The organism is Rhodococcus sp. CH91 (assembly GCF_022554085.1).
Lineage (GTDB): Bacteria > Actinomycetota > Actinomycetes > Mycobacteriales > Mycobacteriaceae > Rhodococcus.
The window spans coordinates 56631-114301 of record NZ_JAKFYR010000005.1; the positions used below are offsets into that span (position 1 = coordinate 56631).

Here is a 57671-nt window from a genome sequence, read left to right on the forward strand (position 1 = left end):
CGGCGCTGGACGGTTCGTCCGGGCGGAGCCGGGGAGCGCGACCCCCGCGACTATCGTGAGGACGCACAACACACCGGTGTGCCTGGCTCGGGGAGGAATCACACATGGGGCTCACGGACATCGTCGCGACGGCCGCACGGAACGCATGGTCGCTGTTCGCTGCCGACGGGATCGCCCCTCCCCACCGCACTCCGTCCGTGATCGTCGGAGACGGGCGGCATCGCACCCTGCGCCGCTTCGGACCCGAGGACGCCGGCCCGCCGGTGCTGCTCGTGACGCCGCTGGCCGCGTCACCGACCTGTTTCGATCTGATGCCGGAGCAGAGCCTCGTGAGGCATCTGCTCGATCTCGGCCGCAGCGTCTTCCTCGTCGAGTACGGCGAGATGACCTCCGAGGACCGCGATCTCGGCCTCGAATTCTGGATCGACGACGTGTTGCCCGAAGCGATCGAACGCACGTCGGAGCTGTGCGGCAACCGCGAGGTGGACATCGTGGCCTGGAGTATCGGCGGCACGTTGTCGATGCTCACGGCCGCGGCCCATCCGGAACTGCCGATCCGTTCGCTCGCGGCCTTCGGAAGCCCGCTCGACTACTCCGCGATCCCCGTGATGGCACCGGCCCGGCTCGTCGGGCGGTTCGTCGCGGAACCCGCACTCGACCTGCTCGACACGGTCTTCGGTGGGGTGCCCGCCCCCATCGTCCGCGCTGCTTACCGGCTCACCGCGATCGAGCGGGAGATCAACCGTCCGTGGTTCGTGGCGTCCCACATCACCGACGCCGAGACCCTCGCGCGGATGGAGCGTGTGGACCGGTTCCAGGACGAGATCTACGGATATGCGGGTCGGGTGTTCCGTCAGCTCGCCACCAGCGTGACGATCGACAACGAGCTGGCCGGCGGGCGCCTGAGGCTCGGGGACAGGATCGTCGATCTCGCCGATGTGAGGGTTCCGGTGCTCGCACTGGGCGGCACCGAGGACGTGCTCGCTCCGGTCGCGGCGGTCGAACCCGTCACGAAGCTGCTCGGCGGAACGCAGGTGCGTTTCGTTCGCGTGCCCGGTACCCATCTCGGGATGCTCACGGGCAGCACGGCACGAGACACCTCGTGGGCCGAACTCGCCGACTTCCTCGACGATCCGCACGCCGGCCCGCCGGTCGTCACGGGCGCACCCGACGAGCAGGTCGAGTGCGAGCCCGTGACGATCGGCGGGTAGGCGTTACTTCACCGGCGCCGACTCGGCGGTCTCGGAGAGCACCGTCTCCACCGGTTCCGACTCGGGTTCGGGTGCCCGCCTGACGAACAGCGCACCCAGGAACGCGATCACCGCGATCACCGCACCCCACGTGAACGCGCCGTGGACACCTTCCTCGAGCGCCCCGACGGGATCGGCGGCGCTGTCGGCACCCGCGACCGTCGTGCGAGTCAGCACGGTGATGAACAGTGCCGTGCCGGCCGCGCCCGCGACCTGCTGCATCGTGCTCACGATGGCACTGCCGTGGGAGTACAGCCGCCGCGGCAGCGCACCGAGTGCCGAGGTCAGCAGCGGGGAGAACATCAGCGCGAGACCGATGTTGAGCAGCACGTGCCAGGCGATGACCGTGCCGGTCGAGGTGGTGGCGTCGAAGGTCGTCATGCCCCACATCGCGATGGCTGCGACCAGGGCGCCGGGTGCGACGAGCGGGCGCGGCCCGAAGCGGTCGAACAACCGGCCGACGATGTAGCCGAGCAGGCCCATCGCGAGCCCACCGGGCAGCAGCATCAGCCCCGTCGCGAGCGTCGACTGTCCCAGCACGCTCTGCAGGTAGATCGGCAGCAGGATCAGTGTTCCGAACAGCGACATCATGCTCACGGACACGAGCGCCACCGCGAGGGAGAAGGCCGGGGTGCGGAAGGCGCGCAGATCCAGCAGCGCGGCGTCGCCGAGGCGGAGCTGCCGCAGGACGAAGACGGTGAGCGAGGCGATGCCGACGACCAGCGGGACCCAGGGCGGCATCAGCGGATCGCCCTCGGCGGCCTCGCCGAGGCTGCTCAGACCGAAGACGAGACCGCTGAATCCGAGCGCGGACAGCACCACGGACAGGGTGTCCAGCGGGATCCGCACCGGATCGGTGACGTTGCGGATCCAGCTCAGTCCGAGCGCGGTCGCACCGACCGCGATGGGCAGCACCAGCCAGAACATCCACCGCCAGCTCAACTGGTCGAGCACGACACCGCCGATGGTCGGACCGACCGCGGGCGCGACCGCGATGACGATGGAGATGACGCCCATCGTGCGGCCGCGGCGTTCGGCCGGCACCAGATTGAGCACGGTGGTGAACAGCAGCGGAAGCATCACCGCGGTGCCCACGGCCTGCACGACCCGGCCGAGAACCAGGACGGGGAAGATCGGCGCGATCGCGGCGACGAGGGTGCCGGTCAGGAAGCTGCCCATCGCGATCGCGAAGACCGTGCGCAGTGACAGTCGCGTGAGGAGATAACCCGTGATGGGAATGACGACGGCCATGGTCAACATGAACGCGGTGGTGAGCCACTGGGCCGTGGCGGCACCGACGTCGAACTCGATCATGAGTTTCGGCAGCGCGACGCTCATGATCGTCTCGTTGAGGATGACCACGAAGGCGGCGCCGACGAGAACGGCGATCAATCGTCCTGCTCGCCCCTCGGGAGCGGCGGGTGGACCGGACGGACTGTGCGCGGCGGAAGAACTCGGTGGAGTGGAAGACACGAGGGGGTCAACGGCCCACCGGCGGGAATTGTTCCACCGATGGTCCGTCGCCGGCGTGCCGGCCGATCAGGCCGGCACGTGAGCGGCGTGCCCCAGTTCCCGGAGCGCGGCCTTGATCTTGTCCTGCGCCCGGTCCAGGGACTCGGGTGAAGGATCCTTCTCGGCGGTCGCGAAGTCGAAGTCCTCGAGGGAGTAGGCGGGGAAGACGTGCAGGTGCAGATGCGGAACCTCGAGGCCCGCGATCATCAGGCCCGCACGCGGGGCGTCGAATGCCGCGCACACCGCACGACCCATCACCCGGGCCACGTCGTTCACCTTCGCCCACAGGTCGTCGTCGACGTTCTGCCAGTGGTCGACCTCCTGGCGCGGAACGACGAGCACGTGCCCCTCGGTGAAGGGATTGATGGTCAGGAACGAGACGACGTCGTCGTCCTGCCAGACGAAGCGGCCCGGCAGTTCACCGGCGATGATCTTGCTGAAGACGGATGCCATACCGGGAGGATAGGTGACGGAGGGAGCCTCAGAGGTGCTCCCCGACATCCGCCGCGGCGACGGTCAGCACGAGCAGGGGCACCACTTTCTCGGGAGGGATCCGATAGTGGTTGCGGCTCTCCTGCTCGACCACCCGCGCGGCCGACAGTGCACGGAGATGGTGGTAGAGCCGCCCGGAGGAGGACAGTCCGGCGGCGTCCTGGAGTTCGGTCGCGGTGGCCGGTCCGCGGAGCAGGGTCCGCACGATCTCGAGTCGCGTGGGATTGCCGAGGGCGTCGAGAACCCCGGCGACGGTCGCGGGGTCGAGCGCGAGCGAGGCTTCCGCGTCGTACTCGATGTTCCAGCGGACGGTCCCGTGCAGGGACACCGCCCCGCCGTAGGTGACGCTTCCGTTGCCGCCGGGCACAGCGGCGGCGGGCCGGGGCGCGTCGCCTTCGAGAATCCTCACCCGGCGCTCGAGATCCGCGAGCCGGGCTTCGTACTCGTCGTTCACATCGCGCAGCGTATCCGCTCGAGAACGCCGGGATCGCTCGCTGCGGTGAGTAGCAGTTCCTGGTGGGCGAAGGAGCCGAGAGCTGCCGCATAGTCGTCCTCCGGCATGCCGGAGGTGAGAAGCACCGCTGTCGCGGTCGTACCGTCGTCCCGGCGGAGTGCGAACGCCTCGGTGAGGATCCCGGGCAGGCTGCCGCCCTTGAAACCGAGCCCCGCGAATCCCGGAGGTGCCGGCTGCCATTCGAGGTGGGCGCGGGCGAGATCGGCGCCGGGCCCGAACGAACCGTCCGCGATCGCGTCGTGCAGCGCGGTGAGATCGGCCGCCGAGCCCGTGTTGCCGAAGCGCTGGATCCGGTCGATGTCGGCGAACGGATCCCCGGTGAGAGGGATCTGCTGTATCTCCGCGCGACGAGCGGGATCGGACGCGTAGCGACGGGCGGCGTCCCAGCTCGCCTCGGAATCGCCGAGACTCCGATCGAACATCGCGAGCATGGTGCCGAGCATCGTCGGCGGTTCGAAGCCGTCCCAGCCGCCCTGGGCGGCTGCCTCGCGGAGCGCGTCGTCGCCGAGTCGATCGCGCAGATAGTCGGGGACGGCGTTGTCGCTCTCCCGGATCATCGCCGAGACCATCTCGTCGAGGGTGACCGTGGCGTCGGGGCCGCTCACCCCGAGTCGTTCGAGCGCCCGGGGGTGCGCATCTCCGTCGGTGCCGGGTAGATACCACCGTTCCCAGTCGGCGAGCGGGACGCGCTCGTCGGGGGACAGTTCCCCGGCGGCGACGGCACGGGCGTAGGCGGCGAGGTGCACGACCTTCACCGCGGACGCGAGCGGTTGCTGCTCGTCGGCGCGGTGTTCGTACACCGTGCCGTTGCCGTCGCCGACGACGAGGGCGACGGAGTCCCGGTTCTCGGCGATCCAGCCGATCCAGCCGGCGGCGGTGCTCGGGTCGGCGGCCGGTGGGCTCGCGCATTCGCCGGTGGGGGCGAAGGCCTGTGGTTCCGGTTCGCCGTTCTGCCCGCATCCGGCGAGTGCGATCACGACGCTCGTCGCGGCTACGGCTGTGGCGATCCTGTTCGGCATGGCGAATCCGTTCGTCTCGATCCGTTAGTTCGTAATTTCGAACTTACGGAATAACGATAAACCGATCGGGCGGGGCGTGTCGAGACGCGGGGAGGACCGCGCGGCCGTCGGCGGTCGTATCGTCGGTTTCGTGGGAGGCGAGGAGAACGTGCGGGAGGCACCGCTGCGTGTGCTCGTCGACGAACTCGTCACCCATGTCCTCGTGGGACTGCCCTCCGACCGGCGAACCGTCGTCGGCCTGTGCGGACCGCCCGGTGCGGGCAAGAGCCGTGCTGCCGCGCTGCTCCTCTACACGCTCCGGTGCGCGGGAGTGGCCACGGGGCAGGTGCCCATGGACGGCTACCACCTGTCGAACCGGCAACTCGACGCCTTCGGGGCCCGCGGCCGCAAAGGAGCGCCCGACACCTTCGACGTCGCAGGTTTCCGCGAGATGCTGAAGCGGGTGCGGCAGTGCCGCGGTGAGACGATCTACGCCCCGGACTTCTCGCGCGCCCTCGACGAACCGGTCGCGGCGGTCCACGCCGTACCCGCCGATGCGAGAGTGATCGTCACCGAAGGCAACTACCTGATGTTCGAGACCGGGGGATGGGAACACATCCGTCCGCTGCTCGACCTCGTCATCTACATCGACGCACCTCGCCGCACCCTCACGCGACGTCTCGTCCGGCGGCATCGCAACCACGGGCGCGACGACGACGGAGCACGCGAATGGGTGCGTACCGTCGATCTACCCAACGCGGAAGCCGTCCTGCGTACGCGCTCCCGCGCCGATCTCGTGTGGAGACCGGTCCCGTAGTCTGTCCTGCGTGCGCGTACTCGTTATCGGCTCCGGTGCCCGTGAACATGCTCTTGCTCTCGCCCTGTCCCGCGACCCCGGCGTGACCGCGGTCCTTGCCGCACCCGGCAATCCGGGTATCGCGGAGGTCGCCGAGCTGTTCCCCGTCGACGCCGCGTCCGCCGACCGGGTCGTCGCCCTCGCCACCGAGCAGAAGGCCGATCTCGTCGTCATCGGACCCGAGGTGCCGCTCGTTCTCGGTGTCGCCGACGCCGTGCGCGCCGCGGGCTTCCCCTGCTTCGGCCCGTCCGCCGCCGCTGCCCGCATCGAAGGATCGAAGGCGTTCGCGAAGGACGTCATGGCCGCCGCCGGCGTGCGCACCGCACACAGCGAGGTCGTCGACACCACCGCGAGCATCGACGAGGCACTCGACCGTTTCGGGCCCACCTGGGTCGTCAAGGACGACGGTCTCGCCGCGGGCAAGGGCGTCGTCGTCACCACCGATCGTGATGCCGCCCGCGACCACGCGGTCGAGATCCTCGAGAACGGCCATCCGGTGCTGCTCGAATCGTTCCTCGACGGCCCCGAGGTGTCCCTGTTCTGCCTCGTGGACGGGGAAACGGTCGTGCCGTTGCTTCCCGCCCAGGACCACAAGCGGGTCGGCGACGGCGACACGGGCCCCAACACCGGCGGCATGGGTGCCTACACCCCGCTCCCGTGGCTCCCCGAGGGCAGTGTCGAACGGATCGTCTCCGAGGTGGTCGAACCGGTCGCCGCCGAGATGGTACGGCGAGGCTGCGGCTTCTCCGGGCTGCTCTACGCCGGCCTGGCGATGGGTGCCGAGGGCCCGGCCGTGGTCGAGTTCAACTGCCGCTTCGGCGATCCCGAGACCCAGGCCGTGCTCGCCCTGCTCGAGTCGCCGCTCGGGCAAGCGCTGAACGCGGTCGCCACGGGCACCCTCGCCGACCTGCCGCCCCTGCGCTGGCGCGACGGCGCCGCGGTGACGGTCGTACTCGCGGCCGAGCACTATCCGGGCACCCCGCGCGTCGGCGACGTGATCACGGGCGCCGAGGGTGACACGGTGCTGCACGCCGGCACCAAGCGTCGTGAGGACGGCGCGCTCGTCTCGTCGGGCGGGCGCGTGCTCAACGTGATCGGGGTGGGCGACGACCTCGCGGCGGCGCGTGCTGCGGCCTACGAACGGCTCGCCACGGTCAAGCTGCCGGGTGGTCATTTCCGTCGGGATATCGGCCTCGCGGCCGTCGAAGGCAGGATCTCGGTCTAGCCTTCACCCGCGTTCTCCACCTTGCACCTACCCGGTGTATGTTGCACACTCGGTGCATCTTTGATGCCGCCAGGGGTGACAGCATGGTTTCTCGAGGACGCTTGCCGGCGTCGGACCCGACACCGTTACGGCACCACAACGTCGTCGTCCACGCGCTACCCGACGACATCGTCGTCGACCGCGACCTGCCGATCCGCGCGGGGGACGGCACCGTCCTGAGAGCCGATGTCTACCGTCCCGCCGGTGCCGGTACATCCGGGCGTTGCCCCACGCTGGTCGCGGTGACCCCCTACGGCAAGAACGCGGGCGTCGACCGGTATCCCGTCGATTTCGACGACCTCGCCGAGTCGGGCAACCACGTCGGCGAGCTCGAACTCAGCGAGTGCACCTCCTTCGAAGCGCCCGACCCCGCCTACTGGGTGCCGCACGGATACGTCGTCGTCGTCGCCGACATGCGCGGATACCACGCCAGCGACGGCCGTCCCCGGTTGCTGCTCGGCCGGGCCGCGCTCGACTGTGCGGCGGTCGTGGAATGGGCGGGCAGCCAGGAGTGGAGCAACGGCAAGGTCGGGCTCGCCGGCGCGGACTATCTCGCGACGCTGCAGTGGTACACGGCGGCCCTGAACCCGCCCGGTCTCGCCGCCATCGCACCCTGGGAGAGCGTGAGCGATCCCTGTCGCGACATCCTCACCCAGGGCGGCATTCCCGAGACCCGCTACAGCGAGTTCTGGTACCGGGCGATGAACACCGGCGCGCACGGCGGTGCCGCCTCCCCGAGCCGGTTCACCCCCTGGCTGCTACACCGATTCCCGGACTTCTTCCGTCATGTCGCCCCGCCGCCCCGGCTCGAGGACATCACCGTGCCCGCGCTCGTCGGGGTCTCCTGGTCGGATCAGGGGCCGCGAACCCGCGGATCCGTCGAGGGCTACCGCCGCATCGGGTCGGAGCACAAGTGGCTCTACACCCACGGGCGGAAGATATGGCAGACGTTCTACAGCAGTGAAGCCCTCGACTTCCAGCGGCGCTTCTTCGACCGCTTCCTCAAGGACGAGGAGAACGGCTTCGAGAACACCCCCCGAGTGCGCCTCGAGACCCGCCACGACCTGCGTTCCTACACCGAGCGCTACGAAACCGAGTGGCCCCTGCCCGACACCCGCTATCTCGCCCTCCACCTCGACCACACGAACTCCGAACTGAGTGTCGTGCCGTGCGAGAACCGCGAGTTCCGCCGCACCTTCCCCGTCGCCGGCGACGAACTGGTCTTCACCCACATCTTCGACGAGGACACCGAGATCACCGGGCACGCGGCATTACGCCTCTGGGTGCAGGCGAAGGACGCCAACGACATGGACCTGTTCGTCGGGCTGGCCAAGCGTGACGAAGACGGCCGCGACGTCTGGTTCGAGGGTCACGGGGGCTACGAGAAGGGATTCGTCGCCCACGGCTGGCTGCGGGTCTCGCGCCGCGCACTCGATCCGGAGGCGTCCACGGCCTACCGCCCGGTCCACGACCCGAAGAAGTACTGGCCGCTCCTGCCCGACCAGATCGTGCCGGTGGACATCGAGATCATGCCGCACAGCACCTTCTTCGAGGCGGGTTCCGCTCTGGTGCTCGTCATCGCCGGGCACGACCTCGACGAGAATCCGCGCGTCGGACACGACCGCACGATCAACAAGGGCTTCCACATCGTGCACACGGGCGGACCGTTCGATTCGCATCTGCTCCTGCCGGTCGTGCCGCAGCCCGCGCGGGAGTCCGTGGCGACCGTCGAAGACGAGGCCGTCGCATACGATCACCTCCTGGATCGTATGGAGATACCGGTGGCGTGGACCGCCCTCACCCGGCCTTCGCGGGCCCGGCTGTAGCGGACCGTGTGCGCGTACTACCGTCGTGGACGTGCGCGTCGAATCCCAACGGTCCGGTATCGAGACGTTCCATGTCATGGACGTGTGGAAGGCGGCCGCCGAGCGGCAGCGCACCCACGGTGACGTACTGAGCCTGGCGGCCGGGCAGCCGTCGACACCCGCGCCGGCCCCGGTATTGCGCGCCGCCGGCCTCGCCATCGAAGCCGAACTGCTCGGATACACGGAGACGTTCGGCATCCTGCCGTTGCGCGAGGCCATCGCCGGATATCACCGCGACCGGTACGGAATCGACGTCGGCCCGGACGACGTCGTCGTCACCACGGGGTCCTCCGGCGCGTTCACCCTCTTGTTCCTCGCCGCCTTCGACATCGGGGACACCGTCGTGGTCGCCCGGCCCGGCTACCCGGCCTATCGCAACACCCTCGCCGCGCTCGGCTGCCGGGTCGTCGAGCTCGACTGCGGGCCGCAGACCCGCTATCAGCCGACCGTGGCGATGCTCGAGGAACTCGACGCCCCTCCCGCCGGTGTAGTGGTCGCCAGCCCCGCCAATCCCACGGGCACGATGATCGAACCGTCCGAACTCGCGGCGCTCGCCCGCTGGTGCGACGAGCACGGCAGCCTGCTCATCTCGGACGAGATCTACCACGGGATCGAATTCTCCACCCCGGGCTCTCCCGCGACGTCCACGGCGTGGGCGACCTCCCGCGAATCCGTGGTGATCGGCTCGGTCTCGAAGTACTTCTCGATGACCGGCTGGCGGCTCGGCTGGATGCTCGCGCCCGAATCGATGCGGCCGGCGCTGCAGCGTCTGGCCTCCAACATGACGGTGTGCCCGCCGTCGATCTCCCAGTTCGCGGCGCTCGAGGCGTTCGGGACGGAAGCCCGCACCGAACTCGACAGCCACGTCTCCCGCTATGCCGTGAACCGCGACCTGTTGCTCGAAGGTCTGCCCGATCTGGGCATCACCGACCTCGCGCCGGCCGACGGCGCCTTCTACGTGTACGCCGACATCACCCACCTGCTCGACGGCGAGACCTCGACGGCGTGGTGCGCGCGACTGCTGCACGACACCGGGCTGGCGCTCGCACCGGGAGTCGATTTCGACACCGTGCGTGGTGACGGCACCGTGCGCCTGTCGTTCGCCGGCTCCACCGCCGACATCACCGCAGCGCTCGACCGGCTCGCGGGGTGGCTGCCCGTCCCCTGATCACCGCCCGGCGGCGATGATCTCGGCGATGTTCCGCTCGGCCAGGGCCGCGATCGTCAACGACGGGTTGGCGGTGCCGGTGCTGCCCGGGATCAACGCCCCGTCGACGACGTAGAGACCGGGGTGCCCGTGGACCCGCCCGTAACCGTCGGTCGCGTCGCCGAGCACCGCACCACCGAGCGGATGCGCGGTGAAGGACGCGTTGACGTCCTCGGCCATCGGCGAGGCGCCCGGGATCGTGCCGCCGGCCTGCGCCATCGCATCGTGCACGGCGCGCAGTGCGTCGACGCTCGCGCGCTCACCTCCTGCCGGCCAGTTCACGACCGCGCGATCGGTCCCTGCGTCGTAGACGACGTCGGCGCGGGTCGGGTCGAGGGTCATGCCGAGCGAGGCGAGCATCCCGACGTCCTTCGCGGTACCGGCGACGAACCAGTTCTCGAGGCTCAGCGGCATACCGGACTCGTCGACGATCCGTGACGCCGAGGGCGCCCCCTGGTCGCCACCGAAGCCCTCGGTGAGTGCGAAGGAGCGCACGAGCACCGCGTCGCCGTTGGTGCCCCAGCCCCGGCCCACGCGCTCGTCGAGATTCGGCAGCGCACCCGTGTGCCGGGCCTTGACGAGGAGTTCGGTGGTGCCGATCGATCCGGCGCCGAGGACGAGACGATCGCAGGTGATCGTCGTGGTGCGCAGCACCGCGCCCGTGGGGTCGACGGCCTGCACCTCGAGCCGGTACCGCCCGTCGCTCTCCTGCCCGATCGCGAGTACCCGGTGCGCATGGCACACCCGGGTGCGGCCGGTCGCCTCTGCCGCCGGGATGTAGTTCTGGGTGAGATCGAATTTCGCCCCGTTGGAGTTGCCGAGATTGCTCTCCCCGGCGACGGCCGACCGGCGGACCGAACCGGCGAGTTCGGCGCGCACGACATCCCAATCCCAGACGCCGTCGATGCGATGCGGGATATGGCCGGCGGCGCGGGCGTCCTCGTCCCAGCGCCGCGAGTGTGTGAACTCGGGGGCGTGATAGACGTCCTCGGGCATCGGTGACAGGCGCAGCATCGAGCGCACCTTCGGATACCAGGTGGAGGTCATCTCCTGGTAGGAGAGCCGGTCGCCGAAGACCTGCTCGAAGAAGCGCTGTTCGGGGGCGATCATCACACCCGTGAAGACGATCGAGCCGCCACCGACGGCGGCGCCGCGCCACACCGACATGTTCGGATAGTCGACGACGTCGAGTACGCCCGCGAAGTCGTCGCACACCACCGGAATGCCGGTCGGCCCGGTGAAATGGGTGCGGTGGTAGTAGCCGCGCCCGTCGGCGAGCAGGTCGGTCGTGAAGATCTCCCGGTGCGGGTCGCGGGGCCAGCGCATACCGCGCTCGAGCATCGTGACCTGATTTCCGGCCTCGGCGAGCCGCAGCGCGGCGACGCTCGCCCCGAAACCGGAACCGACGACGACGACCTCCGAATGTGCCGGAGGCGTCGGCGGAGGAACGAACAGCTCCGGCACGAGCCGGTGGTACTCGTCGAGCCCCAGGGGAAGCGCCGATGCCCGTGGGAAACCCGCGCCGGACAGGCCGGCGCTCACGGCGCCGGTACCCGCCAGGGCGGCCCCGAGAACCGATGCCCGAAGAAAGCGTCGACGTCTCATTCCGGTACGGCTCCGATCGTTCGATGATCTACACGGGAAGCGCCCACCGAGACTCGCTAGGTGCGGGCGGGCGCAATGGTACCGTTCGGTCTCGAATTCCGTTTTCCCCTGGTGAGGCCGCCGAGGCTGTCACCATGAGATGGTGTCGATCGCTGTGACACCGAAAGGTGAACGGCGCCGTCGGGCGCTGGTCGAGGCAGCAGCCGATCTCATCCTCGAGGGCGGTCTCGACGCTGTGCGCCATCGTGCCGTCGCGACCCGCGCCGGTCTCCCGCTCGCGTCGACCACCTACTACTTCGACTCGCTCGACGATCTCCTCACGTGCGCGATGCACTACAACGGTGAGCGCGAACTCGACGCCATGCGGGAACGCGTGCGCGAGATCCGGCAACTTCCGCGCAGTCGCGAGGGTACGGCGGATCTCATCGTCGACCTGCTGATCGGCCCTCGTGATGGCGACGGCGGAATCGAACGTGAACGTCTGATCTCCCGATACGAACGGTGCGTCGCCACGGCCCGCTATCCGGAGCTGCGGGACGGCCAGGTGCGGATGCGGGAACAGATCGACGACCTGCTCACCGACCTGCTCGAACGGTGCGGCCGGTCGGTTCGCACCCGGGAACTGCGGCGGCTCGTGGCCGTCGTGGACGGTGCGGTTCTGGGGGGACTCGGAGAGATCGATCCCGATCCGCGCTCGCTCGCGCGCGGCATCCTGCTCGATGTCGTGGAGACGGTGGCGCCCCCGGTGGAATGTTGAGCTCGGACGACCGCGGGGGCCAGGTCGGACGATCAGGGAACGGGCACGGTCCGTAAACTCGACTGCTGTGAGCAACATCCCGAACGTCCTCGCCACCCGCTACGCCAGTCCCGAATTGAGGGATCTGTGGTCGCCGGAGTACAAGATCGTGCTCGAGCGCCAGTTGTGGATCGCGGTGCTGCGGGCTCAGGCCGAACTCGGGATCGACGTACCGGCAGAGGCCGTCGCCGACTACGAACGCGTCCTCGAGCAGGTCGACCTCGAGTCGATCGCGGCCCGCGAACGCGTCACCCGGCACGACGTCAAGGCCCGCATCGAAGAGTTCAATGCTCTCGCCGGTCACGAGCACGTCCACAAGGGCATGACCAGCCGCGACCTCACGGAGAACGTCGAGCAACTGCAGATCCTGCGGTCGCTCGAGCACGTCCACTCCCACGGTGTCGCGGTGGCCGCGCGACTCGCCGAGCGCGCCACCGAGTACGCCTCGCTCGTCATGGCGGGACGCTCGCACAACGTCGCGGCACAGGCCACGACGCTCGGTAAGCGTTTCGCGTCCGCGGCCGACGAACTGCTCATCGCCCTGCAGCGTGTCCGCGAGCTGATCGCCCGGTACCCGCTGCGCGGGATCAAGGGGCCCATGGGCACCGCGCAGGACATGCTCGACCTGCTCGGAGGCGACGCCGCCAAGCTCGCCCAGCTCGAGGAGAAGGTCGCGCAGCATCTCGGTTTCTCGAAGGTGTTCACGAGCGTCGGCCAGGTCTACCCGCGCTCGCTCGACCACGATGTGCTCTCCGCTCTCGTGCAGGTCGGTGCCGGGCCGGCATCGTTCGCCCACACCATCCGGCTGATGGCCGGTCACGAACTCGTCACCGAGGGCTTCCAGCCCGGCCAGGTCGGTTCGTCCGCCATGCCGCACAAGATGAACACCCGCTCGTGCGAGCGCGTCGACGGTTTGCAGGTCGTGCTGCGTGGATACGCGTCGATGGCCGCAGAGCTGGCCGGCGCGCAGTGGAACGAGGGCGACGTGTTCTGCTCGGTCGTCCGGCGCGTGGCCCTGCCCGATGCCTTCTTCGCGATCGACGGGCAGATGGAGACCTTCCTGACGGTGCTCGCCGAGTTCGGTGCCTACCCGGCGGTGATCGAGAAGGAACTGGTGCGGTACCTGCCGTTCCTCGCGACCACCAAGGTACTCATGGCCGCCGTGCGCGCGGGGGTGGGCCGCGAAACCGCGCACGAGGTCATCAAGGAGCACGCGGTGGCCGTGGCGCTCGCGATGCGCGAGGAAGGACGCGAGCCGGATCTGCTCGACCGGCTTGCCGCCGACGATCGTCTTCCGCTCGACCGAGCCGCGCTCGACGCCGCACTCGCCGAGCGGGAGGTCTTCGCGGGGGCGGCCGTGGCCCAGGTCGAGGCGGTCGTCTCAGCGGTGCAGGATCTCGTCGCGCAGTATCCCGAGGCGGCGAAGTACACGCCGGCTCCGATCCTGTAGAGATCCTGAACCGGCTACCGGGGGAACTGTTCGATGGGGGTAGCGGTCTCAGGAGGGGGAGAGGAAATGTCGGTGAAATCGGGTAGTTCGGGTCGGGTCCGGGATGCGGCGCGCACGCGTACCGCGTTGCTGGACGCCGCGCTCGAAGTATTCCTGCGGGACGGATACGCGGCAGCGGCCACCGAGGAGATCGTCTCGGTGGCCGGGGTGACGCGTGGGGCGCTCTACCACCACTTCGCGGACAAACGCGATCTGTTCCGCGGCGTCGTCGAGCGCATCCAGAGGGACGCGGAGGAATCGCTGGCTCCCGCCGAACCCGTCGACGACCTGTGGGAGGGCTTCACCCAGGCGGTGCTCGCGTCACTCGACGCGGTGTACGACCCGGCGACGCGGCGGTTGCTGCTCATCGAGGCACCCGCGGTACTGGGGTGGGCGGATGTGCGCGAGACCCATCGGAATTCGTCCCTGAAGGCGATCGAGCGCATGATCGCGACTCTCGATCCCGGCAGCTACGAGATCGGTGCGACCCGCACGTCGGTGCTCGCGCATCTGCTCGTGGCGGCCGTCGAGGAAGCGATGCTGTATCTCGCCCACAGCGACGATCCGGTGCGCGACCGTCCGACGGTGCAGGGCGAACTGCTGCGGCTGCTCGAATCCGTCAAGGGGCCGGCGGAACCCGAGGAGACCGCGACCCGGTGACGGACTGCATCTTCTGCGCCATCGTGGCCGGGCAGGCGCCGGCCAGCGTCGTACTCGACGAACCGGACGTACTCGCGTTCATGGACATCCGGCCGTTCACCCCGGGGCATCTGCTGGTGATCCCGAAACGGCACGCTTCCGGTTTGGCGCAACTCGATCCGGAAGACGGGGCGAAGGTCTTCGCTGCGGGTCAGCGGATCGCCACGGCGATGCGTGCGAGCGATCTGCCGATCGACGGGGTGAACATGTTCCTCGCCGACGGTGTCGCCGCCGGGCAGGAAGTCTTCCACGTCCATCTGCATCTCGTGCCGCGCACCGCAGGTGACGGCTTCGGGATCCGTGCGCGCTGGCAGACGCCCCGGCGCGCCGTGCTCGACGGCACGGCCGAGGCGATCCGCACCGCGGTGGAGACACGCCGGGCATGACGCGGTGACGGGCGCCTACATCCAGCCGATCGCACCGGTCGGCGGTTCACTCGCGTGGTCGGCACTGGTGGCCGTGCTGCCGCTGCTTACCATGCTCGTGCTGCTCGCCGGTTTCCGGCTGCGCTCGCATTCCGCTGCGGGCATCGCCGTCGTGGTGGCTCTCGCCGTCGCCGTCGCCGTCTACGGCATGCCGTTCGGTTCGGCGCTCAGCGCAGGTGCCGAAGGCGCGGTGTTCGGCCTCTTCCCGATCATGTGGACGGTGGTCGGTGCCGTCTGGGTGTACCGGCTCACCGTGGAATCCGGGCACTTCGACGTGCTCACCCGGGCGTTCGGGCGGATCTCCCCGGACCCCCGCATCCTGACGATCGTCATCGCGTTCCTGTTCGGCGCGTTGCTCGAGGCGGTCGCGGGGTTCGGCACTCCGATCGTCGTCGCGACGGTGGTCCTCATCGGGGCGGGACTGCCGCCGGTCCGTGCCGCTGCGGCGTCGCTGCTCGCCAATTCCGTCGTCACTCCGCTCGGTGTGATGGGCACTCCGATCCTCACCATGTCCCGTGTGTCCGAGATCCCGATCGACGAGATCGGTCCGGTCGTCGCGCGGCAGGTCTGCCTGCTCGCGGTGTTCGTGCCGCTCGTGCTGGTCGCGGTGGTCGGCGGATGGCGCGGAGTCCGGGAGACGTGGATCGTGGCCTTCCCCGTCGGCCTCGCCTTCGCTGCCGCCCAGTTCGTGTGCGCGAGTTACCTCACGGTGGGTCTGAGCAATATCGCCGGTGCCGCGGCCGGTCTCGCCGTGCTGCTGGTGGTGACGAGACTTCGCCCCTCGCCCGGCCCGGACCGGGAAACCGGGCACGATCGGGAGGCCGCGGCTCCGCGGATCCACGACTCGCGCCGACGCGTCGCCGAGGCCTTCGCTCCGTACGTGCTGATCGTCGTCGTGTTCCTCGTCAGCCGGTCCGGTCCCGTCGCCTCCCTGTTGTCGAACGCGAGTCTGTCCTTCACCTGGCCGGGGGTGGACGTGAGAACCGCCGAGGGCGCCGTTCCTGCCGCGGAGACGTTCACGCTGGATCTGCTGACGGCACCGGGCACCCTCGTGTTCTTCGCGGCGCTGCTGTCGATGCCCGTTCTGAAGGTCGCCGCCGGGGACGCGATGCGGTGCCTGGTCGCGGCCGTGATGCAGTTGCGGTGGTCGTTCGCGACGGTGACCGCGGTCCTCGCCCTGGCGTACGTCATGAACCTGTCGGGGCAGACGGCCACGATCGGCGGATTCCTCGCCGGCGCGGGGGTGGCCTTCGCACTGCTGTCGCCGGTCCTCGGCTGGCTCGGTGTGGTGGTGACGGGCTCGAACACCGCATCCAACGCGATGTTCGGGAGCCTGCAGGTGGCCGCTGCCGAGCAGTCCGGCCTCGACCCCACCGTCCTGGTCGCCGGCAACATGGCCGGCGGCACCACCGGCACTCCGATCGCGCTGCAGAATCTCGCACTGGTGTCGTCGGTGAAGGGACTGTCGGGCAAGGACGGTCTGCTCCTGCGCAGGATCTGGCCGCTGAGTATCGCCGGTGTGGTGGTGCTGGCCCTGCTGGTGTGGTTGCAATCCACCTCGGTGCTGTCGTGGATGCTGCCCTGACGGCGCGGCGCATCTGCCCCTGTCCGTCCCGGTGAACTACCGTGAACGCGTGGCGCGCGCACAACCGATACTGACCCCGCTCACCGAAGCGGCGATCTTCCTCGTCGTCACGGTCGACGAGGGAGCCGAGGACGTCGTCCGTGATCTCCTCGAAGACCTTTCGGGCTTGCGCCGCTCGGTCGGCTTCCGCATCCCGTCGGGTGGTCTGTCCGTCGTCACGGGCATCGGTTCCGCTCTGTGGGATCGATTGTTCGCCGGTCCCCGTCCCGCAGAACTGCATCCCTTCGTCCCGCTCGACGGCGGCCGGCATCGGGCTCCCTCGACTCCCGGCGACCTGCTGTTCCATCTGCGTGCCTCGACGATGGACCTGTGCTTCGAACTCGCCGCGAAGATCAACGATCGTCTGCGCGGTTCGTCGACGGTCGTCGACGAGACGCACGGTTTCCGCTACTTCGAGCGCCGCGACCTGCTCGGCTTCGTCGACGGCACCGAGAACCCCGAGGACGAGGAAGCTGTCGAAGCGGCGCTGGTCGGGGACGACGACCCGGACTTCGCGGGTGGAAGCTACGTCATCGTCCAGAAGTACCTGCACGACCTGGCGTCGTGGAACGCACTGTCCGTCGAGGAACAGGAACGGGCGATCGGCCGGACGAAGCTCGACGACATCGAGCTCGACGACGAAGCGAAGCCCGCGAATTCGCATGTCGCGCTGAACGTGGTCGTCGACGAGAACGGGGCCGAGCGACAGATCGTGCGCGCGAACATGCCGTTCGGCAGCTTCGGGGCCGACGAATTCGGCACCTACTTCATCGGTTATTCGGCCACCCCGGAGGTGACCGAGCAGATGCTGCGCAACATGTTCCTGGGTGATCCCCCGGGCAACACCGATCGCATCCTGGACTTCTCGACCGCGGTGACGGGCTCGCTGTTCTTCTGCCCGTCGCTGGAGTTCCTCGAAGATCTTCCGCCCTCACCGGCGGGTACACCCTCCCACGAAGATTCGGCTGTCTCGCCCACCGGCCGGGAGGCCGGCGACGGGTCACTCGGAATAGGCGCTCTGCGAAGGAGTTCGACGCTGTGAACAATCTGTACCGCGACCTCGCCCCGATTTCCGAGGCGGCCTGGGCCGAAATCGAGGAAGAGGCGGCGCGCACCTTCAAGCGACACGTCGCAGGACGCACCGTCGTCGACTTCTCCGGTCCGCACGGCACAGATTTCGCGGCGGTGGGTCTCGGTCGCACCCGCGAGATCGAATCCCCGGCTCCCGGAGTCCGGGCACGCCAGCACCGCGTCGCGCCGGTCGTCGAACTGCGCGTGCCGTTCAGCCTGTCGCGTGAGGAGATCGACAACGTCGAGCGCGGCGCCCACGACATCGATCTCGATCCGGTCAAGGAGGCGGCCCGTCAGATCGCTTTCGCCGAGGACCGCGCGATCTTCGAGGGTTACGCGGCGGCCGGCATCGAGGGGATCCGCGCGTCGTCGTCGAACATGTCCCTGCAATTGCCCGAGGACCCCCGCGACGTCCCCGAGGTCATCAGCCAGGCGCTGTCGCAACTGCGCCTCGCCGGTGTCGGAGGCCCGTACTCGATCCTGCTCGGCGCCGACGAGTTCACGAAGGTCAGCGAGACATCCGATCACGGCTACCCGATCCGTGAGCAGCTGCGCCGCCTCATCGACGGCGACATCATCTGGGCACCCGCGATCGACGGCGCCTTCGTGCTGACCACTCGCGGTGGCGACTACGACCTGCAGGTCGGTCAGGATCTGTCGATCGGATATCTCTCGCACGACAGCGAGACCGTGAACCTGTACTTCCAGGAGTCGTTCACGTTCCTCGTGTACACGGGCGAGGCATCGGTCCCGCTGCTCGCGCATCGCTGACGCGGCCCGGGGCGCTGGTTCAGAGCGCCCCGGCCTTCAGCGCTGCCGCGTTCACCCGCACGAGCACGGCATGCAGGTTCTCGAGCTCGTCGAGTTCGACACCCAGCGCGTCGACCACCTGCCCGGGCACCGACTCGGCCTCGCTGCGCAATGCGTGGCCGGCGTCGGTGAGTTCGACGACCAACTGTCGTTCGTCGGCAGCGCTGCGTCGCCGGGTGAGCAGTCCCAATGCTTCGAGCCGCTTGAGCAGGGGCGACAGAGTGGGCGAGTCGAGCTGGAGCAACCGGCCGAGTTGCTTGCTCGTCAGCGGCGAATGCTCCCACAGGGCGAGCATCACCAGATACTGCGGATGGGTCAGTCCCAGCTTGTCGAGGATGGGCCGGTAGACCGCGAGCACCGCGCGATTCGCCACCGCGAGAGCGAAGCACACCTGACGATCGAGTGCGAGAGGATCGTCGCCGGAGGCCGGGAGGTGTGGGACCGGGGAGTCGACGCTCATGCCCCGACGATACAACCGGGACTTCGCCCCCGATTCTCGCGGGCCGCTAGGTCAGTCCGGTGGTTCGCAAGGTGATGTTCAGGCGGCCTCCGGTCAGCCCGCACTCCGCATTCCCGGTACCGGGGTGGATCAGCGGCACCCCGTGGAAGGCGAACCGCGACGGGCCACCGAAGACGAACAGATCACCGGATTCGAGGCGCACGTCGGTGTACGGTCGCCCCCGCGATTCGGTGTTCCCGAACCGGAACAGACACGCATCCCCGAGGCTGATCGACACGATCGGGGCGTTCACCCGCTCGTCCTTGTCCCGGTGCATCCCCATCCGCGCAGCGGGGTCGTAGAAATTGATCAGCGCGGTGTCGGGTTCGTACGCCCGCCCGGCCGCGGGGTCGTCGTAGGCATCTGTGACGGCACGGCGCCCGAGGTCCACGAGCGTGGGGGAGACAGGTGGAACGGGGGCGTCGTCGACGTCCACGGCGGTGCGGGTGTAGCGATAAGGCGACCAGTGCCATCCGAGGCACACCGTGCTCACCGACATCCGTCCACCTCCGGGCAGGGCGGTCCGGCGCATCGGGGCGGGGGGACGAGCCCACTCGCGGCACTGTTCGACGAGTTCGCGTTGCCGATTCGTGGAGAGCCAGCCGGGTATGTGTACTGCACCCGGCGCGATCGTGCGCCGGGGACGGGAGACGGAGAACAGGTGGTCCATCTCTGATGCTCGGCCTTCCGTAGGTGTGGGTGGATGCGGAAACGGGTCGATACCCCCACTGTGCCGTAGGGTGCGGCGGATCGGCGGATGCGGAGGTGGAAACGGTGAAGGTCCAAGGCAGAGTGGCCGTCGTGACGGGCGGAGGCGGTGGTATCGGCGGTGCTCTCGCTGCCGGACTCGTCGAACGGGGTGCACGAGTGGTGGTCGCCGACCTCGATGAGCAGGCGGCACAGGAGGTCGTCGGGGCGCTCGTGCAGAAGGTGCCGGGGAGCGCGGTCGCGGTGGCCGCCGATGTCTCCGACGAAGAACACATCCGTGGTCTCGTCGAGCGTGCCGAAGCGGAGTTCGGTCCCGTCGATCTGTACTTCGCGAACGCCGGCGTGACGGGCCTGCCCGGTCTCGATGTCGAGGATTCGGTGTGGGAGCAATCCCTGGACGTCAACCTCCGCGCGCACATTCGTGCGGCACGGCTGCTGGTGCCGCGCTGGGTCGAGCGGGGCGAGGGATATTTCGTCAGCACCGCCTCGGCGGCGGGACTGCTGACGCAACTCGGCTCGGCCACCTATTCGGTCACCAAGCACGCTGCGGTGGGGTTCGCCGAATGGCTGTCGGTGACCTACGGCGACCAGGGGGTGCGGGTGAGCTGTCTGTGCCCGATGGGCGTGAACACGGCGCTGCTGTATGCGGGAGACGAATCCGGCCACGCCCTCGGCGAACTCGCCACTCGTGCCGTCACGACCGCAGGCCCGGTCCTCGAACCGTCGGACGTCGCGGAGACGGTGTTCGCGGCGATGGAGGAGGAGCACTTCCTGATCCTTCCGCATCCGGAAGTCCTCGAGATGTACCGGAGCAAGGGCGCCGACTACGACCGCTGGTTGCGGGGGATGCGCCGCTACCAGGAAGCCCTCCGAGGGTGAGATTCTCCCGGTTCGCGAAACCTGCTCGCACACCGCGGGCAGTGGCCTAACGTCTGCGGACATGACTTCCGTCGATACCGTGCGCGGCCCCCTCGAGACGAGCCGTCTGGGCAGAGTCCTCCTGCACGAGCACGTCTTCGTGCTCGGCGAGGAGATCCGCAGCAACTTCCCCGACTATCCGAGCGCGTGGGACGAGGACGAACGTGTCGAGGATGCCGTCGAGAAATTGCAGGCGCTCTCCGAGCGAGGCATCGACACGATCGTCGATCCGACGGTGGTGGGTCTGGGGCGATACATCCCGCGGATCCAGCGCGTCGCGGAGCGGACCGACCTCGCCATCGTGGTCGCGACCGGCCTGTACACCTACAACGACCTGCCGTTCCAATTCCACAACGTCGGGCCGGGACTGCTCGTCGACGGTCCGGAGCCGCTCACCGAGCTGTTCGTGAAGGACATCCGGGAGGGGATCGCCGGTACGGGAGTGCGCGCCGGAATGCTCAAGTGCGCCATCGAAGTTCCAGGATTGACACCGGGGGTCGAGCGGGTGATGCGGGCGGTGGGGCAGGCGCACGTCGAGACCGGAGTGCCGATCACTGTGCACACGAACCCGCACACCGGCTCGGGAGAGGTGGCGCAACGAGTGCTCGCGGAGGAAGGCGTGGACCTCACCAAGGTGGTGATCGGGCACAGCGGCGACTCGACCGATCTGGACCATCTGCGCCGGATCGCCGACGCCGGATCGATTCTGGGAATGGACCGTTTCGGGCTCGACCTGCTGCTGCCGTTCGAGCAGCGCGTCGACACCGTGGCGGCCCTGGTGGAGCACGGTTACACCGAGCGGATGGTGCTCTCGCACGACGCGTCGTGCTTCATCGACTGGTTCCCCCACGATGTGAAGCAGGCGGCCGTGCCCAACTGGAACTACAACCACATCAGCGACGATGTGCTGCCGGCCCTGCGCGAACGGGGTGTGACCGACGAACAGATCACCACGATGCTCGTCGACAATCCCCGACGCTTCTTCGAACGGTGACGCGCGTCCGGCCCCCCGTGCCGGTCTCAGGCTGCATCGTGCAGGACGAGACCGAGGGTGCGCCGTAGGCCGGAGCGGACAGTGCTCACCCCGTGACGCACGGGTGCCCGGGACCATCCCCGCGCCGAACGGATCGGACGGTCACGAGTGGTGAAGATCAGAGCGTGACCCCGCTCGAGCATCGTGACGGTGCCACGCGACTGTGCGCGGGGGCGTTGTTCGACGAGGAGGAACTCGCCGCCGGTGTGATCGACGCCCGGCCGGTCGAGGCCGATCACGACCTGCAGCGGGAACACGAGGTCGCCGTAGAGATCCCGGTGCAGGGCGTTCCAGTCGCCGGCGGTGTAGCGCAGCATCAGAGGGGTGGGCTCGGTCTGTCCGGCGCGATGGCACATCCCGAGCCAGTCGCCGAAGTCGTCGGGCCAGGGAGCGGGATCGCCGAGACGTTCGGCCCAGGAGCGCGCAGTGCCGAGGAGGTGCCGGTAGAACGCCGAGCGGAGCTGGGTGGCGAGGTCGGGGACGGGCCGCCCGAAATACCGGTACGTGCCGTGTCCGTACCGGTAGCGGCCCATGTCGATCGTGGTGCGGAAGAGGGTCTCGTCGTCCCACAGGGCGGCGAGAGCCGAACATTCGTCGCTGCTCAACAGTGGACCGGTCTGCACGCAACCGTTCGCGTCGAGTGCGCTCACCAGCTCGGGCCAGGCGAGTTCGTCCACGCGCGACTGCAGGGATCGTGTGACGGTCACGGGTGTTCCTTCCACGATTCGGCCCACGCTTCGGCCCGGACACTACGACAGGTAGACGTCGCAGCCGTCGGGAATGTGAGTATCCCTGGAAGGCGGAGATCAGTGCGGCAGATCGTCGACGAGCTTGTGCAGCAGGCGAGCGAGCTCGGCTCGTTCGTGGGAGTCGAGTCGCGCGAAGACCTCGACGGCCTGGGCATCGCGCGCGGACTCGAGTTCGGCGCGGGTCTCGCGTCCGAGTTCGGTGAGCCGGACGCACACCGCGCGCCGATCGGCGGGGTCGGGGAGCCGCTCGGTCAGGCCCCGGGATTCGAGGCGGTCGACGACCTCGGTGGCCGAGCGGGGAGCGATGCGCAGTGCCCGGGCCACCACGCCGAGGCGGATGGGTTCGCCGGCCCGGCCGATCACGTCGAGTGCCCGATGTTCGTGGGGCGACAGATCCCACGGTGCCAGGATGCCGTGCCACCGTCGCCGCAGCGTGCGCGTGGTGGTGATGAGCAGATCGCGCAGTGCGACGGGAGAGTCGGGCATGTCGTCAGACTACCTCACTTGACGGTTACCTCTCAATGAGGCAACCTCAACAAGTACGACTCACGAATCACGAATCGAGGTGGCGCACATGATGCAGCCCCCACCCGGCCCAGGCGGCAGACCGGGCCGCCGCGGCAAGATCGACAAGAAGGATCTCGAACAGCTCCGCGAATCGCCGGTGAGTCTGCGCCGCATCGGCGCCCTGTTTGCTCCCTACCGATGGAAGATCGCGCTGGTCGTCGCGCTCATCGTCGCCTCGTCGGTGATCTCCCTGGCCACCCCTTTCCTCGTCCGCGCCGTCATCGACGACGCCATCCCGCACCAGAACGTGAGCCTGCTGTTGTGGGCTGTCGGCGGCATGCTCGCCGTCACCGTTGCCGGATCGCTGCTCTCCGTCGTGCAGACGTGGATCTCGACGACCGTCGGCCAGCGTGTCATGCACGGCCTGCGCACCCAGGTGTTCAGCCACCTGCAGCGGCAGTCACTGAGCTTCTTCACCCGTACCCGTGGTGGGGAGATCCAGTCGCGGCTGACCAACGACATCGGCGGTATGCAGTCCGTGGTCACCAACACGGCGACCTCGCTCGCCGCCAATATCACCACCGTCGTCGGCACAGCGGTCGCGATGGCCGTCCTGAGCTGGCGGCTCGCCCTGCTCTCGCTGATCGTGCTGCCACCCGCGATCTGGCTCACCCGGCGCGTCGCGCAGATGCGCCGGGCGGTCACAGCGCGCCAGCAGCGCAGGCTCGCCGACATGCAGTCCCAGATCGACGAGGGGCTGTCGGTGAGCGGGATCCTGCTCGTCAAGACTCTCGGAACCGGTCCGGTGCTCTCCGACAAGTTCGCGCGGACGTCGGAGGATCTCGCCGATCTCGAGGTCCACGCCCAGTTGTCCGGTCGCTGGCGCATGGCCACGATGAACATCGTCTTCTCGGCGATCCCTGCCGTCCTCTACCTCGTCGCCGGTCTACCGGCCACCTCCGGCGGCATGACCATCGGTACGCTCGTCGCCTTCACCGGATTGCAGGGCGCGTTGTTCCGGCCGCTGATGAGCCTGCTCGACGTCGGTGTGTCCGTCACCAGTTCGCTGGCACTGTTCAGCCGGATCTTCGAGTATCTCGATCTTCCCGTGGACATCGGCGATCCGGCGGAGCCCGCGCGAGTGGATCCCGAGAACGTCGCGGGGCGGGTGCGGTTCGAGAAGGTGACCTTCCGCTACGAGGGAGCACACCGGAACGCGCTCGACGGAATCGACCTCGACGTTCCGGCCGGAGCGCAGATCGCTCTCGTCGGGGAGACGGGCTCCGGCAAGAGCACCCTCGGCGCGCTGGTGGCGCGACTGTACGACCCGACCGGAGGATCCGTGAGCATCGACGGTGTCGACCTGCGCGACATGCGACTCGCGGACGTCGCGGCACTGGTCGGCGTGGTGGCGCAGGAAACCTATCTCCTCCACGCGACGGTCCGCGAGAACCTGCGCTACGCGAAACCCGACGCGAGCGACGAGGAGATCGAGGCCGCTGCGCGCGCAGCGCACATCCACGACCTCATCGTCTCGCTGCCCGAGGGATACGACACGGTCGTCGGAGCCCGGGGGCACCGTTTCTCCGGCGGCGAGAAACAACGGATGGCGATCGCGCGCACGCTGCTGCGCGATCCGCGCATCCTCGTGCTCGACGAGGCCACGAGCGCGCTCGACAACGACACCGAACGCGCCGTCCAGCAGGCACTCGACGCGGCCCGCACCGGCCGCACGACGATCACCATCGCGCACCGCCTGTCCACGGTGCGCGACGCCGACGAGATCGTGGTGCTCGATCGCGGCCGGATCATCGAACGCGGCCGGCACGACGAGCTCGTCGCACTCGGTGGCAGGTACGCGGCCCTCGCCACTCGCGCCGAACGGCACGGGGCCGGGCCGCTCGGGCAGGACGAGGTCAGTTCTCCAGCGTCGCAGCGAGAGCCCGCCGCAGTTCGTTCCGGCTGATCTTGCCCACCCCCGTGACGGGGAAGGCGTCGACGAACTGCACCTTGTCGGGGATCTTGTAGTCCGCCAGGCCCCGCTCCCGGAGAAAGGTCTTGAGTGCGAGTGCTTTCGGTGCCTCGCCCTCGGTGACGACGAAGGCGCACGTCCGTTCGCCGAGATACTTGTCGGGCATCGACACGACCGCGGCGTCGAGCACCGCCGGGTGTGCGATCAGGTGGTTCTCCACCTCCTCGGCGGCGATCTTCTCGCCCCCGCGGTTGATCTGATCCTTCGCGCGGCCCTCGACGACGATGTAACCGTGGTCGGTGAGACGCACGATGTCGCCGGTGCGGTAGAAACCGTCGGCGGTGAACGCGGTCGAATTGTGTTCGGGTGCGTTGTAGTAGCCGCGGATCGTGTAGGGACCGCGGGTGAGCAGGTGCCCGGGCGTGCCGACGGGAACGGGATCTCCTGCGTCGTCGACGATCCGGATCTCGTCGTCCGGACTGATCGGCCGGCCCTGGGTGGTGACGACGGTGTCCTCGTCGTCGTCGAGACGGGTGTAGTTGACCAGTCCTTCGGCCATGCCGAAGACCTGCTGCAGGGTGCAGCCGAGTTCCGGGCGGACCCGTTTGGCGGCCTCGGCGGGGAACTTCGCGCCGCCCACCTGCAGTACTGCGAGCGACGACAGATCCCGTTCGCTGCGCGCCCGCGCCGACAACCAGGCCTGTGCGAGTGGCGGCACGAGCGAGGCCATGGTGATGCCCTCACTCTCGATCAACGCGAACGCGGTGTCCGGGCTCGGATCGGGGGCGAGCACGACGGTGCCACCGGAGTGCAGCACGCCGAGGATCCCGGGAGAGCTCATCGGGAAGTTGTGGGCCGCGGGCAGGGCGACCAGCATGCGGGTGTCGGCGTCCACCCCGCAGATCGTGGCGGACTCGCGCACGGAATACAGATAGTCGGCGTGGGTGCGGGGGATGAGCTTGGGCGTTCCGGTCGTACCGCCCGACAACTGCAGGAAGGCAACGGTGTCGGCGCCGTTCTCCGCGATGGGGGCCGGATCGTTCTCCCGTAGCGAGGCGAGCGGAACGAATTCCTCGGCGTCCCCGGCCACGACGACGGCGGGCGGGCGTTCCGTCTCCGCGGTGATCTGCCGCGCGAGAACGCGGTAGTCGAACCCGCCGTGCTCCGCGGCGATCACGTAGGCAGCGGCATCGCTGAAACGGCAGAAGTAACCGATCTCCGAGGCTCGGTGCGCGGGCAGGGCGAAGACCGGTAGGGCGCCGAGACGGAACACCGCGAAGAGCACCTCGACGTACTCGACGATGTTCGGCAGTTGCAGGACGACCCGATCTCCCTTCCCGACCCCGAGTTGCGCCAGCCCGCCGGCGATCCGGGATGCGGCGTCGTCGACTTCGCCGTAGGTGAGGCGACGCAGCGTGCCCGTGGCGTCGTTCCCGACGACAGCGGTGCGTTCGGCGAAGTCGGCGGCGCGAGCAGGGAGGAACTGTCCGAAGGTCTCGTCCGTCCAGTAGCCGGCTGCGCGGTACCGCTCGGCGAACTCCTCGGGGTAGCGGGGGGTGGCAGCGAGCGGAGTGCGCGCGAGACCGATTGTCACGGAACGGATCCTTTCGGGAAGAGGCGGAGACGATCGGGCGGGTTCAGGCTCGGAGGGTGGCGCCGCCGTCGACGTACAGCGCCTGCATGGTGATGTGGCGGGCGCGATCGGAGAGGAGGAACTCGATGGCATCCGCGATGTCGGCGGGGTCGGCGATACGGCCGAGCGGGATACCGACCTTGAACTGGGAGAGATCCCCCTCGATGGCTCCCCGCACGCCGGCGTCGTCGTCCGGGTCGGTCCACAGCGACCGCTGCATCGCGGTGTCGGTGGAACCGGGAGCGACGACGTTGGCCCGGATCCCGTATCGCGCCAGTTCGAGTCCGAGCACCCGGACGATCATCGTGGCGGCCGCCTTGGACGAGCCGTAGACCCCCATGTCCATGCGGGGGACACCCGCCGAGTTGGAACCGACGACGACGATCGATCCCGACCGGCGTTCGCGCATGGCACGCCCGACCGCACGCAGGACCGACACCATTCCGGTGACGTTGACATCGAAGATGTACTGCCAGTCCTGCGGATCCGAGTCGAGTACCGATCCGGTGGTGAAGACACCCGCGACGTGTGCGAGATGCGCGATCGGGCCGTGCTCGGCCTCGATGCTGTGGACGACGTACTCGACGGCGTCGTTGTCGCGGATGTCGACGGGGTAGACCGGGACGGGCGTGTCCAGGAGCGCTGCGGTCTTGCGCAGGCCTTCGGGATCGCGGTCGGCGAGCACGAGGCGGTGACCCCCGCGCGCGAGGGTCTCGGCGGTCGCGCGGCCGATGCCCTGCGCGGCCCCGACGACGAGGGTGACGGGGGTCGGTGATGCAGGCGTGGTCAACGGAGGACTCCCAGGGCGTCGAGGACGGTGCCGAACTTGACGGTGGTCTCGGCGAGTTCGTCGGCAGGATCGGAATCGGCGACGATACCGCCGCCGGCATATGCGGTCAGCCCGAGCCCGTCGGGTTCGAGGACGGCGCAGCGGATGGTCACCATCCATTCGCCGTCCCCGTCTGCATCGCACCACCCGAGCGCGCCGGCATAGAACCCCCGGTCGCCTTCGAGGTCGCGGACGAGTTCACGGGCGAGCGCGGTGGGCGTGCCGCAGATCGCGGGAGTGGGGTGCACCGCGAGAGCGAGGTCGAGTGCGGTCACGCCCGGATCGCGCAGCCGTCCTTCGATGGGGGTGCCGAGATGCCACAGTTGCCGCGTGCCGGTCACCGACGGACGCTCGGGGATGTCGAGCTCGGCGCACAGCGGTTCGAGTGCCGTGCGGATCGCGTCGATCACGTGGGCATGCTCGGCGAGGTTCTTCGTCGACGCGGCGAGTCGGTCGGCCGTGGCGCGGTCGATCTCGGGATCCCGGTGGCGGGGAGCGGATCCGGCGAGCGGGTGTGCGGTGACCCGGTCGCCGCGACGCCGCACCAGCACCTCCGGGCTCGAACCCACGAGACGGTATCCCGACCAGGCGTCCCCGGCAGGTGAGAGATCGACGGCGAAACCGTTGCGCGACGGGTCGTTACGTGTGAGCGCCGCCAGCAGGTCGTGGGGTTCGACGGGGCGGTCGGCGCGCAGCACGAGCGCGCGGGCCAGCACCACCTTGAGCAGGTCGCTCTCGTCGGAGCGGAGCAGGTGCAGCGCGGTCTCGACGCGGTCGACGTGCTGGTCTTCGGAGGGCAGCGCACCGGCGATCGTGATCGCCGGGAGTTCGGCGGGCGGTAGGTCGTAGGGAACGGGGGAGTGGTGCAGGAGGTGTGGTGCGGTCAGCGCGGCGGGATGGTCGGGAGCGAACGGCAGCGCCCCGACGATCGCGGGGACCCGCCCGGCGCGAAGCGCGTCCGCGGCGTCGGAGGCGGACCGGAACTGCTCGGCGACGCCTTCGGCGACGACGGTGCCGTGCGGGCGTGAGAGGACGAAGGGGTGCGCGACGGGCCGTTCGGCCCGGTCGGTTGAGGTTGCGCCGACGACCGGCACTTGCATTCTCGTACCTTCCGGTTGTGGAGGTCTGCTGGGCGACTGCGCCAACGGGACACGCGATCACTGAGCAACATATACGGTAAGGCTTACCTTTGGTACTGTTCCGTTCGGCGCCGTCGTGCGCAGGTGAGCGGATTCCGTTCCGACCCAATCGTTTCGACCGAAGGAAAGAGGATCTCCAGTGCCCATTGCCGGCCCGGACGCCTCACGGCTCGCCCTGTCGCGCGCCCAGACGGGCGTATGGTTCGCCCAGCAGCTGGACCCCGACAACCCGCTGTTCAACACATCCGAGTGCATCGAATTGCGGGGCGAGGTCGACGAGGAAGCGCTGGCAGCAGCGGTATACGGAGCCGCCGGCGACGCCGAGGTGCTGGTCGCCGCGTTCGAGTCCCTGCCCGACGGTACGGTCGTCCAGATTCCCGGTGGGCGCGGGCTGGATCTGGCGCCGACCGTCGACCTGACGGACGCCGCGGACCCCTGGGCCGCCGCCCACGAGTGGATGACCCGGGACCTCGCCCGGCCCGTCGACCTGGCGGTCGATCCCTGCGTCCGGGCGGCCCTGCTGCGCCTGGCGGCCGATCACGTCGTCGTCTACCTCCGGGCGCATCACATCGTCCTCGACGCCTTCGGCTTCTCGCTGTTCAACAGGCGGATCGCCGAGCGGTACACCGCACTGGTCGCCGGCACGGAACCCCGTGTCGCCCCGTTCGATCCGCTCGAACCGGTGATACGGGAGGAATCGGACTATCGTGGCTCCGCCGATTTCGAGACCGATCGCCGCTTCTGGGGCGAGTACCTCGCGGACGTCGACGAGGCCGTCGCCTTGCGGCCCGGCCCCGGCGGCATCGCCCGTCGATCCCGTGCCGTGCGGTTCACTCTCGACGCCGATCGGCACCGGGCGCTGGTGGCGCTGGGCAAGGAGGCCGGGGCGAGCTGGGGTGATGCGGTCACCGCTCTCGTGGGGGCATATCTCCGCGGCGCGACCGGGCAGGAGGACGTCACTCTCGGCTTCCCCGTGATGAACCGCCTCGGGTCGGCGGCCCTGAAGGTACCCGTCACCGCGGTCAACGTCGTCCCCCTGCGGCTGAGGCCCACCGCATCGATCGGCCTCGTGGATCTCGTCGGACAGGTGCGGGACGGAGTGGCCCTGTGCCGCAAGCACTACCGTTATCGCACCGAGGACATCCAACGCGATCTGCACCTGCCGGCCGGGTCACGCGGCGTCATCGGACCCTCGGTCAACGTCAAGCCCTTCGGTGACTCGCTCCGGTTCGGGGACATCCGCGCCTCGGTGCACTCGGTGGCCCGAGGGCCGCTGCAGGATTTCATGGTCACGGTCCGTCCGCTCGACGGCAGCGCCGGACTCGAGGTGTTCGTCGACGCCGACGCCGACGTCTACACCGACGTGGATCTGAAGGCCCACGCCGACCGCCTCGACATGCTGTTCAACTCGGTGGCGGACCGGGATCCGCACACCCCGCTCGCACAACTGCCCATCATCGGCGACGAGGAGCGGCGGACGATCGTCGACCGCTGGAGTCACAGCCCGGACATCCCGTTCGATCCGGACCTGACACTCGTCGACCTGCTGCGCATGCGGATCGAGGCCGCGCCCGACGACCCGGCGGCCGCGGACGCCCGCGAGACGCTCAGCTACGCGCAGTTCGGTGCGCGGGTCCACCGTCTGGCGCGGTATCTCGTCTCGCACTTCGACCTGCGCGGACCGGAAGCGCGGGTCGCGCTCGCGTTGCCCCGCACCGTCGACGCGCTGGTCGCCATCCACGCCGTCCTCGAGACCGGCGCCGCCTACATTCCGCTCGACGTCGACCAGCCTCTCGAACGCCTCGCCCACATCCTCGGCTCCACCGCTCCGGCCTGTGTCCTCACCGCGCGCGTGACCGACGACCGGGTGGCCGAGGTCGCGGGCGGTCCGAGCCGTCTCGTGCTCGAAGACCTCGACCTCGACGCCGTGCCCGACACACCGCTCGCCCCCTCGGAGCGTGGTCCGCTGTCCGCCGATTCGATCGCCTACGTCATTCACACTTCGGGCTCCACGGGCAGGCCCAAGGGTGTGGTGGTTCCCCATCGCGGCCTGGTGAATCTGTTCCACAGTCACCGCGCACAGGTGTTCACCCGCGCGGCCCGTGAGGCCGGCCGCGACACCGTCCGGCTGGGACTCGCCTGGTCGCTGGCCTTCGACGCGTCGTGGCAACCGCTGCTGTGGATGCTCGCCGGACACACCGTGGACATCGTCGACGAGACGACGCAGCGCGATCCGGTCGCGCTCGCACGCCGTGCACTCGACGAGGGATGGGACTTCGTCGAGTTCTCGCCGAGCCAACTCGAGCAGTTCGTCGACGACGGACTCTTCCCGGACGGCACCGTGCCCACCCTCGGGTTCGGCGGTGACGCGGTCTCCGAGAGATTGTGGAGACGACTGCGCGAACGCCGGGGTGCGGCCTTCAACTTCTACGGCCCCACCGAGTGCAGTGTCGATGTGCTGGTCGCGGAGGTGGCCGATGCCGAGACCCCCGTCGTGGGCCGGCCCGTGGCCAATCTGCGTGTCTACGTCCTCGACGCGGGACTCGCGCCGGTTCCGGCCGGAACCGAGGGGGAGCTGTACGTGGCCGGGCCGGGTGTCGTCCGGGGTTATCTCGACGCGCCCGCGCTCACCGCGACGAGATTCGTCGCGAATCCGTTCTGCCCGGAAGCTTCGGGTGCCTATGCGCGGTTGTATCGCACCGGCGATCTCGTGCAGTGGACCGAGGACGGTCGCCTCGTGTACCGCGGTCGCGTCGACAACCAGGTGAAGGTCCGGGGGTTCCGCATCGAACTCGGGGAGATCGATACCGCTCTCCTGCGCATTCCCGGTGTCGCCCGGGCCGCAACCGTGGTGCGCACCGATCCCTCGGGCGCCGCACAACTCGTCGGCTATCTGGTCGGGCAGGACGTCCCGGAGCCGTCCGAGGCCCGTCGTATCGTCTCGGAGTTCCTGCCGGCCTACATGGTGCCCGCCGCACTCGTCGTCCTCGACGAGATGCCGCTGACCTCCAACGGCAAGCTCGATCGGAAAGCTCTGCCGGAGCCGGACTTCGCGTCACTGGTCTCGTCCCGTGCAGCCGAGACCGATGTCGAGCGGGCCCTGTGCCGGATCTACGCCGACATCCTGGGGCTCGAGACGGTCGGCGCGGACGACGACTTCTTCGCGCTCGGCGGCCATTCGCTCAGCGCGGCGAAACTGCTCGCCCGTATCCGGGACGAACTCGGTGCCGACCTGCCCATCCGCACGATCTTCGACAATCCGCAGGTCGTGGATCTCGCGGCCCACTGCGAGCAGTCCGGTGGTGCCGACGCGGCCGGTCCTGCGCGGCCCCTGCTCGTTCCTCGCGGCGACACCGAACTCGCGCCGATGTCGTACGCGCAGCAACGCCTGTGGTTCATGTACCGCATGGAAGGGCCGAGCCCCACCTACAACGTGCCGATCACGGTGACGCTGCACGGGCACGTCGACCCGGATGCCCTGCGGCGCGCGGTCTCCGATGTTCTCGTGCGTCACGAGAGCCTGCGGACCGTGCTCGTCGAGCGCGACGGTGCCGGGATGCAGCGCGTACTGCCTCACGACCCCTCGGCCGTGCCGTTCGCGGCCGAGTCCGTCGACCGGGAGGATCTCGCCGGCCGGCTGCACTCCGAGGCGCGGCACGCGTTCGACCTCGAACGCGAGATACCGCTGCGTATCCGGCTGTTCACGATCGCGCCCGACGAGCACGTCATGCTCGTACTCGCCCACCACATCGCCAGCGACGAACTGTCCACGCCCTTGCTGCTGCGGGATCTCGGCAGCTTCTACTCGGCGCACGTGCGCGGCGGATTCCACGATCCGGATCCGCTGCCGGTGCAGTACGCCGACTACGCGATCTGGCAACGCGAGCTCCTCGGCGATCCCGCCGACGAATCGTCTCTCGTTGCCCGCCAACTGGACTTCTGGCGCCGAGAACTCGACGGTCTCCCGGCAGAACTCGATCTTCCCGTCGACCGCCCGCGCCCGGCGGTGGCGTCCTATGCGGGCGGCGGTGTCGAACACCGGATTCCGGCCGGTCTCGCGAGTGGAATCCGTGAGACGACACGCGCCACCGGCACCACGATGTTCATGATGGTGCACGCCGCGGTGGCGCTCGCCCTCGCTCACAGCGGTGCGGGGGAGGACATTCCGCTCGGGTCGCCCACGGCCGGTCGTCCCGCGCCGGAACTCGACGATCTCGTGGGATTCTTCGTCAACATGGTGGTGCTGCGCACCGACCTGTCGGGTGATCCCACCGTGCGGGAACTTCTGGGCCGCATCAAGGACTGCGATGTCGCCGCCTATTCGCACCAGGACGTTCCCTTCGATCGCGTGGTGGAGACCGTCAACCCCGAGCGCAGTGCGGCGAGACACCCGCTGTTCCAGGTGATGGTCCAGTACCAGAGTCCGCCGGCGATCACGGGATTCGACGATCTCGCACCGACTCCCTCGTTCGTCGCGAACGACACCGCCATGTTCGACCTCACCTTCGACGTGATCGAGGAGGCCGGCGGCGAGCTCTGCGTGCGGGTGGAATACGCGCGGGATCTGTTCGACGAGTCGTCCGCCGCCGCCTTCGCAGCGCGGGTCGTGCGCGCGTTCGAGGCGCTGTGCGCCGACCCGGAGGCCAGGCTCTCGCACCTCGATCTGCTCACCGAGGCGGAACGAGAAGTGCTGGGCGCAGGTGAGGGCGCCGCACCGGCTCCGAGCCCGGAGGCGCCGGGCAGCCTGCCCGAACTGTTCGGGACCACCGTGGAGCAGTTCCGCGACGAGATCGCGCTGGTGACACCGTCCGCGCGGATGACCTTCGGCGAGCTCGACGCGTGGTCGGACCGCATCGCGCGCCATCTCGCCGCGAACGGTGTGGGGCCGGAAACCGTGGTGGGCCTGAGCCTTCCGCGGGAAGCGATATTGGTCGCGGCGATCCTCGGTGTCTGGAAGTCGGGTGGGGCCTATCTGGTACTCGATCCGGAACAGCCCGCCGAGCGCAACGAGTACATGATCCGTGATGCCGGTGTGAGCACGGTGCTCGACGCCGACCGCCTCGCCGCAGCGGACGATCGGCCCGGGACCGGTCTCCCGTCCATCGTGCGGCCGGGCAACACCGCGTACATCGTGTACACCTCGGGTTCGACAGGCACTCCCAAGGGCGTGGCGGTATCTCACCGCGGCGTGGTGAACCTGTGGGAGACGGTGCGCACCCGCACCGTCGGTGATCCGGGGACGCGACGGCGCGCGGTGCTGCTGAGCTACACCTTCGCCTTCGACTCGTCGATCGAGCCGCTGCTCGCGATGCTCGGTGGCCATGTCGTCCACGTGCTCGCCGAAGACCTCATGGCGGATGCCGGTGAGATCGTCCGCTACGTCCGCGACCACCGCATCGACGCGCTCGACTGCGGACCGGTGCTCGCCACCCGGTTGATCGCCGAAGGGCTCCTCGATCCGGACGCTCCCCACCGGCCCGAGTCGATGGTGCTCGGCGGGGAAGCGGTCCCCGGCGAACTGTGGTCACACCTGGCGGCGAATGCCGATGTGCGCGTGAACAACATGTACGGGCCCACCGAATGTACCGTCGATTCGACCGGTGCCGTGCTCACCCCGGGAAGCGCTCCGAACATCGGAACGCCGATCCCCGGCGGACGGGTCTACGTCCTCGACCGTTTCCTGAGGCAGGTTCCGCCGGGAGTGGCGGGCGAACTGTACGTCGGCGGCCCGCACGTCGCCCGCGGATATCTGGGGCGGTTCGCACAGACTGCGGGACGGTTCGTGGCCGATCCCTTCGGTGCCGCCGGCGAGCGTCTGTACCGCACCGGTGATCTGGTGCGCTGGAGGGTGTCCGAGACCGACGGTGCGGTGCTCGACTATCTCGGCCGGACGGACGACCAGGTGAAGATCCGCGGCTTCCGGATCGAACTCGGGGAGATAGAGACCGTTCTCGGCGGACATCCGGAGGTGACGGCCGCAGCCGTCGTGGTCCGTGAGGACGAACCGGGCCGTAAACGCCTCGTCGCCTATGCCTCGGGGACGGCGGACCCGGACACACTGCGGGTATATGTCGCGGACCGGCTTCCCGACTACATGGTTCCGGCCGTGACGGTCGTACTCGACGAACTGCCGGTCACCCGCAACGGCAAGATCGACCGCAAGGCGCTGCCGGAACCGGTGTTCGCGCCGACCGCCGAGCGCCGGCTTCCCGCGGACGGCCTCGAGGGACGTCTGTGTGAGCTGGTGGCGCGTGTGCTCGGACTCGACGCGGTCGGGCCCGACGACGACTTCTTCGCTCTCGGTGGCGATTCGATCGTCTCGATCCAGCTGGTGTCCGCGGCGCGCGCGGCCGGGATCCGATTCACCGCCCGGCACGTCTTCGAACACCGGACCTCGGCGGGCCTCGCCCGCGTCGCGGAGATCGAGGACGGTCCCGGCGCGGTCGACGTGGAAGCCGCGCTCGGTGAGGTGCCCGCGACGCCGATCGTCCACGACATGCTCGACCGTGGTGGGCCCTACGCCCGGTACGCCCAGTCGAGGCTGCTGCTCGCGCCCGCCGGACTCACCCTCGACGCGCTGACCGAGGGGGTGCAGGCACTGCTCGACACGCACGACGCGCTCCGGGCGATGTTCGACGACCGGACGCGAGTACTCGACATCCGGCCGGTCGGCGCCGTCGATGCCGCCGAGGTGGTGACCCGCGTGGACGTCTCCGGGTCGGCCGACATCGAGGATGCGGTGATCGCCGCGACCGACGCCGCTTATGCCGAACTCGATCCCGCTTCGGGCGTGCTCGTTCGTGTGATCTTCTTCGATGCGGGGTCCGGCCTTCCGGGACGCGTGTTCGTCGCCGTGCACCATCTCGTCGTGGACGGTGTCTCGTGGCGCATCCTGGTGCCCGATCTCGCCGGGGCCGTCGGCGGTGTGGCACCGGTCCGCGCGGCCACCTCGCTGCGACGCTGGGCCCGAGGACTGCTCGACGCAGCGCCGGCGCGCAGGTCCGAACTGTCCCTGTGGCGGCGGATCCTCTCTCCGGCGGGTCGTGTGCGCGTGGCCTCGGATGAGCCGGATCCGGTGCGGCACACCATGGCGGAGACCGAGAGAGTGCAGGTCGAGATCCCGGCCGATGTCACGGATGCCCTGCTGACCACCGTCCCGGAGCGTTTCCACGCCGGGGTCGAGGATGTCCTGCTCACCGCACTGGCGCTGGCCTCGGCGCGGGTCTGCGGTGAGGGTGCGGTCGCGGTCGACCTCGAGGGGCACGGCCGTGAGGAGCAGGCGGTGCCGGGTGCGGACCTGTCCCGCACCGTGGGGTGGTTCACGACCCTCTATCCGGTGCGGCTCGAGGTCGGTGGACTCGACATCGCCGACGCCTACGCCGGGGGCACGAGTGCCGGTGACGCGCTGAAACGGGTCAAGGAACAGTTGCGGGAAATCCCGGACAGCGGAATCGGCTTCGGCATGTTGCGGCACCTCGATCCGGTCGGAAGGTCGGAACTGGCGACCGCCGGCACCGTCGACGTGGGGTTCAACTATCTCGGCCGGTTCACTCTCGGGGAGACCGAGGGGCAGGCCTGGTCGAGTGCCCCGGAGAGCACTGCGCTCGGGGGCGCGACCGAGGCCGCCATGCCGGTCGCTCATGCCGTCGAGATCGGGGTGTTCACCGACGATTCCGGTGATGCACCGGTTCTGCGCGGGACGTTCGGGTACAGCCCCGCGCTGGTCTCCGGCGCCACGGTCGCAGCGCTCGCCGACGAGTGGATCGCCGCGTTGGCGGCTCTGGCCCGGCACTCCGCGCACGAGGATGCCGGCGGGTTCACACCCTCGGACCTGACGCTCGGCGATCTGGATCAGGCGGAGATCGACGATTTCGCGCTGGAATTCGGCTGACGCGAAGCTCTTGGCGGCGCGGCGGCTTTCGGTTAGCCTAACCAATCGTGACCGGGACAACGCGTTCCGGCGAAGAATTTGGGAGAACAAGGATGCGGGTTCTGGAACGGAAGCGCGCGCGGAGCGCTCTGGCGCTCGGCGCGGCAGCGTTGCTGGCCGTCGGATTGGTGGGATGCTCGAGCGACGGTGACGGTGACAGCGGCACCGAGAGCGGAACCGAGTCGGCCGCGACCCGCACCTTCGAGGCGCAGAACGGCAGCATCGAGATCCCGGCGGATCCGCAGCGGATCGTCGCATGCGGCTACGCGACCCTCCCGCTCATCCAGGCGGGCGCCGACCTCGTCGCGGTGTGCGAGTGGAGCCGCGAGCTCGACAACATGGACGAGGAGACCCTCGCCGCATACGAGGCCCTGCCCAAGGTGGCTCCGGACGGTTCGGTGTCCGAGATCAACTACGAGGCCGTCGCCGCCGCCGATCCCGATCTCATCATCATGGGTGTCCCGGCCCGCGTGCAGGAGCAGGTCGACACGGCCAAGCTCGAGGCGCTCGCCCCCGTCGTCTTCCTCGGGCTCACGGTTCCCGGTGAGTGGCGCGAACTCGGCGAGCAGTACGCGGACGCCGCGAACGTCAGCGACTCCTACGGAGAGTTCAAGAAGGAGTACGAGGCCCGCACCGCCGAGATCTCCGAGAAGTACGCCGACACCCTCGGCGGACTGAAGTTCGCCGGCGTGTGCAGCGTCTGCGGCACCGAGCCCGGCGAATTCAGCCGCGAGTACGCGTCCTCGTACACCACCAACCTGTTCGACGACCTCGGCTTCGACTTCCCCGGTGAGCCGGCCGATCCCGCGGACGTCCACGCCGAGTACCTCTCGGTCGAGCAGCTGCCCGAGAACCTCTCCGATGCCGACGTGATCGTCTACGGCGTGGAAGCCGACGGATCGCTCACTCCCGAGCTGGAAGAACTGTTCGCCTCGCCGCTGTGGCAGGAACTGCCCGCGGTCAAGGCCGGCAACCTCGTCGCCGTCAAGCACTCCAGCGCAGCGACCTACGAAACCGCTCTGCTCGCACTCGATTCCATCGAAGCCGAACTCGAGAAGCTCCCGGCGAACCAGCAGCAGTAACAGCGCGTCGCGGAGGAACACCCGCGACACAGACGAACGGCCCCCGACGTCCCCGACTCGGGGGCCGTGGTCGTCGTGCCCCGAATTGCCCGTAACCGTAACGAAAGCCACTGATGACCCGTTCCACTGCGCTCGAAGACATCGTTCCGCTCTCACCGTTGCAGGAGGGACTGCTTTACCTGAGCACGGTTGCGGCGCCGGACGACTCCGCGCGCGCCACCGATCCCGATGCGTACACGGTGCAATCGGTGGTGCGCCTGACGGGCATAGTGGACGAGGAGCGGCTTCGGATGTCGGCACAGGCGCTGCTCGACCGGCATGCGGCCCTGCGCACCTGCTTCCGGCCACGCAAGGACGGCCGCACCGCCGGACTCGTGGTGGCGGGTGTCGAATGCCCGTGGCGCACCGAGGATCTGTCGGCGCTCGACGGCGCCGACGCGGAGCGGCGTCTCGACCGGATCGTCGAAGCGGACCTGCACGAGTGGTTCGATCTCACCCAGCCGCCGCTCGTGCGCTGGACTTTCGTGCGTTTCGGCCCCGACGAGGTGCGCCTTCTGCTCACCGCACACCACATCGTCGTCGACGGGTGGTCGTCCCCGATCCTGGTGCGTGAACTCCTCGAGATCTACGCCGCCGGCGGGTCGGCGGCAGCGCTGCCGTCCGTACGCCCCTATCGGGACTACCTCGCGTGGCTCGGCCGGCAGGATCACGACGCCGCGCGGTCGCTGTGGCGTGAGGCGCTCGACGGTGTGACCGAGGCGTCCCTCGTGGCGCCGCCGGGCTCCACCCGTTCGGCGGAACGGTGCGAGGAACTCGAGGTGACGGTTCCGGAGGAGCTCACCGCCTCGCTGTCCGCGCTCACCCGCACCGTGGGCGTCACCCTCAACACGGTGCTGCAGACCGCCTGGGCGATGCTCCTGTCCGGTCTGCTCGGTCGCGACGACATCGTCTTCGGTGCGACGGTCTCGGGCCGTCCACCGGAGCTGGTGGGCGTGGAATCGATGGTCGGCCTGTTCATCAACACCGTGCCGGTGCGCGTGCGGCTCGATCCCCGCGCGACCGTCGCCGAGACGTTGCGGCGTGTGCAACTCGAACAATCGCGCACCGTCGACCACCAGTATCTCGGTCTGTCCGAGGTGCAACGTGCGCTGGGTGTCGGCGAACTGTTCGACACCCTCACCGTCTTCGAGAGCTATCCCGTCGACCGCGACGCCCTCGAACGAGCACAGCGCGCCGGGGGCGTGGCCATCACGGGGATCGACGGACGGGACGCGACCAACTATCCACTGGTGCTCACGGCCGGAATGGCGGACCGGCTCGTCGTCAAACTCGACCACCGGCCGTCGTTGATCGGCGCGGTCGAGGCCGCCGTCCTGGGTGCCCGGCTGATCGCGATCCTCGAGGCTCTGTGTGCCCGACCCGACGGCCGCATCGCAGCTCTCGACGTGTCGGCGCCCGCCGACCGGGAGCGGGTGCTGGGCGACTGGTCCACCGCCCCCGCCGCACCGTCCGAGGTCACCGTCACCGATGTGCTCGCGCAACGGTTCACCGCCGACGCCGAACGCCCGGCGCTGGTGTGCGGAGAAAGGTCGTCGTCCTTCGGCGAACTCGGTGCCGCCTCGGCGCGACTCGCCCGGCTGCTCGTCGAGCACGGGGTACGCCCCGACGATCGTGTGGGCCTGCTCCTGCCCCGCACCGGCAGGATGGTCGAATCGATCGTCGCGGTCCTGACCGCCGGAGGCGCCTACCTGCCGCTCGATCCTTCCTATCCCGTCGACCGGCTCCGGCACATGGTCACCGATGCCGCACCGCGTCTGGTCGTCACCACGGAAGCCCTGCGTGACACCCTCGGCGATGTGCTCACCGGGATCGAGGTGCTGAGTCTCGACGAGCCGGCGGTCGAGTCCGCGCTCGCAGCACGGCCGGCCACCCCGCTCACGGATGCGGACCGGCACGCTCCGCTGCGTCCGGACCACCTGGCCTACGTCGTCTACACCTCCGGGTCGACCGGGCTGCCGAAGGGCGTGGCCGTGACCCACGCCAACCTCGCCGATCTGCACGCCGCCCAGCGAGTCGGCCCGATGCAGTGCTCCCCGCGCACACCGCGCGACGGGCAGTGGCACGTCCTGCTGACCTATCCGTTCGCCTTCGACTCCGCCGTCGCCGCACTCACCTGGCTCTTCGAAGGGCATGTGCTGCACGTCGTCCCCGACGAATTCCGCGCCGACGTCGACCATCTCGTCGACTACGTGCGCACCCACGGCATCGACTACGTCGACACCGTTCCCGTCCTCATGCACCGCCTGATCGACGCCGGTCTCCTCGAATCCGGCCGTCACACACCCGCACTCGTGACCGTGGGTGGAGAGGCGGTGAGCGCCGGACTGTGGCGGCGCCTGGCGGCAGCCGACGTCGTGGCGACGAACTGTTACGGGCCCACCGAATGCACCGTCGACGCCACTTCCGCACGCATCACCGGCGACACGGTGACCATCGGCGGACCCACGCCGGGCACGCGCGTGCGGGTCCTCGACCACTGGCTGCGGCCGGTCCCGGCAGGTGTCGCGGGTGAGCTGTACATCTCCGGGAAGGGTGTCACCCGAGGCTATCTCGGACGAGAAGATCTGACTGCCGCTCGCTTCGTCGCCGATCCCTTCGGGCCCCGCGGTGCACGCATGTACCGCACAGGGGACGTCGTGCGATGGACGCCCGAGGGACAGCTCGAGTACGTCGGCCGCGACGACGATCAGGTCAAGATCCGGGGATTCCGCGTGGAACTCGGGGAGATCGAAGCCGCACTGACCGCGCATCCGGCCGTACGGAACGCCGTGGTGGTCGCACACACGGACGGGCGGGGAACGACCCGGCTCGTCGGATATGTCGTCGGGGACGGTGAACCGGACACCGCGGCTGTGCGGTCCGCACTCCCGGCGCGGCTGCCCGACTACATGCTCCCCGCCGTGATCGTCGCGCTTCCGGTCCTGCCGCTCACCGCCAACGGGAAGGTCGATCGGACAGCGCTGCCCGAACCCGATTTCGCCGCTCTGGCGGGCGAAGGGGAGCCGCGCACCGAGACCGAGCGGGTGCTGTGCGCCACGATCGCCGATGTGCTCGGCCTCGACCGTGTCGGTGTCCACGACGACTTCTTCACCCTCGGCGGCGATTCCATCGTCTCCATCCAGCTCGTGTCCCGGCTCCGCGCGGCAGGGGTGCGCGTGACGGCCCGCCAGGTGTTCGAACTGCGCACCGCAGCCGACCTCGCGGCGGTCTGCGAGCACCCCGCCGACGAACCCGAACGCCCTCGGGTGGCCGCGACCGGCGCCGTTCCCGTCACGCCCATCGTCCACGAATCGCTCGCGTCCGGCTCGTTCGACTCGCTGCGCCGCTTCACCCAGTCGCGGGTGCTCGTCGCCCCCACCGGACTGCGCGAGAGTGATCTGGTGGCGGGTGTGCGGGCGCTGCTCGACAGCCATCCGATGCTGCGCTCACGGTTCACCCTCACCGATGCCGTGCCGTCGTGGATCGTGCCCGAGGACGTCCCGGACGCCGCGACCCTCGTCCGGCGCGTCGATCTCGCAGACGACGAGGACATCCGGTGGAAGTCCCTGCTGGCGGAAGCACAGTCCGGAGCCGTCGACGACCTCGACCCGGAAGCCGGGATCATGCTGCGCGTGGTCTTCCTCGACCCGGGTCCACGGCGGGCCGGACGGATCGTCGTCGTCGCCCATCACCTCGTGGTCGACGGAGTGTCCTGGCGGATCCTGGTGCCCGACCTCGCGGCTGTCGTCGAGACGGCTGCACGCGGGGGGACCCCGACCCCCGAGACGTCCGGTACATCCTTCCGGGACTGGGCGGCCGCCCTGGTCGAGGCCGCGTCGTCGGACCGGATCACCGCGTCGTGGCCGGTCTGGGAGTCCGCCCTCACCGCGGGCGATGTACCGGCGGTGGGAACACGCGCCCTCGATCCGGCGCGGGACACGGTGTCGACCTCGGCGTCGGTCGAGATCGCCGTCCCGGTCGACCTGACCGAGCGCATCCTGACCACGGTGCCGTCCACCCTCGGCATGGGCACCGGGGACGTCCTGCTCGCAGCACTCGCCTCGGCCGTCACCGAGGTGTGCGGCGGTTCCGCCCTGCGGGTACATCTCGAGGGCCACGGTCGCGAGGAACAGATCGTGCCGGGAGCAGACCTCTCGCGCACCGTCGGCTGGTTCACCTCCCTGTATCCCGTGACGGTGGAACTCGGCGGCGAGAACGGCCTCGACGGGCACGATCCGGTCCGGGCCGTGGCCCATGTGGCGGAGTCGCTGAAACGCATCCCCGACAACGGCATCGCGTTCGGCATCCTGCGTTTCCTCGGGGAGGAGCGTGAGCGGTTCGAGGGTTACCGCGCACCGGAGGTGATGTTCAACTATCTCGGCCGCATGACCCTCGGTGAGAGCACCGATTCCGCGTGGTCGGCTGCGCCCGAGGTGGCCGCCCTCGGTGGTTCCGTCGATCCGTCCATGCCGCTGGATCACGTGCTCGACGTCAACGCGATCACCGAGGACGGCCCGGACGGCCCCGCGCTCTCGGCGGTGTTCACCTATGCCACCGGTGCGCTCGACGCCGGCCGGGCCCGGCACATCGCCGAGCGCTGGCTCGCGGCACTGCGGATCCTCACCGAGACGGCGACGCGCGGTGTCGTCGTCGCGCCCGTCCCGTCGGCGCTGACAGCACCCGCATTGTCCGTCGACGACGTGCTCACCCTGCACGCCGGGGCGCCGGGCGGTATCGAGGACATCGTGCCGCTCACGCCGCTGCAGCGCGGCATGTACTTCCTCTCCGGTCTCGACGACGGACGGCCGGGTACCGAGGTGCGTGCCGACGCGGGTGTCGATGTGTACACGATGCAGACCGATCTCGCGCTCGAAGGCCGCGTGGACGCCGCGGTGATGCGCCGTTCGGTTCGCGCACTCGTCGAGCGGCACGCCGTCCTCCGCACCGGATATCGCATCGGCCCGGCCGGCGAACCGGTGGGCGTGGTCCATCGGCACGCCGATCCCGAATGGACCGTCGTCGATCTCGGCGCCGTCGACCGGAGCGAGCTCGACGAGCGGGTCGCGCGTCTTCTCGCTGCCGACCGCACCCGCCGGTTCGACCTCTCGGCCCCGCCGCTCGTGCGGTTCGCCCTCGTCGCCGCAGGACCGTCCCGGGCACGACTGCTGTTCACGATGCACCATCTCGTCTCCGACGGCTGGTCCACGCCGCTGCTCGTGCAGGAGCTGCTGCAGATCTACGCGGCGGGTGGATCCGCGAGCGGACTCGCTCCGGTGGCGCCGTTCACGGACTATCTCGGCTGGCTCGCCGAACAGGACGTCGCGGCCGGCGTCGAGGTGTGGCGGGAAGCCCTCGAAGGCGTGGACGAACCCACCCTCGTGGCCCAGTCCGGGTCGGCGTTGCGCCCGGAGTTCCCCGCCGAGCTGACCGTGGCCGTCCCCGGCGGACTGGCGCAGCGGCTCGTCGAGGTGAGCCGCAGCCGCGGTGTCACCGTCAACACGATCGTGCAGACCGCCTGGGGAATCCTGATCGGCTCCCTCACCGGCAGAAGTGATGTCGTCTTCGGGGCGATCGTCTCCGGCCGCGTCCCCGAGGTGCCGGGCGTGGAATCGATGATCGGCCTGTTCATCAACACCGTGCCGGTGCGGATCCGGGCGGAGGCAGCCGAATCGGTCACCGAACTGGTCGCGCGTACCCACGCCGCGCAGAACCGCGTGATGGACCACCAGTACGTGGGTCTCGCCGACATCCAGCGCGCCGTGGGTATCGGGGAACTGTTCGACACGCTCCTGGTGTTCGAGAACTATCCCGTCGACCGTGACGCCCTCGAAGCCGCACAGCGTGAGGGCGGCGTGCGGGTCGGTTCCGTCGGCGGATCCGACGCCACGAACTTCCCGCTGGTACTGGTCGCCGGTCTCGACGAGAAGCTGCATCTCGGACTCGAATACCGGACGGACCTGTTCAGCGGGGACGACGCCGTCGCACTCGGTGAACGACTCGTGCGCATTCTCGAACAACTCACCGCCGAGAACCCCGGCACCGTGGCACAACTCGATCTGCTCACCGCTACCGAGAATGCGGGACTGCGCGGTGAGTGGTCGAGCACTCCCGCGGCGCCGTCCACCGGAGTGGCGACCGTCGCGGACCTGCTCGCCCGGCAGGTCGCCCGCACACCCGACCGTGCCGCGGTGGTGGCAGGGGAGACCAGGCTGTCCTTCGCGGCACTCGGCGAACGGTCGGCGCGCCTCGCGCGGCTGCTCGTCGCCGCCGGGGTCGGCCCCGAGACGGTCGTGGGATTGTCGCTGCCCCGATCCGAGCACATGATCGTCGCGATCGCGGCCGCGATCTCGTCGGGTGGCGTGTACGTGCCCATGGATCCGTCCTACCCGCAGGATCGATTGGCGCACATGGTGTCCGATTCCCGACCGCGGGTGATCGTCACCGTGCGTTCGGTCCTCGAGCGCATCGCACCCGTCGCCGGCGACATCCCTGTCGTGGTTCTCGACGATCCCGCCCTGCAGCAACAGCTCGCCGGATTGTCCCCGGCACCGCTGACCGACGCCGACCGGCGTGCTGCGCTGTGCCCCCACAACGGCGTGTACGTCATCTACACGTCGGGATCGACGGGCCTGCCGAAGGGTGTCGCGGTCACGCACGCGAACCTGCTCAACCTGTTCGACAGTCACCGCGCGGACCTCTACCTTCCGACGGTCGCGGCAGCCGCCCGCGACTGCGTGGGGGTCGGACACGCATGGTCGTTCGGTTTCGACGCCTCGTGGCAGCCGACCCTCTGGCTGCTCGACGGACACACCGTCCACGTCTTCGACGAGGACACCATGCGTGATCCCGAGCAGATGGTCGCCTACACCCTCGAGCACGAACTCGACTTCCTCGAAGTCACCCCGTCCTTCCTGGACCGCATGCTCGCGGCCGGGCTGTACGAGAGCGGATACCGGCCCGCTTCGGTGGGCTTCGGTGGGGAGGCGGTCAACCCGGCGTCGTGGCGACGGTTGCGCGAACTCACCGACGGTCGCGCGTTCAACCTCTACGGCCCCACCGAATGCACCGTCGACTCGCTGATCGGCGCGGTGTCCGACGCCGACACCCCGTGCCTCGGGCGCGCGGTGCACGGTGCCGGCGCACACGTTCTCGATGCCCTGCTCCGTCCGGTGCCGATCGGTGTGGTCGGCGAACTGTACGTCTCCGGTGAGGGCGTGGCCCGTGGCTATCTCGGCCGGCCCGACCTGACCGCCGTGCGGTTCCTGCCCGATCCCTTCACCGGCGACGGCGCCCGCATGTACCGGACCGGCGATCTCGTGCGGAGGGTGCTCGGCAGAGACGGGCGGCCCGTGCTCGAATTCCTCGGCCGAGGCGACGATCAGGTCAAGATCCGCGGCTTCCGGGTGGAACTCGGCGAGGTCGAGGCAGCGCTGACCGCCGTTCGCGGGGTACGCGATGCGGTGGTGTCCGCCCTCACCGACACCCGCGGTGTCACGCGCCTGGTCGGTTACGTCATCCCGGACGGCGATGTGGATGCGACCACCGTCCGTACTGTGACCGCCGAACGCCTGCCCGACTACATGGTGCCGTCGGCCGTGCTCGTCCTCGACACCTTCCCGGTCACCGCCAACGGCAAGGTGGACCGGAAGGCGCTGCCGCAGCCGGACTTCTCGTCGCTGGTCGGCACGCGTGAACCCCGCACCGTCACCGAGCGGCTGCTGGCCGGCGTCGTCGCAGAGGTCCTCGGCCTCGAACGGGTGGCCGTCGACGACGATTTCTTCGCTCTCGGCGGGGACTCCATCGTCTCGATCCAGCTGGTGTCGAAGGTGCGTGCCGCCGGACTGTGGATCAGCACGCGGCAGGTGATCGAGCTGCGCACCGTCGAGGATCTCGCGGCCGCGATCGACGCCGCCGGCGACGGCACCGCCGCACCGTCGGTCGCGGGCGATGCCACCGGCGACGTCCCGCTCACCCCGATCGTGTGGGACACCCTCGAACAGTGGACGGGTCTCGCCCGGTTCTCGCAGGCCCGTCTGTTGATCGCACCGGTGGGGCTGGATCTGCAGGTGTTGCGCACCGCCGTCGCGGCGCTGCTCGACACACACCACATGCTGCGCTCGACGTTCGGGATCGGAGCGGACGGAACACCCCGCTGGACCGTTCCCGACAGCATCGCCGACGTACCGGTGCGGCGGGTGGACGCCGCCGGCCGGAACTGGTCCGAAGTCTTCGACCGGGAACGTGAAGCCGCGTACGCCGCTCTCGATCCGGCGCGCGGAATCATGCTGCAGGTGGTGTGGTTCGACTTCGGCCCCGATCGCGCCGGACGCGTCCTGATCGTCGTGAACCATCTGGTGATCGACGGTGTGTCGTGGCGCATCCTCGTGCCGGATCTCGCGGATGCCGTCGAGCAGGCGGCCCGGGGGCAGGCCGTCGCTCTCACCGCTGCCGGCACCCCCTTCCGGGTGTGGGCGTCGGAACTGGAGAAGGCGGCGCGCGGCGAGCGGATCACGGCGTCGTGGTCGGCGTGGCAACCGGCGGTCGACGCCGACGAACCGCTGCTCGGTTCGAGACCCCTGGATCCGGCTCTCGACACGGTCTTCGCGACCCGATCGACGCAGGTCCGTCTTCCGCTCGACGTCACCGGGAAGGTGCTGGCCGCCGAGTCGATCGACGAGATCCTGCTGGCCGCGCTCGCGGTGGCCGTCGCCTCGGTCCGCGGCGGTGATCTCGTCCGGATCGATCTCGAGGGGCACGGCCGCGAGGAGCAGGTCGTGCCGGGTGTGGACCTGTCCCGCACGGTCGGATGGTTCACGTCGATGTATCCGGTGACGATCGACCTGAAGGATGTCGACGTCGCCGGGGCCCCGAACGGGGGCGCCGCCGCGGCAGCGGCTCTGCGTGCCACCTCCGAGGTGGTGAAGTCGCTGCCGGACAACGGAATAGGTTTCGGTCTTCTGCGCAGGTCGAATCCGGATCTCGCCGAGCGGTTCGCCGGTTACCGGTCCCCGGCCGTGGTCTTCAACTATCTCGGACGGCTCACTCTCGGTGAGGCCTCCGGCAGCCCGTGGTCGGGCGCACCGGAAGCGACCGCCCTCGGCGGATCGGTGGACCCGCGCACCCCGCTCGATCACGTCCTGCAGGTGGATGCGATCACCGAGGACACCCCCGACGGCCCCGTCCTGGAATGCGAGTTCGGGGCAGCGTCAGGAGTACTCGACGCAGGAACACTCGAGACCCTCGCCCGGATCTGGCAGGAGACCGTCTGCGCCGTCGTCGACACCGGCCTGCGCCGCGACCGCCCCGCGCTTTCCTGAACCGCACACGGACACAACCAGCTTTTGCAGACAGAAGGAGATTCCATGCTCGACCGCACGACCGTTCTCGCCGATACCGCCACGATCCTGGAGGTGGACGTCGACGAACTCGACCCCTCGGCGAGTCTCGTCGACCAGGGACTCGACTCGGTGCGCCTGATGGCGCTCGTCGAGCGGTGGCGCAGTGCCGGGGTCGAGGTCGACTTCGTGGACCTCGCCTCGGCCCCGGATCTCGAGCAGTGGATCACGCTGCTCACCCGCGGATGAGCGGGTGACCGTGGCCGTCTTCGAGAAACTTCTCATCGACACGGACCCGCTGCGCACCAGCCGCGAATTCCGGTATCTGTTCACCGCACGTGTGGTGTCGCTGTTCGGTCTGGGCTTCCTCATCGTGGCAGTGCCCGTGCAGGTCTATCAGCTCACCGGGTCGACGGCACAGGTCGCCGCCGTCTCCGCGGTCATCGGCGTCACCACCTTCGCGGCCACCTTCGCCGGAGGGGTGCTCGCCGACCGCTACGACCGGCGCAACGTGATCGCCCTGTCGCGGGGCACCGCGGGTATCGCGTTCGCCCTGCTGGCCGTCAACGCCTTCCTGCCGGAACCCCAGATGTGGGCGATCTACGTCCTGGCCGTGATCGACGGCATCGCCGGCGGTATCTCGTCCACCGCGCTCATGGCGGTGACCCCGAGCCTGATCCCGCGCGACAAACTCGCTGCCGCCGGAGCCCTCATGGCGCTGACCGCCGATCTCGGATCCATGATCGGTCCGGCGCTCGGCGGTGTCGTCATCGCCACGGGCGGCGTGGGGGTGGCGTACGCGCTCGCCGCCTTCACCACGGCGATCACCACCTTCTGTATCACCCGACTGCCGTCGCTCCCGCCGACGCACGTCGCGGACGAGTCACCGCTGAAATCGGTGGTCTCCGGCTTCCGGTACGCGGCACAGAACCGGGTCGTCGGGCAGGTTCTCGTCGTCGGCTTCCTGGCGATGCTGCTGTCCGGCTGGGCCGTGCTGATCCCGGAATTCGCCGACGAGGTGCTCGGCGTCGGGCCGTCGGTGGTGGGCCTGCTGTACACCGCACCGGCCGTCGGCGCCGTGTTGGGTTCGCTGACCAGCGGCTGGACCGGCTCGATCCGGCGTTACGGACTGGTCGTGTACCTGCTCATGGCGATCTCGGCCGCCGGCCTGGTGGGAGCCGGCGCGACCGGCACCCTCGTGGTGGTCCTCCTCGGCCTCGCCGCACACGGCTTCGGTGACTCGCTCGCCGACGTCGTGCGATATGCGACGGTCCAGCGCAACACCTCCGACGAGTACCGCGGCCGTGTCGCGGCCGTGTGGGGGGCGCAGGTCACCGCCGGAACGTCGGTCGGCGCAGTCGCCGCCGGACTCGTGGCGTCGCTGGTTCCGATCTCCATGGCCCTCACCGTCTACGGTGCGGCCGGCGCGTTGATCGTGATCCTCCTGTTCGTGGCGACTCCGAGCCTGCGGCGCTTCGAGGATGCGGGAGATCTCGAACCGGCCTCCTGAGCGACCGGCGGGAAGAGCGGAGACAGCAAGCGGGGCCGGAACGAATCCGGCCCCGCCCTGCATTCAGCGACGACCCTGCGGCCGCCCTCCGCGCGCCCACGCGTCGACCGCGGAATACCCCTCGCTCACGCCCTGGGTGTAGGCCACCAGCGCGCCGTACAGCCGGGTCCCTTCGGTGGCGAGTTCGATGGTGCCCACCCAGTCCGCAGTGCGCGCCATCACATGTGCCGAGATGTCCTGCCGGTCGTGGGTGGCGGACGACACGGCCCGGAATGCTTCGTCCGCGAGCCTGAAGGTCTCGCAGACACCACGCCAGAAGTACTCCGCGTCCATAGCGGCGCGCAGCGATTCGTAATCCGTCGTGTCCTGCATCGCCGTGGCGTCCGCCAGCCGCTGCAGCGCGTGGTCCACAGCCCCGAGCGGGGTGTATGTCACGTCGTCGATGGTTTCCCTGTCGCTGCTTGTCGTTCTCACCGCAGAGATGGTGCCCGATCTCGAGCGAATACGAAACAGCGCGTAGGTAACGGTATAGGCACGCGGCGTGTCGCCTATCCGGCGGGTACCGGCCGGTTCGGGATCAGACTCACGCACGCGACGAGCACCACGGCACAGACCAGTACCGCGCCGAACACCGGCGTCACGGAGGCCGCCAGCTGCGCTGCGTCGGGGGACGCGGCCCCCGGACCGTTCGAGTCCGCATCGGGCAGGGCCGCATTGGCGAGGGCTCCGAAGACCGCGACGCCCACGGCGCTGCCGATGGCACGCGCGAAGGCGTTCGCACCCGTCACAACGCCTCTCTCGGACCGGTCGACGCTGGACTGCGCGGCGATCAGGGACGGGCTGGCGATCAAGCCCATCCCGAGACCGACGAGGACACAGCACGCCGCGACGTACCAGGGGGAGGAGCCGACGCCGACCTGCGTCAGCATCGCCGTGCCGCAGACCAGCGGTACCGCCCCGACGAGTCCGGTGTTGCGGAAACCGATCCGCAGGTAGAGCCTGCCCGACTGCGACGCCGCGATCGGCCAGCCGATCGTCATCGTCGCCAGGGTGAAACCGGCGATCAGGGCGGTGGTTCCCAGCGAGCCCTGCACGAACGACGGCACGTACGAGGTCAGACCCAGAACCACCGCCCCCACCAGGCACGACACGGCACTGGTGGTCACGAGGACGCGACGGGTGAGCACCCGTACAGGCAGGATCGGCTCCTCGACACGGGTCTCGATCCACACGAACGCGGCGAGGAAAGCGACACCGGCGGCGAAGATGCCGATGCCGGTCGCCGACGTCCATGCCCAGGACTGGCCGCCCTCGAGCAGACCGAGGATCACCAGCGCGGCGCCCACGGCGAGAGTCGCGGCCCCGGCCCAGTCCACCCGGGCCCGCGAGCCCGACGGTCTGTCCTCACGGAAGTTGCGGACGAGTACCCAGGCCGCGAGCGCGCACAACGGCACGTTGATCCAGAAGATCCACCGCCACGAGAGGAAGTCGGCGAATACTCCTCCGAAGGCCGGGCCGACCACCGCCGACATACCCCACACGCTGGCCAGATAGCCCTGGGCCCGGGCTCGTTCGGCGACGGTGTAGATGTCTCCGGCAATGGTCTGTGCCATGGGCAGCACGGCTCCGGCGCCGAGGCCCTGCACCGCCCGGAACGCGATCAGCGCCGGCATGCTCCAGGCCAGCGCACAGAGGACCGAACCCACCGCGAACAGCCCGATACCGAACAGCAGGACCGGGGTGCGGCCGAAGACGTCGGCGAGCTTGCCGTACACCGGGACGAGCACCGCCTGGGTGAGCAGATAGGCGGAGAACAACCACGGGAACTGGGTGAATCCGCCCAGATCCGCGACGATCGTCGGGATCGCGGTGGCCAGGATCGTGCTCTCGAGCGCCACGAGGGCGGTGGCGAGCATCAACGCGATCAGGATCGGCCCCCGCTCGGACCCGAACCCGACGTCCACCCGCGGCGATGCGGTCATGCCACTCCTGTCCTCACTTCTGTCACCTCTCCGCGGCACTGTGATCGAGTGGGATATCCGCCACGGGGTGCGGTATCGCTACTCGATGAGCACTAGGGTGTCAGCGTGCGTCCTTCACTCGAGTCCTACCAACACCTCGCCGGCGGCAAGGTGCGCGATCTGTACGTGATCGACGACGAGCACCTGCTCCTCGTCGCCAGTGACCGGATCTCGGCCTACGATCACGTGCTCGAGACCCCGATCCCCGACAAGGGGCGGGTTCTCACCGCGATGAGCGTGTTCTTCTTCAATCTGCTCGACGCCACCAACAACCACCTCGCGGCCGAACCCGACGACGAGCGTATCCCCGAGGAGGTCCTCGGCCGGGCGCTGGTCGTCAAGCGACTGGAGATGCTTCCCGTCGAGTGCGTCGCCCGCGGCTTCCTCACCGGATCCGGTCTGCTCGACTACCAGGCCACGGGCTCCGTCTGCGGTGTAGCCCTGCCCGAAGGCCTCGTCGAGGCGAGCAGGCTGCCCGAACCGATCTTCACACCCGCCAGCAAGGCGGCGCTCGGCGACCACGACGAGAACATCTCGTTCGACGACGTCGTCGAGAAGGTCGGCCTGAACCTGGCCATGAAGCTGCGCCAGGACACCCTCGACATCTACGAGCGTGCCGCGATGTACGCCTCCGAGCGAGGCATCCTGCTCGCCGACACCAAGTTCGAGTTCGGTCTCGACAAGGCCGGCAATCTGGTCCTCGCCGACGAGGTCCTCACTCCGGACTCCTCCCGTTACTGGGACGCGAACGAGTACGAGGAGGGCAAGGTCCAGCCCAGCTTCGACAAGCAGATCGTCCGCAACTGGCTCACCGGCCCCGAATCGGGCTGGGACCGCGCTTCCGACACCCCGCCCCCGCCGCTGCCGCAGCATGTGGTCGACACGACGCGGGCGCGCTACATCGAGGCGTACGAACGCATTTCGGGACTGTCCTTCGACGATTGGATCGGCTGACCGCATATGACCTCCTCGAAGCTCACCCCGCCGGTCGCGAGGACGGTGCCGTTCGAGCGCACTCACCACGGGCACACCTTCGTCGACGAGTACGAATGGTTGCGCGACAAGAACGACCCCGAGGTGATCGCGTATCTCGAGGCCGAGAACGCGTACACCGAGGCGAAGACGGAGCACCTCGCTCCGCTGCGTGAGGCGATCTTCGAGGAGATCAGGTCGCGGACCCAGGAAACCGACATGTCGGTTCCCACCCGCATGGGCGAGTGGTGGTATTACGCCCGCACCGTCGAGGGCAAGCAGTACGCGATCCAGTGCCGGTGCCCGATTTCCGACGCAGCGGACTGGACGCCCCCGAACGTGACACCGGGCGTCGAACTTCCCGGCGAACAGGTCCTTCTCGACGGCAACGTCGAATCGGAGGGCCACGAGTTCTTCTCGCTCGGCGCGTTCTCGATCAGCCACGACGGTGCCTTGCTGGCGTACTCGACCGACGTCGTCGGAGACGAGCGGTACACCCTGCGCATCAAGGACCTCGCCACCGGAGAGTTGCTGCCGGACGAGATCCCGGGCACTGCACCGGGCGCGACGTGGGCGCTCGACCACAGCCACATCTTCTATCAGACGGTGGACGAGTCGTGGCGCCCCGACACCGTGTGGCGGCACCGGCTCGGCACGAGCCGGGACGAGGACGTGAAGGTCTTCCACGAGCCCGACGAGCGGTACTGGGTGTCGATCGGTTCGACCCGCAGTGAGAAGTACCTGATGATCTGGGTCGGATCGAAGATCACCAGTGAGGGGTGGGTGCTCGAATCCGAGGATCCCACAGGCGAATTCCGTGTGATCCTGCCCCGCCGCGAAGGTGTGGAGTACGGGGCCGAACACGCGGTGATCGCCGGTGAGGACCGTTTCCTGATCCTGCACAACGACATCGACCCGGAGACGGGAGAGAAGTCGGAGAACTTCGTCCTCGCCGACGCTCCCGTCGACGACCCGTCGGCATTGCGCACCCTGATCCCGCATCGGCACGACGTGCGGCTCGAGGACGTCGAGGCCTTCGAGGGGCACCTCGTGCTCGGCTACCGCCGCGAGGCCCTCACCCGTCTCGCGGTGTGGCCGTTGACGGACGAGGGCTACGGAGAGCTCACCGAACTCGAATTCGACGAGGAACTGTTCGCCGTCGGTCCCGGCGCCAATCCCGAATGGACCCAGCCGACGCTGCGTCTGGGTTACACCTCCTTCATCACCCCGAGCCGTGTCTACGACTACACGGTGAGCACGGGAGAGCTGAAGCTGCTCAAGTCGCAGCCTGTGCTCGGCGATTTCGACCCGGCGCGATACGAGCAGCGACGCGAGTGGGCCACGGCCGAGGACGGCACGAAGATCCCGCTGTCGATCGTGTCGCGCAAGGGCACGCCTGCGGATGCGCCCACCCTGCTGTACGGCTACGGCTCCTACGAGGCCAGTATCGATCCGGCCTTCTCGGTGGCGAGACTGTCGCTGCTCGACCGAGGCATGGTCTTCGCCGTCGCGCACGTGCGCGGGGGCGGCGAGATGGGCCGGCACTGGTACGAGAACGGCAAGTCGCTCACGAAGAAGAACACCTTCACCGATTTCGTGGCCTGTGCGCGCCATCTGATCGACACCGGCGTCACGAGCCCCGGCAAGCTCGTCGCCGACGGTGGCAGTGCCGGTGGGTTGCTCATGGGTGCGGTCGCCAACCTCGCACCGGAGTTGTTCGCGGGCATTCTCGCGAACGTCCCGTTCGTCGACCCGCTCACCTCGATCCTCGATCCGTCGCTGCCGTTGACGGTGATCGAGTGGGACGAATGGGGGAACCCGCTCGAGAATCCCGAGGTGTACGAATACATGCGTTCGTACAGCCCCTACGAGAACGTCGAGGCGAAGGACTATCCGGCGATTCTCGCGATCACCAGTATCAACGACACGCGCGTGCTGTACGTCGAACCCGCCAAGTGGGTCGCCAAGCTGCGCGCCACCAAGACCGGTGATTCACCGCTGCTGCTCAAGACGGAGATGAGTGCCGGGCACGGCGGTGTCTCGGGTCGCTACGAGAAGTGGCGCGAGGTGGCGTTCGAGTTCGCATGGGTGCTCGAGACGTCCGGCGCCTACCGTGCCGAGGATGCCGCGCAGTAGGCCCGTCGCGGTCCCGCACCGTCACCTCCGTAGTGCATACCGCACCGTCACCTCCGTAGTGCGTACCGCACCGTCACCTCCGTAGTGCGTACCGCACCGTCACCTCCGTAGTGCGTACCGCACCTGGGGTCTCCCGGCTCGCCCGTACTCGGTGAGCCGGGAGGCTGCCCCGTCGTCCGCGAGCCGTTCGAGATAGCGCCACGCGGTGACGCGTGAGACTCCCACGGCTGCCCCGACTTCCGCAGCGGTCCGCGGGCCGTCCGCCTCACGGAGGAATCCCGAGATGCGGTCGAGGGTCGCGGGGGAGATGCCCTTGGGAGTGAAGGGGCGGGAGCTGCTGGTGCGCAGCGCCGACATGGCGCGGTCGATATCCTGCTGTCCGGTCGCCGTCTCGGCGTCGCGCAGGGCCGACCGGTAGGCCACGTACTGCCGGAGTTTGTCCTGCAGCGCGGCGAAGGTGAACGGCTTGAGCAGGTACAGCACCACCCCGCGCGAGACCGCCGTACGCACCACCTCGAGGTCGCGGTTCGAGGTGACGGCGATGATGTCCGGGCTCGGGCGGCCCGCGCTCAGGCGCGCAGCAACCTCGAGGCCGCTCGTGTCGGGGAGCCCGATGTCGAGGAGCACGAGATCCACCGGAGCTCCGGCCTGCGCCGCCGATGCGACTGCCCGCACGGCGTCGGCACCGGTGTGCGCGACGGCCACCACCTCGAATCCCGCGATCCTGCCGATGTATTCGCGGTGAGCCTCGGCGATCAGCGGTTCGTCCTCGACGATCAGGACCCGGATCACGATCCACCTCCGAGAGGGATCTCGGCGACGACCATGGCTCCCAGGGACGGTTCGGTGCGCAGCGTGCCGCCGTGACGGGCCACCACCTGGGCGACGAGTGCGAGCCCGAGACCGCGCTGGTGCGATTTCGTCGAATATCCGCGTTGCATGGCCTGGGCGAGAGCCTCGGAGGACATACCCGGACCGCTGTCGGCGACTTCGACGCATATGGACGAATCGTCCTGGCGTACAGTCACCTCCACCCACGGATCGTCCGACGACTGCGAGGCGTCGATGGCATTGTCGACGAGATTTCCCACGAGGGTGACGAGGTCCCGCGCCGGGATCGACGGAACCGGGCCCAGTTCCGTGTCGTCGGTGACGGTCAGGTTCACCCCCCGCTCCGCCGCCTCGTCGATCTTGCCGAGAAGCAGAGCCGCCAGTGCCGGTTCCTGGACGGCCGTCGTCAGTCTGTCGATGAGGTTCTGGGACACCGCCAGTTCGCGCGTCGCGAAGGCGACGGCCTCCTCCGTCCGTCCGAGTTCGACCATCGTGACGATCGTGTGCAGGCGATTCGCGGATTCGTGGGCCTGGGCGCGCAGCGACTCGGCGAACCCGCGAACCGAATCGAGTTCGCCCAGGACAGTGCTCAACTCGGTGTGATCGCGAAGGGTGACGACCGTGCCGATGCGCCGCCGGTTCCACTCGACCGCATCGCTGTTCACCACGAGGATCCGGTCCCGGGTCAGATGCACCTCGTCGCGCACCTCGTCCGAGCCGGCGAGATCGCGCACCGTCGCGGGCAGTGCGTCGAACGGGACCGCGCCGGTGGGTTCGAGTCCGAGGAGACGGCGGGCCTCGTCGTTGACGACGTCGACGCGCGGGGACCCGTCGTCGGTGCCGAACACCAGCAGTCCTTCACCGATCGAATGCAGCACGGCGTCGTGGTGTTCGTACATGCGCCGCAACTGATCGGGATCGAGTCCGAGGGTCTGTCGGCGCAACCTGCGGGCGATCAGGACACCACCCGCAGCGGTGACGGCCAGCCCTGCCGCTACGAGGCCGGCGATGCCCGGCAGGCTGCGCACGAAGTTCTCGGCGATCTTCTCCCGGGTCACGCCGACCGACACGAAACCCACGAGGTCACCTCCGTCGCCGTAGACCGGCGCGACGGTGCGGATCGACGGTCCGAGGCTGCCCGTGTACGTCTCGCTGAGCGGTGTGCCGGATCGGGCCTCGTCGAGGTGGCCGGTGTAGGGGAGACCGATCTGTTCCTCCACCGGATGCGTCACGCGGATCCCGTCCGGGTCGACGATCACGACGAAGTCCACTCCGGTCGCCTCCCGGATCTGTTCGGCGCGCGGCTGGAGAACCGCGGTGGGATCCGGCCCGAGCAACCCGTCGGCGACCTCCGGGAACGCCGCGGTCGTCACTGCGATGTCCGTCACGCTGCGGCGGGTCGCATCATCGGCGTCGCCGCGTTCGCCGACAACGATCAGCGCTCCCGCCAGGATCGCCACCACGGTGAACACCACGAGCTGGAGGACGAGGAACTGGCCCGCCACGCTCATCGGTGGTCTCGCCTCGCGACGGTTCACCACTCACCTCCTGTGAACACTATGTACACAAACTTCCCCGGCAACGGCCGGGCCACCATCATTTCTCCGGTGAAGGTGATGCCGGTCACCGCGCCACGGTCGATTCCCGAGTCCTCGACGGTGCGTTGCCGCATCCGCCGTCCGTGACCACCGCGCGTACGAGCCTGCGCACGATCGAAGGGCACTGCATGAGCACCGCAACCGCGCGTGGCGACAAGCGCCGCGACCGCACCCACTGGCTGTACGTCGGCGTCATCGTCGCCGTCGTCGCCGGCATCGTCGTCGGCTGGCTGGCTCCCGGAACCGGTAAATCGCTGGGCATCCTCGGCACCATGTTCGTCGACCTCATCAAGATGATGATCAGCCCTGTCATCTTCTGCACGATCGTGCTGGGGATCGGCTCGGTGCGCGCGGCGGCGAGTGTCGGCCGGATCGGCGGACTCGCCCTGATCTACTTCGTGGGCATGTCGACGGTAGCCCTCGCGATCGGGCTCGGAGTCGGCAACCTGCTCGATCCGGGTACAGGCCTGACCCTCGATCCGGCGACGGTGAACTCGGGCGCCGAGCTCGCGGAGAAGGCGCATGCCGCCGGCGGGACCGCCGACTTCATCGCCTCGATCATCCCCACCTCGCTGCTGTCCGCCCTGACCGAGGGCAGCGTGCTGCAGACCCTGTTCGTGGCACTGCTCGTCGGATTCGCCATCCAGGGCATCGGCAAGTCTGGCGAGCCGCTGCTGCGCGGAATCGCCCACCTGCAGAAGCTCGTGTTCCGCATCCTGACGATGATCCTGTGGCTCGCTCCGATCGGCGCGTTCGGTGCCATCGCCAACGTGGTGGGCCAGACCGGCCTCAGCGCAGTCCTGCAGCTCGGTGTGCTGATGATCGCGTTCTACCTCACGTGCGTGGTGTTCGTCTTCGGTGTCCTCGGATCGCTGCTGCGCGCGGTCGCGGGCATCTCGGTGTTCAAGCTCGTGAAGTATCTCGCCCGCGAGTACCTGCTCATCTTCGCGACGTCGTCGTCGGAGTCCGCACTGCCGCGCCTGATCGCGAAGATGGAACATCTCGGCGTGCAGCGCACGACCGTCGGCGTGGTCGTGCCCACCGGCTACTCGTTCAATCTGGACGGCACCGCGATCTACCTGACGATGGCCGCGCTGTTCGTGTCCGATGCGATGGGCAGCCCCCTGAGCATGGGAGAGCAGCTCTCGCTCCTGCTGTTCATGATCGTCGCCTCGAAGGGTGCCGCCGGGGTCACCGGTGCCGGCCTGGCGACGCTGGCCGGTGGCCTGCAGAGTCACCGTCCCGATCTGCTCGACGGAGTCGGCCTGATCGTCGGTGTCGACCGGTTCATGTCCGAGGCGCGCGCCGTCACGAACTTCTCCGGTAACGCCATCGCGACCCTGCTCATCGGAACGTGGACCCGGTCGGTGGACAAGGAACGCGTCGACGAGGTGCTCAGCGGCCGGGTGCCTTTCGACGAGAGCATGCTCGGTGACGACCACGTCCCCGCTCCGCCCCGAGATCCGGCGACGCTCGAGAAGGTGTCGGGATAACTTCCGGGAAGCTCATGCCCGCACCGGCGCGGCCCTGGAGGTGGAAGTGGGAAGCGGGACGGGTCGTAGCGCGAATACGCTCCTACGGCGTTGCCGCGACGAAGAATTGGTGGAGCTCGCCGATTCCCTCGATCCAGCTGTCGAGTCGCTCACCGGGGCGGAGGAATCGGCGAGGATCCCGGCCCATGCCGACGCCTGCCGGTGTGCCCGTGAAGATCACGTCGCCCGGGTAGAGGGTGACGTTCCATGACAGGGCGGCG

40 protein-coding genes (1 of these 40 only partly in view) are annotated in these 57671 nt (G+C 69.0%); 23 read left to right on the forward strand and 17 right to left on the reverse strand.

Annotation, left to right across the window (positions count from 1 at the left end; genetic code table 11):
* The first annotated feature begins 104 nt into the window (after nucleotides 1-104).
* On the forward strand, nucleotides 105-1211 hold the full coding sequence (locus MOM01_RS11475) for an alpha/beta hydrolase (RefSeq protein WP_241385563.1): 1107 nt from the start codon (nucleotides 105-107) through the stop codon (nucleotides 1209-1211).
* 3 nt (nucleotides 1212-1214) lie between these two features.
* Here MOM01_RS11475 and MOM01_RS11480 read toward each other — a convergent pair whose 3' ends face one another.
* The 4 genes from MOM01_RS11480 to MOM01_RS11495 form a co-directional block, all read right to left on the reverse strand.
* Nucleotides 1215-2723 (reverse strand): MDR family MFS transporter, encoded by a 1509-nt coding sequence (locus MOM01_RS11480; protein WP_241385564.1) that lies wholly within the window; start codon nucleotides 2721-2723, stop codon nucleotides 1215-1217.
* 66 nt (nucleotides 2724-2789) lie between these two features.
* On the reverse strand, nucleotides 2790-3215 hold the full coding sequence (locus MOM01_RS11485; RefSeq protein ID WP_241385565.1) for an HIT family protein: 426 nt from the start codon (nucleotides 3213-3215) through the stop codon (nucleotides 2790-2792).
* Between the two features lie 28 nt (nucleotides 3216-3243).
* On the reverse strand, nucleotides 3244-3717 hold the full coding sequence (locus MOM01_RS11490; RefSeq protein WP_277609593.1) for an ArsR/SmtB family transcription factor: 474 nt from the start codon (nucleotides 3715-3717) through the stop codon (nucleotides 3244-3246).
* Nucleotides 3705-4787, reverse strand: coding sequence for a serine hydrolase (locus MOM01_RS11495; RefSeq protein ID WP_241385567.1), 1083 nt, complete (start codon nucleotides 4785-4787; stop codon nucleotides 3705-3707). The genes MOM01_RS11490 and MOM01_RS11495 overlap by 13 nt, the downstream gene beginning before the upstream one ends.
* A 130-nt stretch (nucleotides 4788-4917) precedes the next feature.
* Here MOM01_RS11495 and MOM01_RS11500 point away from each other — a divergent pair, with 130 nt between their 5' ends.
* From MOM01_RS11500 to MOM01_RS11515, 4 genes are all read left to right on the forward strand, one after another.
* Entirely contained in the window at nucleotides 4918-5583 is a 666-nt protein-coding gene (locus tag MOM01_RS11500) for a nucleoside/nucleotide kinase family protein (RefSeq protein ID WP_241385568.1), read from the forward strand.
* A 10-nt stretch (nucleotides 5584-5593) separates the two neighbouring features.
* A complete protein-coding gene (gene purD, locus MOM01_RS11505) occupies nucleotides 5594-6847 on the forward strand; it encodes a phosphoribosylamine--glycine ligase (protein WP_241385569.1) in 1254 nt (417 codons plus the stop codon).
* Between the two features lie 83 nt (nucleotides 6848-6930).
* Complete coding sequence (locus MOM01_RS11510) at nucleotides 6931-8712, forward strand: CocE/NonD family hydrolase (RefSeq protein WP_241385570.1); 1782 nt, start codon at nucleotides 6931-6933, stop codon at nucleotides 8710-8712.
* A gap of 31 nt (nucleotides 8713-8743) precedes the next feature.
* Nucleotides 8744-9919: a pyridoxal phosphate-dependent aminotransferase gene (locus tag MOM01_RS11515; protein ID WP_241385571.1), complete on the forward strand. Its 1176-nt coding sequence runs from the start codon at nucleotides 8744-8746 to the stop codon at nucleotides 9917-9919.
* On the opposite strand, the gene MOM01_RS11520 is transcribed toward MOM01_RS11515, so the two are convergent.
* Entirely contained in the window at nucleotides 9920-11563 is a 1644-nt protein-coding gene (locus MOM01_RS11520) for a GMC oxidoreductase (protein WP_241385572.1), read from the reverse strand.
* A 142-nt stretch (nucleotides 11564-11705) separates the two neighbouring features.
* Here MOM01_RS11520 and MOM01_RS11525 point away from each other — a divergent pair, with 142 nt between their 5' ends.
* The 7 genes from MOM01_RS11525 to MOM01_RS11555 all read left to right on the forward strand — a co-directional run bounded on the left by MOM01_RS11525 (nucleotide 11706) and on the right by MOM01_RS11555 (nucleotide 18438).
* Complete coding sequence (locus tag MOM01_RS11525) at nucleotides 11706-12320, forward strand: TetR/AcrR family transcriptional regulator (RefSeq protein WP_241385573.1); 615 nt, start codon at nucleotides 11706-11708, stop codon at nucleotides 12318-12320.
* A 67-nt stretch (nucleotides 12321-12387) separates the two neighbouring features.
* Nucleotides 12388-13809 carry an adenylosuccinate lyase gene (purB, locus tag MOM01_RS11530; protein ID WP_241385574.1) on the forward strand — a complete coding sequence of 474 codons (1422 nt, stop codon included), beginning with the start codon at nucleotides 12388-12390 and terminating at the stop codon, nucleotides 13807-13809.
* A gap of 66 nt (nucleotides 13810-13875) precedes the next feature.
* Nucleotides 13876-14508: a TetR/AcrR family transcriptional regulator gene (locus MOM01_RS11535; RefSeq protein ID WP_241385575.1), complete on the forward strand. Its 633-nt coding sequence runs from the start codon at nucleotides 13876-13878 to the stop codon at nucleotides 14506-14508.
* Nucleotides 14505-14933, forward strand: a complete 429-nt coding sequence (locus MOM01_RS11540) for an HIT family protein (protein ID WP_241385576.1) — start codon at nucleotides 14505-14507, stop codon at nucleotides 14931-14933. The genes MOM01_RS11535 and MOM01_RS11540 overlap by 4 nt, the downstream gene beginning before the upstream one ends.
* Nucleotides 14934-14937: 4 nt before the next feature.
* Nucleotides 14938-16557 carry an L-lactate permease gene (locus MOM01_RS11545; RefSeq protein ID WP_241385577.1) on the forward strand — a complete coding sequence of 540 codons (1620 nt, stop codon included), beginning with the start codon at nucleotides 14938-14940 and terminating at the stop codon, nucleotides 16555-16557.
* Nucleotides 16558-16606: 49 nt separating this feature from the next.
* Entirely contained in the window at nucleotides 16607-17638 is a 1032-nt protein-coding gene (locus MOM01_RS11550; protein ID WP_241385578.1) for a Dyp-type peroxidase, read from the forward strand.
* The gene (locus MOM01_RS11555; protein ID WP_241385579.1) at nucleotides 17635-18438 is read left to right on the forward strand and encodes a family 1 encapsulin nanocompartment shell protein; all 804 of its coding nucleotides are present in this window, start codon (nucleotides 17635-17637) and stop codon (nucleotides 18436-18438) included. The genes MOM01_RS11550 and MOM01_RS11555 overlap by 4 nt, the downstream gene beginning before the upstream one ends.
* A gap of 19 nt (nucleotides 18439-18457) precedes the next feature.
* Here MOM01_RS11555 and MOM01_RS11560 read toward each other — a convergent pair whose 3' ends face one another.
* Both MOM01_RS11560 and MOM01_RS11565 read right to left on the reverse strand, forming a co-directional pair.
* Entirely contained in the window at nucleotides 18458-18937 is a 480-nt protein-coding gene (locus tag MOM01_RS11560) for a MarR family winged helix-turn-helix transcriptional regulator (RefSeq protein ID WP_241385580.1), read from the reverse strand.
* Nucleotides 18938-18983: 46 nt separating this feature from the next.
* The gene (locus MOM01_RS11565) at nucleotides 18984-19646 is read right to left on the reverse strand and encodes an alpha-ketoglutarate-dependent dioxygenase AlkB family protein (RefSeq protein WP_241385581.1); all 663 of its coding nucleotides are present in this window, start codon (nucleotides 19644-19646) and stop codon (nucleotides 18984-18986) included.
* A 104-nt stretch (nucleotides 19647-19750) separates the two neighbouring features.
* Between MOM01_RS11565 and MOM01_RS11570 the strand changes: the two genes are divergently transcribed.
* Both MOM01_RS11570 and MOM01_RS11575 read left to right on the forward strand, forming a co-directional pair.
* The gene (locus MOM01_RS11570; RefSeq protein ID WP_241385582.1) at nucleotides 19751-20563 is read left to right on the forward strand and encodes an SDR family oxidoreductase; all 813 of its coding nucleotides are present in this window, start codon (nucleotides 19751-19753) and stop codon (nucleotides 20561-20563) included.
* Between the two features lie 61 nt (nucleotides 20564-20624).
* Entirely contained in the window at nucleotides 20625-21596 is a 972-nt protein-coding gene (locus MOM01_RS11575) for a phosphotriesterase family protein (RefSeq protein WP_241385583.1), read from the forward strand.
* 26 nt (nucleotides 21597-21622) lie between these two features.
* Here MOM01_RS11575 and MOM01_RS11580 read toward each other — a convergent pair whose 3' ends face one another.
* Nucleotides 21623-22342: a 2OG-Fe(II) oxygenase gene (locus MOM01_RS11580; RefSeq protein WP_241385584.1), complete on the reverse strand. Its 720-nt coding sequence runs from the start codon at nucleotides 22340-22342 to the stop codon at nucleotides 21623-21625.
* 99 nt (nucleotides 22343-22441) lie between these two features.
* Nucleotides 22442-22870 (reverse strand): MarR family winged helix-turn-helix transcriptional regulator, encoded by a 429-nt coding sequence (locus tag MOM01_RS11585; protein ID WP_241385585.1) that lies wholly within the window; start codon nucleotides 22868-22870, stop codon nucleotides 22442-22444.
* 88 nt (nucleotides 22871-22958) lie between these two features.
* On the opposite strand from MOM01_RS11585, the gene MOM01_RS11590 reads away from it, so the two are divergent.
* Nucleotides 22959-24857 (forward strand): ABC transporter ATP-binding protein, encoded by a 1899-nt coding sequence (locus MOM01_RS11590; protein WP_241385586.1) that lies wholly within the window; start codon nucleotides 22959-22961, stop codon nucleotides 24855-24857.
* Here the strand turns inward: MOM01_RS11590 and MOM01_RS11595 are convergent.
* Genes MOM01_RS11595 through MOM01_RS11605 form a run of 3 tightly spaced genes read right to left on the reverse strand, consistent with a single transcriptional unit; the run spans nucleotide 24808 to nucleotide 28425 of the window.
* A complete protein-coding gene (locus tag MOM01_RS11595; RefSeq protein WP_241385587.1) occupies nucleotides 24808-26457 on the reverse strand; it encodes a (2,3-dihydroxybenzoyl)adenylate synthase in 1650 nt (549 codons plus the stop codon). The two genes, MOM01_RS11590 and MOM01_RS11595, sit on opposite strands and share 50 nt — an antisense overlap.
* A gap of 43 nt (nucleotides 26458-26500) precedes the next feature.
* Complete coding sequence (locus MOM01_RS11600) at nucleotides 26501-27286, reverse strand: SDR family oxidoreductase (protein WP_241385588.1); 786 nt, start codon at nucleotides 27284-27286, stop codon at nucleotides 26501-26503.
* The gene (locus MOM01_RS11605) at nucleotides 27283-28425 is read right to left on the reverse strand and encodes an isochorismate synthase (RefSeq protein ID WP_241385589.1); all 1143 of its coding nucleotides are present in this window, start codon (nucleotides 28423-28425) and stop codon (nucleotides 27283-27285) included. Before MOM01_RS11605 ends, MOM01_RS11600 begins: the two co-directional genes overlap by 4 nt.
* 178 nt (nucleotides 28426-28603) lie before the next feature.
* On the opposite strand from MOM01_RS11605, the gene MOM01_RS11610 reads away from it, so the two are divergent.
* The 5 genes from MOM01_RS11610 (at nucleotide 28604) to entS (ending at nucleotide 48360) form a co-directional block, all read left to right on the forward strand.
* Complete coding sequence (locus tag MOM01_RS11610; RefSeq protein ID WP_241385590.1) at nucleotides 28604-36355, forward strand: non-ribosomal peptide synthetase; 7752 nt, start codon at nucleotides 28604-28606, stop codon at nucleotides 36353-36355.
* A gap of 92 nt (nucleotides 36356-36447) precedes the next feature.
* On the forward strand, nucleotides 36448-37476 hold the full coding sequence (locus tag MOM01_RS11615) for an ABC transporter substrate-binding protein (RefSeq protein WP_241385591.1): 1029 nt from the start codon (nucleotides 36448-36450) through the stop codon (nucleotides 37474-37476).
* Nucleotides 37477-37589: 113 nt separating this feature from the next.
* Entirely contained in the window at nucleotides 37590-46832 is a 9243-nt protein-coding gene (locus MOM01_RS11620; protein WP_241385592.1) for a non-ribosomal peptide synthetase, read from the forward strand.
* 45 nt (nucleotides 46833-46877) lie between these two features.
* Nucleotides 46878-47099, forward strand: a complete 222-nt coding sequence (locus MOM01_RS11625; protein WP_241385593.1) for a phosphopantetheine-binding protein — start codon at nucleotides 46878-46880, stop codon at nucleotides 47097-47099.
* Nucleotides 47100-47103: 4 nt separating this feature from the next.
* Nucleotides 47104-48360 carry an enterobactin transporter EntS gene (gene entS, locus MOM01_RS11630; RefSeq protein ID WP_374112294.1) on the forward strand — a complete coding sequence of 419 codons (1257 nt, stop codon included), beginning with the start codon at nucleotides 47104-47106 and terminating at the stop codon, nucleotides 48358-48360.
* A gap of 63 nt (nucleotides 48361-48423) precedes the next feature.
* On the opposite strand, the gene MOM01_RS11635 is transcribed toward entS, so the two are convergent.
* Nucleotides 48424-48795 (reverse strand): hypothetical protein, encoded by a 372-nt coding sequence (locus MOM01_RS11635; RefSeq protein WP_241385594.1) that lies wholly within the window; start codon nucleotides 48793-48795, stop codon nucleotides 48424-48426.
* 113 nt (nucleotides 48796-48908) lie between these two features.
* The gene (locus tag MOM01_RS11640; protein WP_241385595.1) at nucleotides 48909-50342 is read right to left on the reverse strand and encodes an MDR family MFS transporter; all 1434 of its coding nucleotides are present in this window, start codon (nucleotides 50340-50342) and stop codon (nucleotides 48909-48911) included.
* A gap of 105 nt (nucleotides 50343-50447) precedes the next feature.
* On the opposite strand from MOM01_RS11640, the gene MOM01_RS11645 reads away from it, so the two are divergent.
* Nucleotides 50448-51335: a phosphoribosylaminoimidazolesuccinocarboxamide synthase gene (locus MOM01_RS11645; protein ID WP_241385596.1), complete on the forward strand. Its 888-nt coding sequence runs from the start codon at nucleotides 50448-50450 to the stop codon at nucleotides 51333-51335.
* Nucleotides 51336-51341: 6 nt separating this feature from the next.
* Entirely contained in the window at nucleotides 51342-53489 is a 2148-nt protein-coding gene (locus tag MOM01_RS11650; RefSeq protein ID WP_241385597.1) for a S9 family peptidase, read from the forward strand.
* 99 nt (nucleotides 53490-53588) lie between these two features.
* Here the strand turns inward: MOM01_RS11650 and MOM01_RS11655 are convergent, their stop codons facing one another.
* Both MOM01_RS11655 and MOM01_RS11660 read right to left on the reverse strand, forming a co-directional pair.
* Nucleotides 53589-54281 (reverse strand): response regulator, encoded by a 693-nt coding sequence (locus MOM01_RS11655; RefSeq protein WP_241385598.1) that lies wholly within the window; start codon nucleotides 54279-54281, stop codon nucleotides 53589-53591.
* Nucleotides 54278-55831, reverse strand: coding sequence for a sensor histidine kinase (locus tag MOM01_RS11660; protein ID WP_241385830.1), 1554 nt, complete (start codon nucleotides 55829-55831; stop codon nucleotides 54278-54280). The genes MOM01_RS11655 and MOM01_RS11660 overlap by 4 nt, the downstream gene beginning before the upstream one ends.
* 215 nt (nucleotides 55832-56046) lie before the next feature.
* Here MOM01_RS11660 and MOM01_RS11665 point away from each other — a divergent pair, with 215 nt between their 5' ends.
* Nucleotides 56047-57411 carry a cation:dicarboxylate symporter family transporter gene (locus MOM01_RS11665; RefSeq protein WP_241385599.1) on the forward strand — a complete coding sequence of 455 codons (1365 nt, stop codon included), beginning with the start codon at nucleotides 56047-56049 and terminating at the stop codon, nucleotides 57409-57411.
* Nucleotides 57412-57493: 82 nt separating this feature from the next.
* On the opposite strand, the gene MOM01_RS11670 is transcribed toward MOM01_RS11665, so the two are convergent.
* Nucleotides 57494-57671, reverse strand: the end of a protein-coding gene (locus tag MOM01_RS11670; protein ID WP_241385600.1) for a fumarylacetoacetate hydrolase family protein. The gene runs 692 nt beyond the window's last position; the window shows 178 of its 870 coding nt (coding positions 693-870); the start codon falls outside the window, past its right edge; the stop codon is at nucleotides 57494-57496.

Bases quoted from the DNA above. Each gene is read 5' to 3' on its own strand.
- MOM01_RS11510 (WP_241385570.1), top strand. From the start codon at position 6,931: ATGGTTTCTCGAGGACGCTTGCCGGCGTCGGACCCGACACCGTTACGG.
- MOM01_RS11575 (WP_241385583.1), top strand. From the start codon at position 20,625: ATGACTTCCGTCGATACCGTGCGCGGCCCCCTCGAGACGAGCCGTCTG.
- MOM01_RS11535 (WP_241385575.1), top strand. From the start codon at position 13,876: ATGTCGGTGAAATCGGGTAGTTCGGGTCGGGTCCGGGATGCGGCGCGC.
- MOM01_RS11590 (WP_241385586.1), top strand. From the start codon at position 22,959: ATGATGCAGCCCCCACCCGGCCCAGGCGGCAGACCGGGCCGCCGCGGC.
- MOM01_RS11485 (WP_241385565.1), bottom strand. From the start codon at position 3,215: ATGGCATCCGTCTTCAGCAAGATCATCGCCGGTGAACTGCCGGGCCGC.
- MOM01_RS11650 (WP_241385597.1), top strand. From the start codon at position 51,342: ATGACCTCCTCGAAGCTCACCCCGCCGGTCGCGAGGACGGTGCCGTTC.
- MOM01_RS11665 (WP_241385599.1), top strand. From the start codon at position 56,047: ATGAGCACCGCAACCGCGCGTGGCGACAAGCGCCGCGACCGCACCCAC.
- MOM01_RS11475 (WP_241385563.1), top strand. From the start codon at position 105: ATGGGGCTCACGGACATCGTCGCGACGGCCGCACGGAACGCATGGTCG.
- MOM01_RS11565 (WP_241385581.1), bottom strand. From the start codon at position 19,646: ATGGACCACCTGTTCTCCGTCTCCCGTCCCCGGCGCACGATCGCGCCG.
- MOM01_RS11585 (WP_241385585.1), bottom strand. From the start codon at position 22,870: ATGCCCGACTCTCCCGTCGCACTGCGCGATCTGCTCATCACCACCACG.
- MOM01_RS11625 (WP_241385593.1), top strand. From the start codon at position 46,878: ATGCTCGACCGCACGACCGTTCTCGCCGATACCGCCACGATCCTGGAG.
- MOM01_RS11560 (WP_241385580.1), bottom strand. From the start codon at position 18,937: ATGAGCGTCGACTCCCCGGTCCCACACCTCCCGGCCTCCGGCGACGAT.
- MOM01_RS11495 (WP_241385567.1), bottom strand. From the start codon at position 4,787: ATGCCGAACAGGATCGCCACAGCCGTAGCCGCGACGAGCGTCGTGATC.
- MOM01_RS11605 (WP_241385589.1), bottom strand. From the start codon at position 28,425: ATGCAAGTGCCGGTCGTCGGCGCAACCTCAACCGACCGGGCCGAACGG.
- MOM01_RS11615 (WP_241385591.1), top strand. From the start codon at position 36,448: ATGCGGGTTCTGGAACGGAAGCGCGCGCGGAGCGCTCTGGCGCTCGGC.
- MOM01_RS11660 (WP_241385830.1), bottom strand. From the start codon at position 55,831: ATGAGCGTGGCGGGCCAGTTCCTCGTCCTCCAGCTCGTGGTGTTCACC.
- MOM01_RS11640 (WP_241385595.1), bottom strand. From the start codon at position 50,342: ATGACCGCATCGCCGCGGGTGGACGTCGGGTTCGGGTCCGAGCGGGGG.
- MOM01_RS11620 (WP_241385592.1), top strand. From the start codon at position 37,590: ATGACCCGTTCCACTGCGCTCGAAGACATCGTTCCGCTCTCACCGTTG.
- MOM01_RS11520 (WP_241385572.1), bottom strand. From the start codon at position 11,563: ATGAGACGTCGACGCTTTCTTCGGGCATCGGTTCTCGGGGCCGCCCTG.